This window comes from Methylobacterium thuringiense (genome assembly GCF_022179645.1).
Taxonomy (GTDB): Bacteria; Pseudomonadota; Alphaproteobacteria; order Rhizobiales; family Beijerinckiaceae; genus Methylobacterium; species Methylobacterium thuringiense.
This window is the reverse complement of sequence record NZ_BPRA01000010.1, coordinates 56612-110100: the sequence shown is the minus strand read 5'-3', so window position 1 is coordinate 110100 and position 53489 is coordinate 56612. Positions and strand designations below refer to the sequence as shown.

The window sequence follows — 53489 nt, the reverse complement described above, 5'->3', positions numbered from 1 at the left end:
CGTCTTTGCGCGGCGATAACGGGGGAAGACTTGTCGTCCCCCCGGGGAAACACTGGCCTCAGGCGAGGCCGAGCATCAGCCCGATGTTCTGCACGGCGGCGCCCGAGGCGCCTTTGCCGAGATTGTCGAGCCGGGCGACGAGCACGGCCTGGGGCTGCTCCCCCGAGCCGAACACGCGCAACTCGAGCCGGTCGCTGTCGTTGAGGGCCTCGGGCTCGATGCGCTCGCGGTGCGCGCCCTCGGCCGCCCCGGTCACCACGTCGACGAGGCCGGCGCCGTCGTAATGCGCGGTCAGCGCCGCCTCGAGATCGGTGGCGGAGGGGCGTCCGGGCAGGGTGTCGAGGTGGAGCGGGATGCTCACCAGCATGCCCTGCCGGAAAGCTCCGACCGAGGGGATGAAGATCGGCCGCCGCGTCAGGCCGCTATAGACCTGCGTCTCCGGCAGATGCTTGTGACCGAGCCCGAGCCCGTAGAGCAGGAACGGCTCCCCCTCCCCGCGCTCGTAGCTCTCGATCATCGTGCGCCCGCCGCCGCTATAGCCGCTGACCGCGTTGATGCTGACGGGATGGTCGGCCGGGATCAGCCCGGCCGCGATCAGCGGCCGCAGCAGGGCGATGGCCCCGGTCGGGTAGCAGCCGGGGTTGGCCACGCGGCGCGCGGCGCGGATCGCATCCCCCTGCGCCCGGTCCATCTCCGGAAAGCCGTAGGCCCAGCCGGGCGCGACCCGGTGCGCGGTGCTGGCGTCGAGGATTTTGGGGCCGCCGCCGGGCAGGGCGTCGGCCATGGCGACGGTGTCGCGCGCGGCGTCGTCCGGCAGGCACAGCACGACGCAGTCGACATCGGCCAGCAGGGCGCGCTTCACCGCCGGATCCTTGCGGCTCTCGTGCGGGATGCTGACGAGGTCGACCCGGCCCTCGCGCTCCAGGCGCTCGCGGATGCCGAGCCCGGTGGTGCCGGCCTCGCCGTCGATGAAGACCTTTGGCATCGTGGAAGCGCTCGTCTCGGACATCGTCACCCTCGGCGAGCACGTGGAATCCCGGCCGCTGCGAGTCAATGACGCAGCGGGCATGACGGGACCGTGACGCGTCGGCTGTGGACGTGGCGACTTGCCCCGGAACGCCCCCGCGGCCCTTCGGTTGACCCTCCGAAAAAAGCGTTCGGAGACACCCGATGGCAGCCACCGCGAAGAAGACCGACCCGAAGCTCTGGGACAAAGTGAAGGACGAGGTCACCGCCTCCGACAAGGGCGGCAAGCCCGGCCAGTGGTCGGCCCGCAAGGCCCAGATGGCGACGGCCGAATACAAGAAGAAGGGCGGCGGCTACGCCGGCGCCAAGGCGAAGGACAACCACCTCAAGCAATGGACCGAGGAGAAGTGGGACACGAAGTCGGGCCGCGAGAGCGGCGAGACCGGCGAGCGCTACCTGCCCGAGGCGGCGCGCGAAAAACTCTCCGATGACGAATATGCCCGCTCCACCGCCAAGAAGCGGGCGGACGGCGCCAAGGGTAAGCAGCACTCGGCCCAGCCAAAGGACGTCGCCCGCAAGGCGGCCTCGGCCCGCCGTTCGGCCCGTGGCGACGGCCCGACCAAGGCGGAGCTCCTGAAGCGCGCCAAGGCGAAGGACATCAAGGGCCGCTCCAGCATGAGCAAGGGCGAGCTGGAGCGGGCGCTCGGGGCGTGACGTCGGAGGTTTCGATCGGGCGTGGCGCGGCGTAACAGGGCGTCGGACGAAGGGCGGGGCGTGATCCCGCCTGCGACGATTGGGGCGAACCTTTGAACCGAGCGCGTACGACGCTGAAGGCTCTTCTCTCGGCCCTGGCGCTGACGGGCGCGGCTGGATCGGCGCAGGCCGCGGCCCTCACCGTCGTCGCGGTCGGGGCGAGCAACACCTCCGGCTGGGGCGTCGGCGAGGCCGCGGCCTATCCGGCCCGGCTCGAGGCCCTGCTGCGGGAGCGTGGGCTCGACGTGCAGGTGGTCAATGCCGGCCGGCCCTTCGACACGACGTCGGGGATGCTCGGCCGGCTAGACGCCGCCGTGCCGGAGGGAACGCAGCTCGTGGTGCTCCAACCCGGGGCCAACGACCTCAGGTTCTTCGGAACGCGGGAGCGACGGTCCGCCAACATCGAGGCGATGCTGGCGCGGCTCGCGGAGCGCGGCATCCGGGCGATCGTCTACGACCCGGCCTTTCCCCGCGAGAGCTACCAGTGGGACGGCATCCACATCACGCGGGAGGGCCATGCCCGCATCGCGGAGGATCTGGCGCCGCAGGTGTTGGAAGCCCTCAAGCCGCCGGCGAAGGCTGGCAGAAGGCTAGGTCCTTCCGCCCGCCCTTAGGCCGCCTCGGAGACATCCTCGTTGGCGCAGGCGTCGACGCGGACCGCGCCGTCGGCGGTCAGCGAGCAGATGAACTCCGTGCCGTCCTCCAGTGCGAAAGCATGGAAGAAGTGTTTTTCGAGTTCTTCGAGGCCTTCGCCGGGAAGATCCGCAATTTCGTCGCGCGCGCGCTCTTCCAGGGTCGGAAGATCACCATGGTCTGCGGCCACGCTCTGCGCAGAGCGGGTAAAGACGACGTCGAACGACATTGTTGCCTCCTTGCATCAACCAAGGCGTGAGCCCGCGAAGACATCCCCGAGTTGAGGCGATTTTGGGGCGGGTGTGTCGCGCGCACCTCGAGCGGCTGGTTCGAGCCGGCCCGGCGCCCCCCTGCCCCGCGCTGCTATGACCGCTCGCCGCGGCGGAGCCTTTTGCCGTCCGCGACGGTTCGTTTGCCGGACATGCTGCCGCCGGGGTCGCATTGCCATCGCGGATTCGAGACCATGATGAACACGATCCTCGTCGTCGCCCTCGTCTGCGCGAACACGGTGGCGGCGCCCGATTGCAACCGGGAGACGGCCCTCGACATCGTCACCGCCCAGGCCCATTCCCTTCAGGAATGCCTGATCCAGGGGCCGACCGTCGCGGCGGGTTCGGGCCGGGCCGCCGACGCGAACACCTACGTGAAGACCCGGTGCGAGCAGCGCCACTGATGCGGAGCCTCCCATGAGCGACAACGACGCCGTCAGCCCCGAGCGGGCGGTGATGATCCGCCTGCGCGCCCGCCTCGCCGTGGTCGAGCGCGCGGCCTGGTTCGGGTTCCAGCACGCCATGCGCACGCAGCCGGCCGAGACCGAGGCCTACATCGCCTCCGAGCGGGCACGCTGCGCGGAGGGCTTCGCCGGCCCGAACTGGTCGAAGGACCTCACGCCGGCCGAACGCGCCATGCTCGGCGCCGAGGTCGATTCCGGCCTGGCGCAGCTCGTCGCGGACGCGAAGGAGGACGGCACGGCCTGATGCCCGACATTGGGCGTGGCCTCCGGGCGGAGACCCGCTAATCTCCTGCGCGATCGGCAGCGTGGGAGATCGCCATGGCGAAGGCAACCGACGACGACACGCAGGCACCGCGCCTGCTCAGCCCCGACAAGCTCGTGGCGGCGGAAGGCGGGGCGAACGCGCCGGTGCTGTTCTTCGACGTGGCCCCCGTCTTCGGCATGCGCGGCGGGGTGTTTTCCCTGGTCCTCGAAACCTTCGTCCAGGACATTTCCGAGAGCGATGCCGGCGACAGCCGCCGCCTCGTCGTGGCCCATCTGCGCACCACCGCCGAGGGCATCCGCTCCCTCAAGGAGGCGATCGAGAAGATCGAACTGATGGCGGCGCCGTCCCAGGGCGGCACGAACTGACGCCGGCCGTGCTGCGGATCTCGAAGACCCTGCTCGTAGCCGCGATCGCGCTGACTTGCTCGCTCGTCGCCTATGGCAACCTCATCGATCCGGCGGGCAATCTCGACTTCGTGCGGCACGTGCTGTCGATGGACACGGTCGAGCCGGGCTCGGCGATCCGCGGCCGGGCGATCACCGATCCGGGCCTGCAGCAGGCCGCCTTCGTGCTGATCGTCGCGGGCGAGGCCTGCATCGCCGGGCTCTGCTGGATCGGCGCGGCGCGGATGCTTTTCGCTCTCCGTGGCCCCGCCCCGCATTTCGCCGCGGCGAAAGCCTGGGCCGTCGTCGGGCTCACCCTCGGGTTTCTGCTGTTTCAGACCGGCTTCATGGGCATCGGCGGCGAGTGGTTCGGCATGTGGATGTCGAAGACCTGGAACGGCCAGGAGGACGCGTTCCGGTTCGTGCTGATCCTGCTCGGTGTGCTGATCTACGTGGCACTGCCTGAGGGGGAGGCGTGAACGCGGCTTCTTGCTAATCGGCCAAAAGGGTAAGCCAGTGACATATCTGCGTCGTTGGCTTATGGAGCGGTATGCTCCCGGCTCTCCACACCGTCGCCGAGACATCGGACTTCATCAGGGATGCCGATGCCGAGCGAATGCCAGGCACGACACGCACCATGCTGAAGCTCAGGCTGGCGGCCGATCCGGAGGCAGGCGAACTCATCGTGGGCTCGGGCGGCATCCGCAAGCTTCGCGTCGCCGGCAAGGGGAAGGGGAAGAGCGGCGGCTACCGCGTCCTGACCGCCTATGTCGGCATCGAAGCGCCGGTCTATCTGCTCGCGGTCCTGAGCAAGGGTGATCGGCAGACGTTCACCGACACCTAAGTCGGGCAGTTGGCCAAGCTCACAGCGTCGATCAAGGCCCATTGGCGCACCAGACGAACCCGAGCGTCATCGTAGTCGGGGAGAACACGAATCGTGGCGAGAGACATTTTCGAGCGGACGCTGTCCGCACTGCAGGAGGCCGACGCTCATGCCGGAGGTGAAACGCCGCCCGGCATGATCGTCCACGTGCCGGACGCCGTGGACGTGGCGGCGATCCGCAAGCGGACCGGCAAGGCCCAGCCCGCCTTTGCGGCCAGCATCGGCGTGCCGGTGGCGACCCTGCGCCAGTGGGAGCACCAGCGCCGACAGCCGCAGGGACCGGCCCGCGTCCTCCTGGCTCTGCTGGACAAGAATCCCCGCCTCGTCGAGGACATCCTCGGTCAGCCGGGCTGATCACCGAAGTGATCCCGCCACGCCGGCAGAGCGAGACACGGCAGGCGCGTCGCCGAAAACACGCCGATCGCCACGGCGCGGGCCAGAGTGTCCGCCGCCGCTGCGCCGATGCGGGCGAGGTCGCCGACGGGATCGGCGAGGGGCAGACGGCCGGTGGACACCGCAAACACCACGTCGCCGTCGAGCGGCGTGTGGACCGGGTGGATGGCGCGCGCCAGGCCGTCCTGCGCCGTCACCGCGAGGCGCTTGGCCTGAGCCTTGGTCAGCGCCGCGTCGGTGGCGATCACGGCGAGGGTGGTGTTGGTGCCGGGCAGCGCCTCGCGCGGCCAGGAGAAGGCGTCGGCCGGCACCGGTGACGGGAAGCCGAGGCCGCCGAACTCGGCGCCGCGCTCGAACGGGGCCGCCCAGAACTGCCGCCCCTGCCCCACCGTGACCCGGCCGAAGGCGTTGACCGCGGCCAGGGCGCCGACGCGGAACGGCCGGTCCGGCACCTGCGCCGAGGCGCTGCCGATACCGCCCTTGAGGTTCGCCGTACGCGCGCCGAGCCCGGCCCCGACCGAGCCCATCGCAAAATCTTCCGCCGCGGCGAGGGCGGCCGCGTAGCCGAGGTCGCGATAGGGCGGGAACCGGCCCCAATCCTTGTCGCCGCCGTTCAGGAGATCGAACAGGATTGCGCCCGGCACGATCGGCACGCGCATGCCGCCGACGCAGAAGCCCCTGCCCGTCTCGGCGAGCCGCGCGACGATGCCGGCGGCGGCATCCAGCCCGAAGGCGGAACCGCCCGACAGGCTGAGGGCGTCGATCGCCGCGACCGTGGCCGAGGGGTCGAGCAGGTCGGTCTCCCGCGTGCCCGGGCCGCCGCCGCGCACGTCCACGGACGCCACCACGGGCCGGTCGAACAGGATCGCGGTGACGCCGCTGCCGAGGCGTTCGTCGCCGGCATGGCCGACGCGGATGCCCGCGATGTCGGTGAGGCTGTTGCGCATGGCGGCTCCCCGGCTTGGCTCGTCGCATTCTCGACCGACGACCGACAACGACGAATCTTTCAGCGACAGGTCGTTGGCAAGCGCGACTGCGCGCCGCCGCCCATGCAGCGGACGATCTTCGAGGCTTCAGCCTCGAAGATCACTCGATCGAGAAGCTCGCACGGCAGCGCGATTCCGGCGAGCGGTTCGCAGGGAGTCGCCCGCATAGAGCAGCAGCGCCAGCCAGATCAGTGCGAACAGCACGATCCGGTCCGGCGGCAGGGTCTCGCCGTAGAACACGATGCCGAGCAGCATCAGGCAGGAGGGGGCGAGGTATTGCATCAGCCCCAAGGTCGCGAGGCTGAGGCGCTGGGCGGCGGCAGCGAACCAGATCAGCGGCAGGGCGGTGGTGATGCCGGTGAGGAGCAGCAGGCCGAACTGGCGGCCGTCGGCGGGGACGGCATCGGGCGCGAGCAGGACGTAGGGCAACGCCGCCGGCAGCAGCAAAAACGTTTCGGCGAAGAAGCCGATCATCGCGTCGACGCCGACGATCTTCCGGAAGAGCCCGTAGAGCGCGAAGCTGACCGCGAGGCCGAGGGAGAGCAGCGGCAGCCGCCCGGCCATCAGCAGCGCGAGGACGACGCCGAGCAGCGCGATCGCGACGGAGACCATCTGCACCGGCCTCAGCCGCTCGCCGAGCACCAGGGCGCCGAGGCCGACGCTGACCAGCGGGTTGATGAAGTAGCCGAGGCTCGCGTCGAGCATGTGCCCGGAGCCGACGGCCACAAGATACAGCATCCAGTTGAAGGCGATGGCCAGCGCCGAGGCGACGAGCAGCGCGTGGCGCGGCCGCAGCGGAAACGGGTTCGCCAGCCGCCTGCGCAGCACGACCAGCAGGATCGTGACGAACACGGCCGACCAGACGATGCGGTGCGCCAGGATCGCCTCGGCCGAGACGCCGTCGAGCAGCCGGAAATGCACCGGCACCACGAGGCCCCAGCTCAGATAGGCGAGCAGCGCGTAGATCAGGCCCACGGGAGCGGCTTCCGGCGACAGTCCGGTTCGGACGGCCGGGTTCTACCCTGTCGCGCGCGTCGCGGCAGCCGGCCTGCGCAGGTCAGTCATACCGACGGCCGTTGACGTCGGCTCTCCCGCGCTCGGCCGTTGGCAAGCGCGAACGCGCGCCGCCGCGCGTGCGGCGGACGCGTCGATCGCGACCGGCGGTCGGGATCGGCGCACATCGGAATGCGCGAAAAAACCTCAGCGCTTGCGGGTGGGGGCCGGGGGCATCTCGCCGCGCATCAGGGCGTTGAGGCGTTCGGTGTCGAACCCGCCCATCGCGCGGGCGGGCTTCGCCGCGGGCGCCTCGGCGGTCTGGACGACGGTGCCGGTGGTCTCGGGCTCCGTCGCCGGGGCCTTGGCGACGGTCGTCGCGGGGGGCGCCCGGAACGTCGTGTGCGCCAGCCTGTCGGCGGCCACGAAGCCGGTCACGAGGGTGCTGAGGCCGACGGTGCCGGCGAGGACCAGGGAACGCAGGATACGCAACGCACCACACTCGACGATGACGGGGCCGGACGGGGAACGGAACCGCGGCTGCCGGAGCCCGCGGACGGCATGCGCCGCCCGGTCTCGTGCAACCTGTAACGAGGATAGGAGGGCCCCGTTAACGAAACGAAGGGCCGGGCCGCGGTCCGAACAGGTCGTCGGGCGATATGGTTAGCACTTCATGACGTCCCCTCCCCGGACGCCGTCCAGGCGTTCCGGGCGTCCGGGGAGGCGTCGCCGGATCCGACGCCGGCCGCCTCACTGCGAGCGCCGCCCGAACGACACCGCGTAGGCCTGCACGCGGGCGTCGATCAGCGGATCGTCCGAGACCTCGACGCCGTCCACGAGGGCGTTCGGCAGGAACAGGAGCGCCTTCTCGGCCTCCAGGCTGTCGGCGACGGGCTTGGTCAGGGTCAGCGTGCCGAGGACGACGCTCCTGCGCGCCTCCGGCCAGGGCTTGGTGGCGTCGTCGGTCGGGTCGCCGGATTCCGCCAGCTGCGCCTCGACGCGATAGGCCGCGGGCGCCGTGCCGAGGCGGGTGCGGATCTCGTCCATGAGGAAGGTCGGCGACTGCCTGGCGGCCGCGTCCGGCGCCATCAGGTCCTCGCCCTCCACCGGGACGAAGCGCCAGCGAAACGCCTGACGCCTGCCGGCGGCATCCACCAGCACGAAGGCGTTGATGCCGTTGAAGGTCTGGCGCGCGAGACTCGTCGGCGTCTTCGCGGTGGCGCCGGCCTTGCCGGCCGCCGGGTGGCTGGCGACGAAGCGCTCCAGCGGCGTCGGCTTGGCCGCATCCGGACCGCTCTTCGCGATGGCGGTCAGCAGGTCGCGAAACTCTTCCCCCGTGGCCACGGGGAAGAATTTCAGGGCGTTGACCACGACGTCCATGTCGCCGTCGGGCAGCTTGAAGCGCAGGGCGAGGCCGTGCGGGGTGGCGTCGGGCGAGCCGTCGGGAATCGTCGGCACGCCGGTGGCATCCGAGAAGCGGGCGGTCACCGGCACGGCCGGTCCCTTGAACAGGGAGGCCTTGCTCAAGGCGGCGGCCTCGGGGCTCGGGGTGAAGCTGCCCTCGACCACGATGCCCTTGGCATGGTTGGCGCGCAGGCCCGGATGCTTGCCGAACAGCGTGTTCATCACGTCGACGGTCTGTTCGGCGGTCGAGGCCTCTTCGGCGCGGACGGGTGCGGCGGCGATCAGGCCGAGGGTGAGCAGGGACAGCGCGAACAGGCTGCGACGGGGCAGGGAACAGGGCAAGGAAAGGGGCAAGGAACGCGGCATGCGGAGGTCTCCGAATCTGGCGTCGGCGTTGCCCGACGGCTTGCATACCAACGGTCGTTGGCAAGCGCGAATGCGCGTCGCCGCGCGTGCGGCGGGCTGTCCTGAAGGCGTCAGCCGTAAGGGCCACTGGTATGAAGGCCGTGGTTGCGGCCGCTGTACGAAGGGTGCAGAGGCCCCGCGACGACGCAGGCAGGAAACGGGCCGGGCGCAGGCTCGTTGAGGATGGACGTCGCCGGCAGCGGGCCGGGCACGCCATCCGAGGGAAACCCCATGACCGAACAGGCCACCGCGAGCGACAGCCCGTTCATCCAGGGCCGCAACGCGCGCGTCTACGGCAAGAGCGCCGCCGACTGTCCCTACCCCGAGGGATCGCAGGAGCGGCAGGCCTGGCTCCAGGCCTTCGCGGAGGCGGCGGTCGACGACCGGGGCACGGATCTGCCCGAGGGCCGGACCGCTTGACGGCGCGGGTGCGGGTGGGCTGAAAGGCCCCCGGCTCCGAAAAACCCCGCTCCGCAAGGCACATGTCGAAAACACCACCGCGCGATCTCGGCCGCTTCGGCGCCGACACCCGTCTCGTGCTCGCCGGCCGCGATCCCGGCGCGCAGCACGGCTTCGTCAACACGCCGATCTATCGCGGCTCGACGGTGCTCTATCCGACCTACGACGACATCAAGCACCGGCGCGGGCGCTACAATTACGGCACCTCCGGCACGCCGACGATGGACGCGCTGTCCGAGGCCTGGACCGAGATCGCGGGGGCGGCCGGCACCGTCCTGACGCCGTCGGGGCTCTCGGCGCTGACCATCGCCCTGATGGCCGTGGTCAGCGCGGGCGACCACCTCCTCGTCACCGATTCCGCCTACCGCCCGACCCGGATCTTTTGCGATGGGGTCCTGAGCCGCTACGGCGTCGAGGTCGAATACTACGACCCGCTGGTGGGCGCCGGCATCGCCGAACTGATGCGCGACAACACCAAGGCCGTGCTCGTCGAGGCGCCGGGCTCGCAGACCTTCGAGATGCAGGACGTGCCGGCGATCAGCGACGCCATGCATGCCCGCGGCGGCGCGGTGATCATGGACAACACCTGGGCGACGCCGCTGCTGTTTCCGCCGCACGAGCGCGGCGTCGACATCGCGGTGGAGGCCGGCACCAAGTACCTCTCCGGCGGCTCGGACCTGCTGATCGGCCTCGTCTCGGCGACCGAGCGCTGGTACCCGGCGATCAAGCGCACCTACGAGCACTTCGCCCCCTGTGCCGGCCCCGAAGACATCTTTTTGGGACTCAGAGGCCTGCGGACCATGGGCCTTCGCTTGCGCGAGCACGGCATCCGCGGCCTCGCCATGGCCGAATGGCTCAAGGCCCGGCCTGAGGTCGCTCGGGTGCTGCACCCTGCCCTGCCCGACGATCCCGGCCACGCCATCTGGAGGCGCGACTTCCTCGGGGCGTCGGGCCTGTTCGGCGTGATCCTGAACCCGGTCTCCGAGGACGGTCTCGCAGCGCTGCTCGACGGGCTCGAACTGTTCGGGATGGGCTTTTCCTGGGGCGGCTTCGAGAGCCTCGTCATCCCCTTCGACCCGACCCTCTACCGCACCGCCACCCGCTGGCAAGCGGAAGGCCCGGCCCTGCGCTTCCATATCGGGCTGGAGGACATGGAAGACCTGAAGGCGGATCTCGCGGCGGGGTTCGAACGGATGGCAGCGGCCTGAACGGTCACGGCGCCAGCCAGGTCTCCACCCAGCCCGCATCGCTGCGCAGCCAGAGGGCGCGGCGGTGGCCGCGGCGGTCGAGGTAGAGGAATTCCAGGCGCTCGGCCCGAATCACGACCACGCCGAAGTTGTCGCGGCCGGCGAGGATCGCCTCGTCCGCCCCCGGCAGCGTGTAGCCGCCGCCGTTGAGCAGCGCGGTGCCGGGCCCCGGAACGATGCCGTAGACCGCGCGGCTCATCGGCTGGGCCTCGGTCCAGATCGATTCCGCGAACCAGTCGTCGGTGTGGAGTTCGGCCGTGCCGTCGACGCGGATCTGGATCTTCGCGTCCCGATCGTAGGCCTGGAGCGCGGCGCTGCCCGTGGCGGCGATCTCGACGGCCTTCTCGGAGCGCCGGTCGCAGTGGATGCGCAGCGTGCCGGCAGCACGGTCGGCGTCGCGCAGAACCACCGTCCGCACCTGCGGCCGCCCGTGCAGGTCGACCGTCGCCAGCGCCGGCGTGTGGAAGCCGCTATTCCGGTCGGCCACGCCCTGTTCCAGACGCCGCCAGAGCTCGTCGTGGCAGGCGACGAGATCATCGTAGAATGGGGGCAGTTCCGCCATCTGGGCCCTTTGTCTTAGCCCCCTGCTGACGAACCAGAAATTAACTCCTGATGAACAGGGCAGCCCGCTGAGTTGCGTCGCCCTCCTCGAAACCCGGAAGCTGAGCCCAGGTCAACAATTTGAAGTTGAAATCTTTGCTATCAACGGGTCTTCGTCGACGCCGCCTCGGCCTCGCGCCCCAGCCGCCGGCGCCGCTCGCGGAAGATCAGTGCGAGGTTGCGCACGTAGATGCCCGTCGAGAGCCCCTGCCCGATGATGATCACCGGCTCCTTGCGCACGAAGCCGTAGACCAGGGTCATCAGGCCGCCGACGATGGAGAGGAACCAGAACGACAGCGGCATCACGCTGCGGCCCTCCCGCTCGCTGGCGATCCATTGGAGGATGAAGCGCGAGCCGAACACCAGCTGCGCCAGGATGCCGAAGACCAACCAGAAATCGAAGCGGGTGACGAAGACGTCGTAAAAATAGGCCGGCAGGTCCTCGGCGAGCTGGATCAGCATGGCGTCATCCGATTTCATCCGAGGTGTCGGTCTCGCTCGCCCGCGGCGCGGGCCGGCGGCGCCGGATCAGCCACCAGACCCCGGCGAGGTCGAGGAGCCCGACCCAGAGTCGGTCGAACATCCCGTAATTCGAGGTGCCCGTGAAGCGCGGCCGGTCGACCACGTCGCGATGGACCACCGAAAATCCCTCGCGCGTCACCAGCGCCGGCATGAAGCGGTGCAGCGCGTCGAAATAGGGCAGCGCCAGATAGACCTCGCGGCGGAACACCTTGAGGCCGCAGCCGGTGTCGCGGGTGGCGTCCTTCAGGACGCGGCCGCGCACGCCGTTGGCGATGCGGGACTGGAACCGCTTCCAGCCGCCCTTGCGGCTGGTGCGCTGGCCCTGCGCGAGGCCCACGCCCGGACCGCCCTGGTCGAGGGCGGCGTAGAGGGCGGGGATGAAGGCCGGATCGTTCTGGCCGTCGCCGTCGAGCGTCGCGATCACGGAGGCGCGGGCATGCAGCACGCCGCTGCGCACGGCGCCGCTCTGGCCGCCGCTGCTGTCGTGCCGGACGATCCTGAGCCAGGGCGTGCGGGCCTTCAGGGCCTTGAGCGTGGCCAGGGTCGCATCGGTGGAGCCGTCGTCGACGTAGATCACCTCGAAGGGCGCAAGCCCGGCGCAGGCCCGGCCGATCTCGGCGACCAGCGCCTCGATGTTGCCGGCCTCGTTCTTGACCGGCACGACCACGCTCAGGCGCGGGGTGGCTAGGGGATCCGCGTTCATGGCGCAGGCGCTCCGGCAAGCCCGGTGGCGTAGGCCGAGAGCTCGGTCCGCCGGCCGGTGTTGATGTTGAAGCCCGCGACCGTGCCGACACGCGCGGCCTCGAGCCCGGCGGCGGCGCTCGCGAAGTCCTGCGCGTGGCGGCCCTCGACGAAGACGAGGCGGCAGCCGCCGGCCCGCAGGAAGGCGACGGCCTCCGCGCCGGTATTCGGCGTGGCGAGGTCGGTGCCGATGAGGAAGACGAGGCTCGGTTCGCGGTAGCCGAGGCTCGCGGTCTGCACCGTCTTGCAGGGCAGGGCATCGCGGATCGCAGCGAGGCGCGGCGAGATCTTGAGGGCCGGCACCTCCGGCTGGGCCAAGCCGAACGCGCCCACCGAGAGCAGCGCCCCCGCCCCCACTCCGAGCGCCAGCGCGCCCTCCCCCAGGCCACGGGCAAACGCCGGCCAGGATAGGCCGGCCAATGCGCAGGCCGCGAGCAGCGGCGGCAGGGCGAGCCAGGGAATGGTTTGGTCGAGCTGCCAACCGATCGCGACGACCCCGATCGTAACGCCGAGGGGAACCGCCACGACGAGCCAGGCGGCCACGGTCTCCCAGCGGCGCCGCAGGACCGGTCCGCGTGCGAGAGCCAGCACGGTGAGAATCGCCACGGCCGGCATCAGCGGCAGCACATAGTGCGGGAGCTTCGTCGGCACCGCCTCGAACAGGGCCCAGGCCGGCACGATCCAGGCGAGGAGGAACGCGACGGAATCGTCGCGGCGGTGCCGCCAGGCGAAGGGCAGCGAAAGCGCCGCGAAGGCGGCGCCCGGCCAGAAGGTGGCGAAGAACACGACGAGGTACGAGCCCGGCGGCGCCCAGTGTTTTTCCGCGCCGGTGCCGACCTTGGCGAGCATATCGTGGCCGACCGCCTCTCCGAAGAAGGCGCCGCCGCTCTTCCAGGCGATGGCCAGGAACCATGGCGCGACGATCGCGAGCGTCAGCACCAGTCCGGGCACGGGCCGCAGCGCCAGCAGCCACCGCCAGGAACGCTCGCGGATCGCCAGCACCAGGGCCGCGAGGCCGGCGAAGAGCGGCACCATCGGTCCCTTGACCAGGATGCCGAGCGCCACGGCAAGCCAGAACACCAGGGCGGTGCCCCGCGAGGGCGGGGCGCGCTCGCGCTCGAGCCGCACCCGGCCGAGCCAGGCCCGGGCCAAAGCCCCCATCGCCGCCACCGCGCAGGCGGTGAGCAGCGCATCGGTCTTGGCGAGGCGCGCCTCGGCCGAGAGCATCAGGCAGGCGGTGAAGAGCGCCGCCGCCAGCACGGCACCGCGCCGGGGCAGGACGGCCAGCGCCGCCCAATAGGCCAGCAGGGACGCCGCGAGCGCGCCGATCAGCGAGGGCAGCCGGTAGAGCGCGATGGTGGTGCGGGCCTTCTCGACGCCGAGGGCCTCGCCCGCAGCCACCGTGGCGGCCTGGGCCCAGTAGATGCCGACCGGCTTCTTGTGGCGCGCCTCCCCCTGGAAGCGGATGTCGACGAGGTCGCCGGTCTCCAGCATCTGCTTGGAGGCCTGGGCGAAGCGCGGCTCGTCGCGGTCCATCGGCTGCAGCGAGACGAAGCCCGGCAGGAAGCAGACGAGGGCGAGCGCCAGCAGGAGCGCGCAGGCCCGCAGATGCCCCTCCGCCGCGAAGCCGAGCGCCCGGTCCGCCCGGTGCAGGGCCGCGGCGAGGAGGCCCGCCAAGCGGGTCGCGGAACTGCGCGGGGAAGACACCGGCGCGGCGCTACCGGCCGTCAGGCTTGCCATGGTGCCCCGGTGAGCGAAGGGGTCATGCGGGCGTTCCGATCCGGTGACGGGTTCGGCACCGCAAGGCCGCCTGCCGGATGCGGGCACCATCGCGCGGGCACCATGGAGACGTGCGTGCTTCCCGCAAAACACCCGTCGCGCCACCGTGGCCTCGCGGGAAAGGCGTCCGCGACCGGGAATTTCGTGAGAGACATGAACGGGCCGCCGTGTCGATGATCGCCCCGTGAAAGTCAATCGCGCGGGTTCCCATAACAACCCGCAACCGAGATATGCGGCAGTGCGGTAGCCGATCCCAATCCTGCGCCCTATATCCTTGCCATGAGCAACTCAGCGAATCCCTACACCCTCGAAATCGCAGCATGCGAGCGCCCGGCCGGACACTTCACCTGGGCGATCCGTCGTAACGGCAAGCTCTTCCAGCGGGCGGACCGCCTGCAGACCACGGAAGAAGCTGCAGAGCGCAGCGGCCTCGCTGCCATCGAGAAGCTTCTCAACGGTCACGACCGCTGAGATCGAACCCGGATCCCGCACGGATCCGAGCGTTCGTTTAGCCGGCTCACGCCGAAACCGACCCGATCCTACGATCACGAAAAGCCTGCGGCGCCCGGCGCGACGCGGGCTTTTTCGTGTCCGGCGAATCCGATTGATCGCCCCCCGCGTCCGGCTACTCTCGCGAGCGGGAGGGCACGTCGATGTCCAAGACGCCGAAACCGGCAAAAACCGCGAAAAGATCGATCTACGATCGGGATCTCGACCGGAATCCGGCCAATCACCAGCCGCTGACGCCGCTGACCTATCTCGACCGGGCCGCCCGTACCTTCCCCGAACACGTCGCCGTGATCCACGGGGATTTGCGCCGCCCCTACGGCGATCTCTATGCCCGCTGCCGCCGCCTCGCCTCCGCCCTCGCGAAGCGCATGATCGGCCGCGGCGACACCGTGGCGGTGCTGCTCGCCAACACCCCCGAGATGATCGAGTGCCACTACGGCGTGCCGATGACGGGGGCCGTGCTCAACACCCTCAACACCCGGCTCGACGCCGCGGCCATCGGCTTCTGCCTCGATCACGGCGAGGCGAAGGTCCTGATCGTCGACCGCGAATTCGCGAAGACCGCCCGGGCCGCGCTGAAGCTGGCGAAGGCGAAGCCCTACGTCATCGACGTCGACGACCCCGTCTTCACCGGCGCGGGCGAGCGCCTCGGCAAGACCGATTACGAGGCGTTCCTGGAGACCGGCGATCCCGCGCACGACTGGGCCATGCCCGCCGACGAGTGGGACGCGATCTCGCTGAACTACACCTCGGGCACCACCGGCGACCCGAAGGGCGTCGTCTACCACCACCGCGGCGCGGCTCTGCTGGCCCTCGGCAACGTCATCACCGCCGACCTCGCGCAGCACGCCGTCTATCTCTGGACGCTGCCGATGTTCCACTGCAACGGCTGGTGCTTTCCCTGGTCGCTCTCGATCGTTGCCGGCACGCATGTCTGCCTGCGTCAGGTCCGGGCGCCGGCGATGTATGCGGCGCTCAGCGAGCACGCGGTCACGCATCTGTCCGGCGCGCCGATCGTGATGTCGACGCTCTTGAACGCCCCCGACGAGCAGAAGACACCCCTGCCCCATCGGGTCCATTTCCTCACCGCCGCCGCGCCGCCGCCGGAAGCCGTGCTCGCGGCGATGGGCGAGGCCGGGTTCGCGGTGACCCATCTCTACGGGCTGACCGAGACCTACGGCCCGGCCGTGGTCAACGCCTGGCATGGGGCCTGGGACGACCTGCCCGCCGAGGAGCGCGCGGCGAAGAAGGCGCGCCAGGGCGTGCGCTACCCCGTGCTTGAAGGCCTCGACGTGCGCGACCCCGACACCCTCGCCTCGCTCCCGGCCGACGGAACCAGCATCGGCGAGGTGATGTTCCAGGGCAACGTGGTGATGCGCGGCTACCTCAAGAACCCCAAGGCGACCAAGGCCGCGTTCAAGGGCGGCTGGTTCCGCTCCGGCGATCTCGGCGTGAAGCACCCCGACGGCTACATCCAGCTCAAGGACCGCTCGAAGGACATCATCATCTCGGGGGGCGAGAACATCTCGTCCATCGAGGTCGAGGACACCCTGTTCAAGCATCCCGCCGTCTCGGCGGCGGCCGTCGTCGCCAAGCCCGACGAAAAATGGGGCGAGACCCCGATCGCCTTCGTCGAGCTCAAGGACGGCAGGGACGTGTCGGCCGAAGACCTCGTCGCCTGGTGCCGCGAGCGGCTGGCGCCCTACAAGCTGCCCAAGCAGGTGATCTTCGGGGAGCTGCCGAAGACCGCGACGGGGAAGGTGCAGAAGTTCGTGCTGCGGGAGCGGGCTCGGGAGGGGTGATGGATCCGCACATTATTTGTAAGATCAATCTCCCCATACTTCGATACTTCACGTCATTGCGAGCGCAGCGAAGCAATCCAGGGCCAACGCTCCGACCGTCGAGGACTTGGCCCTGGACTGCTTCGCTGCGCTCGCAATGACGGACGTGGAGCTTAACACAGCCGCAGACCGCCTCAGCACCCGTTGCAGATGCTGCCGCTCACGGCCTTCATCTTGCGGTCCCAGAGACGCTGGCGTGCCTCGGCGGTGCGTTGCGCCTTCTCGCCCTGGAGCTTGATGTCCTTGAGCTTCGCGGCTTCGGTCACGGCCGGCTGGGCGAGGGGCTTCGCGCCCGCCGGACCGGGCGCCGCCAGCCCGGCGAGGAGCAGGGTGACGGCGATGGCGGCCATGCCGGCCGGCCGCATCGGACCAGGGATCGACGCGCGCATCATGCAACCGTCTCGGCTCGAGGAAACGCGGCTCCGCGCAGGCGCGGCGGGTCCGCCATTAGGATGGGCTTGGGCCGGCGCTCAGAGCGGCAGCTGGTCCCGGACCACAATCTCGGCCGTCGGGCTGCCCTCCGGGTCGGCGAGCACGACGGCGACGGAGCGTCCGCCGTCGAGGGCCAGCGTCGCGGTGCCGGCCGCGAACGCCTCGGCGAGCAGGCCGGTATCGCCCTCGATCTGGCCGTTGGCAGAATACATCATCCGGTCGACGAAGCTGTCGATCTCGTAGGCGACGGAACCGAGGCTGCGGCCGTCCGCGCCGATCGAGAGGCTGCCGCTCCCGCGGATCGTGCCGAGATGCTTGAGCAGCTGGCGCTTGCCGAACGTGGTCATGGGGGACGGGCTCCGGCGGTGTCGGGCGCCAGCGTGACGCCGACGCCGGTCTCGCCCAAGACACCCTGCAAGACCGACCTGCAGTCCCGGACGTCTCTGAGACGGAAAGTATTTTGAAATACTGCGCCGTTTTACAGATAATGCCGAACAGGCGACATTCAAGACACCGGTCAGGCCGTCCGCGTTACCGCCGCTGTGCTCAGTGGCGCTTGGTCCGGTCGAGCCGGATGCCGGCGGCGACCATCCTGCCGAGCTCCATCAGCGCCACGTCGAGGGCCGCCCGCAGGCGGAAGGGGGCGATGCCGGCCAGCACCGCGCGCGCTGCGGTGAGATGGTCGGCGGCGGCCTCGAACGGGTTGTCCGCGCCGACGGTCGGGCGGGTGACATAGCTCTGTCCGTCCTCACGTCCCTCGGTGATGTCGATGAGGATGCCGCGGGTCCGCAGGGGACGCCCCGACTCGCCCAGATAGGTCCGGCCCCGGCTGAGCAGCCAGCGCACCGCGCCGTTGCCGAGCAGCACGCGGTACTCCGAGAGGAACAGCCCGCCCACCTGCGTCGCCCGCAGCGTCTCCTCGACCAGCGTGCCGAGATCGTCCGGATGCACGCGGGGCATCGCCATCGTGCCGTCGAGCGGGCGCCCGGCCAGGGCGGCATCGCCCGCCAGCAGCGCCGCCGCGCCCCGGTCGTAGATCGCGACGTGCCGCAGATGGTCCCAGTCCCAGGCGCCGACGACGCCCGATGCGTCGAGAGCCGCCATCAGCGGAGAGTGGAGTTCAGGCTCGACCTGGGCAGTCGCCATGCCGGTTACGCTCCTCGAATCCGTGCAGCACCACAGATCATCGCCGTCTCGCAGGATCCAGGGTCAGACGACCCTTAGCCATGCGAAACGTCCCGTCAACGGCGCGAGCGTCTTGGTACGAAATTGACGCAGTGCTGAGTTTCGCGCGGAGTATTAGGTCCGGTGTCGTACAATCGACGTCGTATCCGCGATGACAGAAGATCATAGCTGAAGAACCGGAATGGTCTCGTGTCGACGCCCAGTACCATGATGGACGAAGACGCCGAGATTTTGCTTCGGTCGTCGTCCTGACGGATCCTTCGACAGTCTTGGTCCGGCCAGCATCCCACCCGCCGGCATCGTCTCAGAAGCGTGCGGTGAGGAAGACCCTCAGGTTGCGTCCGGGCAGCACCACCTCGTCCTTCTTGAACGAGGCGGCGTTGCGGATCACGTCGTCGAGGAGGTTGGTGCCGCGCAGGCCGAGTGTGACCTCGCTGACGCCGTACGCGGACGGGTCGAGGGGCTTGGTGTGGGCGATCTCGGCCTTCAGGTCGTTGTAGCCGGGCGTCGCCGTCTCTAGGGCTCCGGTCTCGATCTGTTCGAAGGCGTGCAGCAGGCTGACTTGCGCGTACCAGCCGTCCGTCCGCAGGAAGACGCCGCCGCCGACCCGGTGCGGCGGGATGCGCGGCACGTAGCTGCCGTCGTCGAACTGCGCCCGGACGAAATCGTATTGCGCGCTGATCCCGGCGAAGCCGTCGCCGACCGGGATCAGGTCGAGCTGGCTCGCGATCTCCGCGCCGTAGAAGGTGGCGGCGGCCTGCGAATAGACCACCTGCCTCAGGCCGCCGCCATCGATGCCGCAGCTGCCGAAGCTGTCGGCGCAGGTCAGCCCGGTCAGGCGCTTGAAAATGAAGCCGGTATAGCGCGTGACGTAGCCGGTGGCGTCGAGGCGCAGCGGCCCTTCGGCCCGGCGGATGCCGACCTCGAGGGTCCGCGCCCGTTCGAGCTTCAGGCCGGGATCGCCGATCTCGAAGGTCGCGGGGGCGTCGTGCGCGCCGCGTGAAAACAGCTCGGCGGCGGCGGGAGCACGCTCGACATAGGAGCCGGTCAAGCTCGCCACGAACCCGTAGGGCAGGTCCTGCAGGGCGCCGACGCTGGCGCTCTTCGGGGCGAAGCGGCGGCGGCGGGCGAATTCCGCGGGCTCGTCGTCGGGGCCGGCAGGGGTGAAGTCGTCGGGGAACACCGCCTCGACGCCGGTGACGCGGTTGCCCTCGATACGGCCGGCCGCCTGCAGGCGCAGGCCGCGCTCCAACGCGAGCTCCTCGAACAGGTAGAGGGCGTTGGCGCGGGTGTCGGTGGGGCGCAGCAGGCCGCCTTCCGCTCCCGAGATGGTGATCTTGCGCCGGTCGGATTGCAGGCCGGCCGTGCCGGTGAGGACGCCGAAATCGGTGTCGACGGGCACGTGCTGCAGCTCGATCCGCCCTTCCGCCTCGCGGTTCTTGAAGACGGCCTGGATGCCGTCGACCCCGTCGTTGCCGATGCCGATCTCGTTGTGGCGGTAGTTCGATCCGCCGAGCCAGAACCGCACGGCCGAGAACGGGCCGTCGAGCGGCCGGTACTCCCCGCGCGTCTGGAGCTTGTCCTGGTTCGGATCGAGGCGCGTGCGCCGCGCGGCCGAGGCGAGGCCGGGGATCTGATAGAGCGTCTCGTAGTGGCTGAACGAGACGCCGACGAAGCCGCGATCGAACACGTACGACGTGCCGAAGGCGCCGCCCTGGCTCTCGTTGGCGGAGTTGCGCTGGATACCGAGCGGCGTGGCGTAGCTGTCGGCCGCGCTCCTGAATCCGTCGGCATGGACGGCGACGTTGTCGCTGCCGGCGTCGACCGTGGCGGCGACGGTGCGGCCGTTGTCGACACTGGAGAAGCCGGTGGTGGCGCGGCCGGTGATGCCGTTGGCCGGGATGAAGGTCGGGATGCGGTTGTTCTCGGCCGAGACCACGCCGCCGATCGCTTGGCTGCCGTAGCGCAGGCCGGCGGGGCCGCGGATCACCTCGATGCGGTCGTTGACCAGCGGGTTGATCGGCACCGCGTGGTCCTCCCCGAGGTCGGAGACGTCCTGCACGCCGGTGCCGTTCTCCTGGATCCGCACCCGGCCGTTGTCGAGGCCGCGGATGATCGGCCGCGAGGCGGAGCCGGGGGCGAAGCTCGACGCGGACAGGCCGGGCTTGTCGAACAGCGCGTCGCCGAGCGAGCTCGGCTGCGACCGCGCGAGCTCGCTGCCCGGCACCACCGTCACCGACGAGAAGGTGTCGGCGACGACGGGGAGGACGCCCGGGGGAAAACGCCCACCACCACCGTTGCCGCCGCCCGCGGCGCGGACCGGGGCCACCGCCGTGACCGACAGCTCCTCGAGTGCCACATCCTCGGCCTCAGCCGGCTGGGCTCCGAAGCCGATCAGGCCGAGCCCGATCCCGGCCAACCGCGCGCCGTCACGTAGCGTCCCCAACATGGTCGTGTCGTCCATTTATAGCATGTGCTATACTACTAAGTCTAAGCTGTTACTGCCTGTCAAGCCGGGTTCGTGGGCTGCCCGAGTCCCGGCCATGCAAAAGAAAACGGCGGGGCTTGCGCCCCGCCGCTCGGTCTCGGACCGGTCTCTGCGCCTGATCAGTAGGCCGGGCCGCCCGCGGTGTTGCCGTACTGGGGCACCGTCCGCTCGGGCTGGGCCGCGTTGCCGCCCTTGGCCGAGGAATCGACGCCGCCGCGGAGCTGGGCGACGGCTCCGGCAGAGCGCGGCTGCCAGCCGGGGCCGGTTTCGACGGCCGTGACCGGCACGTTGCCGGAGGCCGCATAACCCTGCGCGAGGGCGGAGGCGGGGACTGCCAGGGTCAGGGCGAGGGCAGTCGCGACGGATGCGAGACGAATGTTCATGATGATGTCCTTGTCGTCCGGGCGCGGTCTCCGTCGATTCCGGGGGCCGTGTCGTCTTGGTGTGACTTGAAGATGGGGCGTCTCTTGCTGGGCCGTCGTGCGAATCCACACGCGATGCCAGGACAAACCCGATTCTGTGCAGTCGTGCGAAAGCGCACATCCGGCCGGAACCGAACGGCCTAGCTTCCTTCGCGAGGGGACGTGCCGCCAGCCTTGCAGCGCGGTCCGTATTGGGATTTCGACCATGGTCGTCCGGTCCGTCACTGTCGCCGCCGCGCTCGCGTTTCTCGGCGCCGCCTCCCCCGCTCTCGCGCAGAGCGTCGATCCCGCCCTGGTGCTCGCGGCCAAGGGGCATCCGAAGCCCGGCCAGGGCTTTGCCGGCCGCACCGCCCGCCTCACCTCGATCATGGGCGCGGACATGAGCATGGTCGCACCGCTGCACGTGCCGAACCATCCGGTCCGGGCGCGGGCCGCCCGCCGCGAGGCCGACGCCTCGGCCGGCCTGCGGTAGAAAAGCCGCAAGCCGCGGGCCTCGGCATCCGCCCCCTGGCGAGACCCGGCGCTTCCCCGTAGCGTGCTCCCCGAGCCACGTAGCTGGGGGACCCTCTGGTGCGCCGTATCCCGGCCCTGATCCTGCTCGCCCTCGCCTTCCCGGCGCGGGCGGAGGAGAGCAAGCCCGTCTTCGAGGGCGCCGGCGGAGACCCGCGCATCTCGGTCTCGCAGCCGGAATCGACCAGCCAGGCCTCGGGCGGATACAGCCGCTCGATCGAGCCGTCGCTCGGGCCGTTCGGCGACCCACTCGGCCTGCGTCCGGTGCTGAAGCAGCGCGGCGTTGAGTACAGCCTGACCTACGTCGCCGACCTGCTCGGCAATCCGGTCGGGGGCGTCCGCCGGGGCGCGGCGGTCGAGGACCGCCTGAACCTGCGGCTCAACCTCGACCTCGAACGGCTCGCGGGCTGGGAGGGCGGGACCGTCCACGCCAACGCCTATTTCATCCACGGCACCGGCCTGTCGCGCTATTACGTCGGCAACCTGCTCGACGTGAGCGTGATCGAGGCCCTGCCCGCGTCCCGGCTCTACGTGCTCTGGTTCGACCAGCAGCTCTTCGACAACACGCTCGGCCTGCGCATCGGCCAGCAGGCGGCCGACACCGAGTTCTTCGTCAGCCAGACCGCGACTTTGTTCGTGAATTCCACCTTCGGCTGGCCGGCGATCACGGGCTTGAACCTGCCGAGCGGCGGCCCGGCCTATCCGCTCTCGACCCCGGCCGTGCGGGCGAAATACGTCCCCGGCGGTGGCTTTTCGCTACAGGTCGGGCTCTATGACGGCGATCCGGCCGGCGCCAACCGCCCCGGCGACGACCCGGAGGCGCAGCGCCTCAACCGCACCGGCACGAACTTTCGCACGCACGACCCGGCCCTGGTCGTCGCCGAGGCGACCTACGCCTACAACACCGAGAAGGACGCCCACGGCCTGCCCGGCGACGTCACGCTGGGCGGCTGGCAGCATTTCGGCCGCTTCGATTCGCTGCGCTTCGACAACACCGGCCTGCCACTCGCCGACCCGAATTCCTCCGGCATCGGCCGGCCCTTGCGCGGCAATGCCGGGATCTACGCGATCCTCGACCAAACGCTCTATCGCGAGCCTGGCAAGGACGACGAGGGCCTCGGCGTCTTCCTGCGCGCCGCCTGGTCGCCGACCAGCTCCAGCCTGGTCGACGCCTATGTCGATACCGGGCTCGCCTACAAAGGCCTGTTCGAGGGCCGCGACGACGACACGCTCGGCCTCAGCCTCGCCTATGCCCGCATCAGCGACGAGGCCCGCCGCGCCGACGCCGACACGATCGCCTATAGCGGCATCCCGATGCCGCGCCGGCGGGCCGAGACGGTGGTCGAGGCGACCTATCAGGCGGTGGTGGTGCCGGGCTTCACGGTGCAGCCCGACCTGCAGCTGATCCTCCGCCCCGGCGGCGGCATCGCCAACCCGCGTCTGCCGGAGGCCGGCCGGGTGAAGAACGCCGCCGTGCTCGGCCTGCGGGCGACGATCCAATATTGAGCGGCTCACCAGCGGGCTCGCCCGCGTATCGCCTCATGCCCCATGCGATGACGCGAGAGCAACACCGGGCGTTGCAATCGCGTGCACCGCAAAACGTGGCCTTGCGCGGCCGCCCTCGGCCCCTCACGATTCCAGCCGTGGCGTACGCGCCGGTCAGCGTGGGGTTTCGGTGCCTTTCGGCGAATCGAGTCTGACGGCCTGGATCCTGTTGTGGGTGGCGGCGCTCTCGAGCCTCGCCACCTTCGCGATCACCCTGCGGCGGGACGCGCAGGCCCGGCGCAAGGCGCTGGCGGAGGAGGAACAGCTCTGGTCGCTGACCTGGGCGGACTATCTCGACGACGGGCCGTTCCGCTGCCTGCGCCTGCGCCTGCACGACGTCGACAAGCACAAATGCCGCCTCAAGACCGTGACGCTGAAGAAGCCCGGCGCCGGCCGCCTCGCGCCGCAGACCTGGATCGACGAGAGCCCGTCCGAGCCCTGGCACAAGCGCGCCCGGGCGGACCGCACGGCGCTCGGCCGCCGCATCGCGGTCGCCAAGGACCTCGACGGCTCGAACGCCCGCTTCTCGGGCCAGCCCTACGACGACGTCTACCTCTACGTGCTGATGCCCCGGCGCCCCGCCTTCAGCTTCGCCGCCCAGACCCCGGTGCGCCTCGTCTGCCGCATCTCCGAGATCTCCCGGCGCTCGCGCCGCCGCAAGATCACCCTGATCAGCCCGCCGGCCGACTGGGCCGCCCCCGACGCGCCGAAGCCCGAGGACATGCAGCGGACGGCGTGACGGTTTCGCAAGGCTTTGCGGGCGGGCCGGCTCAGCCGGCGGCCTGGGCCCAGCTCGCCTGGTAGGCTGGCGCGAGGATCATGCCGTGGGGCACGGCCATCATGGGCGGCGGGTTGCGCACGCATTGCTCGAGGAAGGCCACGGTCTCCTCCAGCACGCTGCCCGAGAACGGTTTTGCGATCACCGCGGCCGCGCCTTCGAGGTCGCCGGAGAGCTGGCGCGTATTGGCGGTGATGAACACGGCGGTGATGCCGTCGAGGTCGCGCACGGCGCGCGCCACGTCGAGACCGGACGAGCCGTCGCCGAGGCGCAGATCGATGAACACCAGCTCGGGCAGCGTCTCGTAGACCAGGGCCACGCCGTCCGCGGCGTTCATGGCGGTGCCGACGACGACGTGGCCGGCATCCTCCAGCAGCGTCTCGAGCTGCATCAGGATCAGGGCCTCGTCCTCGACCAGCAGAACCCGCAGCTTGTCGCTCACTCAAGTCTCCGAACTGACTGCCGATTCGCGGGGCAGACTGACGTGGACGGTCGTGCCGGGATTGGCGGACTGCCAAGAGATACTGGCATTCAACTGGCGCGCAAGCGTTTCGGTGAGGCGCTTTCCGAACGAGCGCTTGCCGGATATTTCGACCGGTACCGGCATACCAACGCCGTCATCGGTAATTTTGATCGAAAAATACTTGTCGTCCGGCGCGACCAGGATCGAGAGCCGCCCGGGGCGGCCGTCCGGGAAGGCATGCTTGAGCGCGTTGGTGACGAGCTCGTTCATCATCAGGGCGATCGGCGGCGCCTTGGCCACCGGCACCTCCACCGGCTCGAAATCGAAATGCAGGCGGATGCCCTCGCGGCCCGAACCGCGCACGAGGTCGGTGGCGAGGTCGCGGGCGAATTCGGTGACGTCGAAGCGCTCGACGTTGTTGGACTGGTAGAGCCGCCGGTGGACCGTGCCGAGGGCCTCGACCCGGCTGAGCATCGATTCCATCGAGGCGCGCGCCGCCGGGTCGGTGATCGTGCGGGTCTGCAGCGCCAGCAGGGAGGAGATCATCTGGAGGTTGTTCTTGACCCGGTGGTCGACCTCGTGGACCAGCATGGTCTTGGCGGCCAGCGCCTCGCTCAGGTCGCGGGTGCGCCGGGCGACCTCGCGCTCGAAATGCTCCTTCTCCTGTTGCGTCCTGAGATGGGCGTCGACCCGGTCGGTGACGTCGAGCTGCGAGGCGAAGAAGTACAGCACCTCGCCGGCCTCGTTGGCCACCGGGCTGAGATACAGCGCGTTCCAGAACGACGTGCCGTCCTTGCGGTAGTTCAGGACATCGATGGCGATGTCGCGATTGCTCGTGACCGCATCGCGGATCTGCCGCACGGCCGCCCTGTCGGTGTCCGGTCCCTGCAGGAAGCGGCAGTTCTTGCCCATGATCTCGTCGCGGTCGTAGCCGGACATCGCGAGGAAGGCGTTGTTGGTGTAGACGATCGGGTTGTCGGCCTGGCGAGGATCGGTGATGATCATCGGCATGCGCGTGCCGCGCACGGCGGCGGCGAAGGGGTCTCCCTTGCCGGTGCCCGCATGCAGCTGGTCCGTCAGCCTCCAGGCGTCCTCCCGTTCCATCTCGTCCCGTCTCTTCTACCCGATTGCGTCCGGCGGCCGGCACGGCGCCTCGCTCCTGCGGGCGATGCGTGCAACCACACGTGACATGGCCATGCGGACCACGGGCGACAACCGTGGCCATGCCCGATGGATCCCTTACTACCAGTAGCCCTTACGGCTGACGCCTTCAGGGCTGCCCGCCGCACGCGCGGCGACGCGCATTCGCGCTTGCCGACGGCTTGGAGAGCCGAAGCCCACGGCCGCTGGTAGACCGCCCTTCCACGGCATGAAGTTTCGGAGCCCGTCACACGCACGAGATGCAACGGAACGAAATACCACCAGACCGGTGTTGTGCCGCGGAATGCCCGGCACGATATCCGATGAAGCCCTCGACGAGACGCACGACCGGGCCCTCTCGCCAAGACAGTGACGAGGGCCGTGTCGACGGCCGCGAGGCGACCCCGCGCCACGGTGAAAGGCCCGAAGGATTTTCGATGATCGACCTGTCGACCTCCGAGACCGACCGCACCGTCGACGCCCTGCTGCGCCAGATCACCTGGAGCCGCTTCGCGGGCGACGCCGGCATCGAGGGTCCCTATCGCGACGACCCCGCCTCGGCGGCCGTGGTGATCGAACTGCGCCAGGCCGGCGAACGGCTCGCAGCCGCCGGCGGCCTCGACGCCCTCGACGAGGCCATCCTGCGCATCACCGAGATGAACTCGTCCTATTCGGACCAGCGCTCCAACCTGCTCGAAGCGCTGTGGTCGTCGGTGGGGCGCGGCGGGGAACCCTGAGTTCTCGCTTAGGCCGGCCGCGGTCCCCGGCGCTTCAGGACAAGCCGGCGGCCCGGCGGAGTGCGGCGTTGAGGCGGTCCTGCCATCCCGGACCGTCCGCCTGGAAATGCTCCAGCACGTCGCGATCGATGCGCAGGGTCACCTGCTCGCGCCCGCCCGGGAGGGCCGGCGCCCTGGCCGCGACCGGGGCGGCCTCGACGGGTTTCGTCGTCGTCTTCTTGAAGGCGGCCTCGGCCGCGTCCCGGGCGCTCATCGTCGATCTGGCCATGGGTCTTCGCTCTGCCGGTCCGAGATTTCAGAAAGCCCGTTATACCGGAATGCAGCGCGCCCGACTCCTCGTAATTCGCGCGTGCGCCTGCGGCCCTCTGCGCAGGTCGCGCGGGAACCGGCTCACCCCTCGTCCTCGTCCCGATACGCGGCGCCCTCGCCCGTCGCACCGGGTTCCGCCAGGGCATAGACCGCATCGCCCATCCGCCTCAGCGGACCGCCGGGGCCGGAGCGCTTCCAGAGGCGGGTGTTGAGGGCGGCGACGGGATCGTGGCCCGGCAGGGAGAAGCCGCGGCCGGCGAGCAGCGCCAGGATCTCGGCGGCATGGAGCGGCCGGCCGGCCTCGTCCAGCGCCGCCAGGGCCGCCTCGATCAGCGCGCGGCCGTAACGGCGCGCGAGGACGCCGCCGGAGAGCACGCCCTCCATCGCGGCAGGATTTTGGGCAGGATCGGGGACAGGATCCGAGGGGTCGGCGGGGCCCGGCGCGGCGGGGCGGGCTTCGCCGGACGGCGAGGGCACGCCGGACGAAGGCGTCTCCGGGAAGGACGGCTGCACCAAAGCAGGCTCGGACCAAGGCGGCAGCCGCCGCTCGGCCGGGGACTCGCCGCCGGCCGCGGCCGGGCGGCGCGGCGCAGGGCGATCCGCGTCGTCGGCCGGATCCGGGGGCGAGCCCGGTCCCGGCGTCGAAGCGGCCGCGGCGGAGGCAGGAGCCGGAAACCGGGGCTCGTCGGCCGAAAACCTCGCGCCGGCCGTCAGCCGGCGGCCGAGTTCGAGATAGAGGGTGAGATCGTTGATGGCGCGATCGAGCGCCTCGCGCTGGCGGCGCAGGGCGGCGAGCTGCGTCTCGGCTTCGGCTTCCGATAACACCATGGCGTCGTCCTCAAGCCGGTTTTTTCGCCTGGCGGCTGTCTTGGAATGCCTTAGCGGAATATTCCTCGAAGAACCAGTTATTCCTTATTCGGAATCAGATATTCCATACCTGCATGAAGGGAATTCCAGAGCGCATTCCCGTCCGAACTGGAATATTCCATGCCGCGTCACGCATCCCGGTCAACGGCATGGCCAATCCGGGCAGCATGCTGGTACGACACGCGGTATGCGGTCCGGTGCATGCCGTAACGATCCACGGCAGCTTGATATTCCGAGATGGAATTAGGCGGCGTTACGTTTCTTCCGAGCCAATCCGATGGCCTTCGGCGGAACGATCAGGGCGCTCGGGTCGGCCGGGTTCAGCACCATGCCGCGCTCGTCGAGGGTGATCGGCAGGCGCGGAAATACCTCGAGCACCCCGGCGAGGTCGGCCTTGAAGGCCTGGCGGAAGCTGCGCTGCGAGGCGTTGTCGGCCCCGAACTGTTTGTGCAGGTTGTCCCAGGTGAGCCTCAGGGGCCGCTGGAGGGCCCGCAGGCGGTAGCCGGCCCAGAACAGCAGGTCGAGCTTCCGCGCCGATCCCGACAACGCCCTGGCCGCCCGGATGTCCACGGGGAGGGCGTGCTTGATCAGGCTCTCGTAGAAATCCTGGTGGAACTGGACTTCGCGCTGCCAGACCACCTCTCCGGAGCCCTGAGGGCGCCACAGGTCGAGCCGGCGGAAGGGCGGCACGGTGAGGGTCGAGGCGGTCTCCTTGCCGTCCCAGAGGCCGATCTGCATGGAGCAGGCGGCGAGCCGGTTGAGCTGCTCCTTGAAGGCGCCGATGGTGCCGCGCTCGCCACCGGTCACCGCAAATCCCATCTCCCGCATGAAGCCGGACAGGCTGTCGGCCACCGCGATCACCGGGCTCCGCTGCCTCACCGCCTCGGTGCAGAGGTGCAGCAGCACGAGCCGCGCCTTGGGGCCGTAGGGCAGGCCCTGCATCTCCATCTCGCCCGTGATCGGGTTCTTCAGGCGCCCGGCCGAGAGGCTCAGCGAGTTGCGGCCGTACTCCCGCAACACCTCGCGGACGGGTCCGGGATCGCGATACGGCAGGCCGCACAGCGCCAGCACCGAGTGGATGTGCTGCAGGTTTTCGGGCACGGCCGGTTCGTTCTCGATGACCTCGCGCACGGCGTCGCGCCGACGCTGGTCCCGGGCCATGCCCTCGCGCCGGGTCTTTTGGGAGTTTTCCGTCGCGGCCTGGGCGTCGCGATCGCGCTGCCGGAACAGCAGGTGCTCGACGATCTGGGCGAACAGAAATCCGCCCCGCGCCGCCTCCAGCTCGGCGCGCAGGTCCGGGTCGCGGATCCCGTCGATCTTCTGTTCGAGCCCCGCCATGCCTTGCGTCCGCCAACGTCCTCTTCGGCACCCTGCCCCGTCGTATCGCCGACGTCCAAGTGTCTCTCAGGAGCTCCCGCCGATAGGGGTTCGTGAGAGGCACTCGGCCCGGGTGGCGGCGGATGTGGCACGATTCGGACCCCGGGAGTCCTGTGGCGGATCGGTCTTATCCCGGCTTTCCCCGCTTCTCGGGCCTCGCCATCCCCAGGCTCGCTCCGGGGCCGGTCCGCAGAGTTCGATACGGGCCGGATCACTGCGGATCAGCCCACGCAGAGTTCAATACGGAGACCTGAAGCCGGGTTCTCCCCGGAATGCACAGCCCGACCGGTTTTCCCACGCCGAATCCCATGCGAACCCGCGCAGATTCCGATGCGATCGATCCGGGAATCCACGCAGAGTTCCATACGGAGCCACGCAGAATCCGATGCACAGCCACGCAGAATCAGATGCACGAAACCGTCTCAACACACTGTCGCCGCAGCGTTATTCGTCTCCCCCTATAACCTGCTGAACTGACTCTCTTAAAAGAGCGAAGCAGATATTCTTCCTACCCTAGGCGCGAGGCGTTCGCTGAGCCGAACCGCCTGGAAGGGGTTCAATTTATGGAATATAAGGAATTATCCACATGCCACACCCGGTTTATCCAACGTAGCTCGGCCATTCGGGCGTCGAGGCCGGGAAAAGCCTTCAGATGCGCATTCGGAACGAAAGCGGTACGAACGCCACCATGACGAATCACCCGATCGAGACGCTGCTGCAGCTCATGGCAACCCTGCGGGATCCGGAGACGGGCTGCCCCTGGGACGTCGTCCAGACGCCCGCGAGCATCGTGCCCTTCACCATCGAGGAGGCCTACGAGGTCGCCGACGCGGTGGAGCGCGGCGATCCCGAGGATCTCAGGGACGAGCTCGGCGACCTCCTGCTCCAGGTGGTCTTCCAGGCCCGGATGGCGGAGGAGGCGGGCCGCTTCGCCTTCGCCGACGTCGTCGCCGGCATCGTCGCCAAGCTCGTTCGGCGGCATCCGCACGTGTTCGAGGCCGACGGCAGCCTGCTTCCCGCCAGGCGAGGCCGCGGCGATCCGGCGGCGGTCGAGGCGGCCTGGGCGCGGATCAAGGCGCAGGAGCGGGCTGAGAAGCTGGCCCGGGGCAGGGTGCCGGCGGCGGCGGGGCCCCTCGACGGGGTACCTTCCGCCCTCCCCGCCCTTACCCGCGCCGAAAAAATCTCACGGAAGGCCGCCTTCCATGGGTTCGATTGGCCCAATGCGCGGGAGGTGATCGCCAAGGTCCGCGAGGAAGCCGACGAGGTCGAGGAGAGCCTGGCGGCCGACGATCCGGAGGCGGTGGCCGAAGAGATCGGCGACCTGCTGTTCTCCGTGGCGAACCTCGCCCGCCATGCCGGCGTCGACGCGGAGGAAGCCCTGCGGCGGGGCACCCGCAAGTTCGAGCGCCGGTTCACGGCCATGGCCGACCACCTGGCAAAGGACGGCCGGACCCTGGCATCGGTCGACCTGCCGGCGATGGAAGCCGCCTGGCAGGCGGTCAAACGCGCCGAGGGCTGAGAACCACCCTCCCCGTTCGCAGCGCTACCGCGCGACGGCCCGGCTCGCCTTCCGGCCGCGCTTCGGGCTCTGCGGCTTCAGCCGGTCGAGGATGCGTCCGATCGCCCGCTCGACCTCGGCCCGACCGGGCGGAGACCTGGCAAGATCCTCCTCCTCGGGGAGCGGATTCGAAGGGCTGGGTGCGCGACTCTTCGGCATGGCGCCGATTCTAGCAGAGCCCCGGCCGCACGCTCCCGACAGGACTACGCAGGACGCGCCCCGGATCCTGTTCTCCCGTGATCCCCGTATCGGAGGATCACGGGAGCAGGGGATCCTTGTGCGCGGATCCGGTACGGCGGCGCCCGAATGGCCAGTCGATCACGTGGACGGCATAGAGCGCCCACCACACCATCACCGGCTGCATCGCGAAACGGGGGCCGTGATACCACCAGCTGTCCGGGATCGGCGGGATCGCGATGTGGTCCAGGGCCTGCTTCACGTTGGCCGGAAACACGCAGACGGCGTAGAGCGCCAGCATGATGCCGGCGAGGCGCCTGAGGCGTGCGGTCGTCAGCGCCAGCGCGCCGGCGATCTCGCAGAGGCCGGTGACGATCACCACGAAGCGCGGCGCCGGCACCCAGTCCGGCATGATCGGCAGGAATGCGTCGGTCGCGGTGAGATGCACGATGCCGATGCCGGCATAGACGACGATCATCACCCAGCGCATCCAGGCGCGGTCGTCGTCCCCCTGCCCCTGCCCCCGCCCCGTCACGACACGGTCTCCGGGGCGACATTGCAGGATGCGGCGACGGCCTCGCGGACGGCCTGGATCAGATGCGCGACGGTCGCGTTCCCGGCACTGTCCAACGAGCGATCTCCGATCGCGGTCACCGGGCTCACGAGCCGCAGCGAGTTGGTGAGGATCGCGGCATCGGCTCCCGTGAGTTCGTCGAGCGGCAGGGGCCGCTCGTCCACCGCGAGCCCGAGCCTCGCGGCAACCGCGAAAATCTGCGCCCGGACGATCCCCGGCAGCACCCCCTCCTCCAGGGACGGCGTCACCAGCGTTCGGCCGAAAATCCCGAAGAGATTGCCGATGCCGGCGCAGGCGACGCGGTCGCGTGTGTTGAGAAAGAGGGCTTCGTCGAACCCGGCCGCCGCCGCATCGCGGGCGGCCAGTACGGCGTCGAGATAACCGAGGCTCTTGAGGCGCGAGGCGGGAGAGGTCTCGTTGCGGCGGATCGCGGTGAGGTGGAGCCGCATCGGGGCGAAGGCGAGGCCCGGCCGCATCGGCCCGGAACGCGCGAAGAGGAACGGCCGGGCCTCGGCGGGCGGGGCGATGCCCCTCGGTCCCGGACCGCGGGTCATGGTGGTGCGGATCACTGTCCGCGGGGCGGCGACGGCGACGGCGCGCATCGCCGCGACGATCCGCTCGGGCTCATCCGCGAATCCCAGCGCCTGCGCCGCCGCTACGAGCCGGGCGACATGGGCGTCCTCGAAGGCGATGCGTCCGTCGCAGGCGAGCGCCGTGTCGAACACGCCGTCGCCGAGCAGCAGGCCGCGATCGGACAGGTCGAACGGGATCGGGCCCTCGACGACCCGGCCGTCACACCAGAGCATCGAGGCTCACTTTTTCCGGCATCCGTCCCCGCCCCTCACGCCAGGCGCGGGCGAGCCGGAGGAAATTGGAAAAGATCGCGTGGCCGCCTTCGGTGAGCACCGATTCCGGATGGAACTGGATGCCCCAGGTCGGATGCCGGCGGTGCGACAGCGCCATGATCTCGCCCTCGGCCGAGACCGCGTTCACCGCGAGGTTTTCGTTCATGCCGGGTTCGGGCGACACGATCAGCGAGTGGTAGCGCGCCACCGCCATCGGGTCGGGCAGGCCCGAAAACAGGCCGGTGCCGTCGTGGCGCACGGGGGTGGCCTGGCCGTGGAGCGGGCGGATCGCGCGCTCCACGCGCCCACCGAAGGCCGCGCCGATGGCTTGGTGGCCGAGGCAGACGCCGAGGATCGGCACCACGCCCGACAGGTCACGGATCGCCGGCAGGCTGACCCCGGCCTCGGCCGGCGTGCAGGGCCCCGGCGAGATCACCACGGCGTCGGGCACCATGGCGCGGATCTCGGCGACCGAGAGCGCGTCGTTGCGGGCGACTGCAACCGTCTCGCCGAGCTCCTCGAAATAGCGCACGACGTTGAAGACGAAGGAATCGTAGTTGTCGACGACGAGGATCATCGGCCCCCCTCGCCGTCCGGCGCGAAGGCGGCGAAGACCCGGGCGGCCTTGGTCAGGGTCTCTTCGTATTCCGGACCGGGCTCGGACAGGAGCGTGATGCCGCCGCCGGCCTGGAGCACGGCCTCTCGTGTGTCCATGAACACGGTGCGGATGGCGATCGCGGTATCCATGGTGCCGTCGAAACCGATGGCGCCGATGGCACCGCAGTAGAGTTCCCGGGCATCCCCTTCGATCTCGGTGATGATGTCCATGGCCCTGAGCTTCGGCGCACCGGTGATCGAGCCGCCGGGAAACGTCTTTGCGATGAGGTCGAGGGCATCAGTACCCTCCCGCAGGGTGCCCGTGACCACCGAGACGAGATGGTGGACCGAGGCATAGGATTCCAGACCGCACAGGACCGGCACCCGCACGCTGCGCGGCTCGCAGACCCGCGAGAGATCGTTGCGCAGCAGGTCGACGATCATGATGTTCTCGGCGCGCTCCTTCGGGTTTGCCTGGAGGGCCTTTGCCAGCGCGGCGTCCTCGTCGGGATCCTCGACCCGGCGCACGGTCCCCTTGATCGGGCGCGTCTCGACCTCCCGGCCGCGCAACGTCAGGAAACGCTCGGGTGAACTCGATGCGACCGTCAGCTCGTCGAAGGCGAGATAGGCGCCGAAGGTCGCGGGATTGGTCGCGCGCAGCCGCTGGTAGAGCGCGAACGGATCGAAGCCCGGCGGCAGTTCGGCGGAGAAGCGCTGGGCGATGTTGGCCTGGTAGATGTCGCCGGCCCGGATGTAGTCGCGGACCTTTTCGACTGCGTCCTCATAGCTTTGCCGCGAGAAGTTCGAGTGCCAGGTAAGCGGTGCCGGAGTGGATTTGGTTTGCGGTTCGGGCTCGGCCGGTGTCCCGAGCAATGCGGCGAAGGCGTCGAGACGGGTCTGTGCCCGGGCCACGCGTGCGTCCGGATCCGTGGCGGGAAATCCGGTGGCGATCAGGACGCAGCGGTCGTGCTCGTGGTCGATCGCGAGAAGTGTGTCGTAGAGGTTGAAGGCGATGTCGTCGGTCAGCCCGGCCCGACGCGGCGGCTTCGCCACACGCTCCAGCTCCCGGCCGAGATCGTAGGCGAAGTAGCCGATCGCGGCGCCCGGAAAGGCGGGGAGGTCGGGCTGCGGCGGCAGCCGGTAGGGCGCGAGGCAGGCGCGCAGGGCCTCCAGCGGCTTGCCGTCGAGAGCCTGTCCGTCGAGGGTAGCGCGGCCCTCCCGTAGGCGAAAGCGGCCGAACGGATCGGCGCCGAGCACGGAGACGCGCCCGAGCATGTGATGCTGCATGGCGCTGTCGAGGAAGGCGAGCCCGGGCAGGCGCGACAGGCGCTGTGCCGCCACGATCGCGTCGATGGATGGGATCTCGCGGGTCCAGACCATGGGGGCGGTGATTTCGCGTCTCGCGCTCGGGTGTGTCGCAAGCACCAACTGCGCCGAGAGACCTCCCGTCAATTCCCGCTCGGTGCGACCCGTCTGCAGCCAGGGCATGAGCGCCCTGCCCTTTCGAGCTGCAGGCCTTCATCCGGAGCACGAGGACAATATGCCAAATCACTGAAATCGAATGGATTCGGCGTTTCATATACGATCTCGGACGATTGCTGGCGGCACGCTGGGCGCGGCGGCGCCGTCGGGCATGCTTCGGCCGGCCAGGCCGACGCGGGGCGCGAGGCTCGCAACGCGGGCAGTGGCGGGCTATACCCCGCGCATCCTCTTGCCTTCGCGATCCGAGCGGCCCAACCGGCCGCCTCGCGTCACGTCGCCGTCCGAGACGCCATGACCGCCACCGCCGTACCCGCAGATGCCGTGACGAAGGCCGCCCCGCGGATCTCCTTCGTGTCGCTCGGCTGCCCCAAGGCGCTGGTCGATTCCGAGCGGATCCTCACGCATCTGCGGGCCGAGGGTTACGAACTGGCCCGCCGCCACGACGGGGCCGACGTGGTCATCGTCAACACCTGCGGCTTCCTCGATTCGGCCAAGGCGGAATCGCTCTCGGCGATCGGGGAGGCGATGGCCGAGAACGGCCGGGTCATCGTCACCGGCTGCATGGGCGCACAGCCCGAAGAGATCCGCGAAAAGTATCCGAACCTGCTCGCCGTCACCGGCCCGCAGGCCTACGAATCCGTGGTCGCCGCCGTGCACGAGGCGGTGCCGCCGGCGCACGACCCGTTCCTCGACCTGATCCCGCCCCAGGGCGTGAAGCTGACGCCGCGGCACTACGCCTATCTGAAGATTTCCGAGGGCTGCAACAACCGCTGCACCTTCTGCATCATCCCGAGCCTGCGGGGCGATCTCGTCAGCCGGCCGGCGGCGGACGTGCTGCGCGAGGCTGAGAAGCTGGTGAAGGCCGGCGTCAAGGAACTGCTGGTGGTCTCGCAGGACACCAGCGCCTACGGCGTCGACACCCGCTACGCCGCGAGCCGCTGGCAGGACCGGGACGTGCGTGCCCGCTTCTACGACCTCTCCAAGGAACTCGGCGAGCTCGGGGCCTGGGTGCGGTTGCACTACGTCTACCCCTACCCGCATGTCGACGAGGTCATCCCGCTGATGGCCGAGGGCAAGGTGCTGCCGTATCTCGACATGCCGCTCCAGCACGCCTCCCCCAGCGTCCTCAAGCGGATGCGCCGGCCGGGCAACCAGGAGAAGCAGCTCGAGCGCATCCGGCGCTGGCGCGAGATCTGCCCGGACCTCGCCATCCGCTCGACCTTCATCGTCGGTTTTCCCGGTGAGACCGATGCGGAGTTCGAGGAACTCGTCGACTGGATCCGGGAGGCCCGGCTCGAGCGGGTCGGCTGCTTCGAATACGAGCCGGTGCGCGGTGCGACCGCCAACGATCTCGGCGTGCCGGTGCCTCCCGAGGTGAAAGCCGAGCGCAAGCGGCGCTTCATGGAAGCACAGGGTCTGGTCTCGCTGAAGCTGCAGCGGGCCAAGGTCGGCAAGCGGCTCCAGGTGATCATCGACGAGGCCGGGCCGGGGGGCGCCAAGGGCCGCTCCAAGGCCGACGCGCCGGAGATCGACGGCACGGTCCACGTTGCTTCCCGCCGTCCCCTGCGCCAAGGCGACATCGTCACTGTGAAGATCGAGCGGGCGGACGCCTACGACCTGCACGGGATCGCGGTGTAGCGGACACGTCCCGGGATCCTGTGACGACAGGATCCCGTTAGGTTTGTATTTCGCGACTATCGATCCGATCGACGCCGGCTTCGCACATCGCATACCAAGCCCGGCTGACCGACCCGTCGCGGTCGATGCCACGGACCGCATCCTCCACGACCGCCACCGCGAAGCCTTCGGCGCGTGCGTCCAGCGCCGTCCAGAGGATGCAGAAGTCGGTGGCCAGACCGGTGAGGACGAGGCGGGTCAGGCCGCGCTCGCACAGGTAGCCGGCGAGGCCCGTGCGGGTCTTCCGGTCGGCTTCCATGAAGGCCGAGTAACTGTCGACCCCGGACCGGGTGCCCTTGCGCAGGATCAGTTCGGCCCTGTCGAGGTCGAGTCCGGCGGCCAGTTCGGCGCCGTGCGTTCCCTGCACGCAGTGGTCCGGCCAGAGCACCTGCTCGCCGTAGGGCATCGGCACGGTCTCGAACGGCGCTCGCTCCGGATGCTGCGCGGCGAACGAGGCGTGGCCCGCGGGGTGCCAATCCTGCGTGACGACGACATGCGGCGCCCGCCGCACGAGCCGATTGATCGGCGCGATCACCGCGTCGCCGTCGGGCACGGCCAGCGCCCCGCCGGGCAGAAAGTCGTTCTGGACGTCCACGACGACCAGGACATCGCCTTCCGTGAACCTCATCGCCAAACCGAGGATCGCGAAGGACGAGTCCTTCGCCGTGTCCGGGCAGAGCCCGGAATCCTTGTGTCCCGTGATCCCAGGATCACGGGATCATGACCGTGGATCCGGTCGTGTTCCGCCCCGCGAGATCGCGATGCACCTGCGCCGCGTCGGCGAGCTTCGCCCGGGAATGGATCGGGATCGTCACCGCCCCGCTCTTCACGACCTCGAACAGTTCGGCGGCGTTGGCGTCGAGCAATTCGCGGGTGGCGATGTGCGTGAACAGCGTCGGGCGCGTCGCGTAGAGCGAGCCCTTCTGCGCCAGGATGCCGATGTCGAAGGCGTCGATCGCGCCGGAGGAGGATCCGAAGCTCGCGAAGGTGCCGAAGGGCCGGAGACAGTCGAGGGAGGCCGGGAAGGTCGCCTTGCCGACGCCGTCATAGACGACCGGCACGCCCTCGCCCTTGGTGATCTCACGCACGCGGGCGGCGAAATCCTCGTCGCGGTACAGGATCACATGATCACAGCCGTGCTGCTTGGCGAGTTCGGCTTTCTCGGGCGAACCGACCGTGCCGATCACTGTGGCGCCGAGATGCTTGGCCCATTGCGTCGCGATGAGGCCGACGCCGCCGGCGGCGGCATGGAACAGGATCGTGTCGCCCTTCTGCACGCGGTAGGTTCGGCGCAGCAGGTATTGGGCGGTGAGACCCTTCAGCATCATCGCGGCGGCGGTCTCGTCGCTGACGCCGTCCGGGACGTGGACGGCCCCGGAGGCATCGACCACGACGTCCTCGGCATAGGTGCCGCTGGCGCCCGCATAGGCGACGCGCTCCCCGATCCTGAAGCCGGTCACGCCCTCGCCGACGGCCGCAACCTCACCCGCGCCTTCCTTGCCGAGCGTATGCGGCAGCGACGGCGCCTTGTAGGTTCCCTGGCGGAAGTAGATGTCGATGAAGTTGACGCCGACGGCCGTCTGCCGAACGCGGATCTGGCCGGGGCCGGGCTCCGGGGTCGGCACGTCCTCGTAGACCATCACCTCCGGGCCGCCGTATTCGTGAATCCGGATCGCCTTCGGCATGCTCGCTCGTCCTCAACGTTGGGTCTCGACGGCGAAATAGGGCTGCGACCAACGAAGAGACAGCCTCAGGCCTCGGCCACCGTGATCGTCATTCCGGTGCCGAGCAGGCAGCGGCGGATGCGGCCCTCGATGTCGGGCGTCAGTCCACGCACGCTGACATGCATCGTGGCCGTGTCGTCGGGCCGGACGTCGAGGGTGTAGCGCAGACCTTCGTCGTGCATCTGGCGTAGCAGGTTGGTGCTCGCGACGGTCATCGCCGCGATGTGCTGCTCGATCAAATGGGACTTCATCGGCCCCTGCTACGCGTCCGCGCGCTCGTCCTCAACCTCGTTCGCGCAAGCCCCTTCGTCTTCGAAGACAGGACGGCGCGTGTTCTCGATCGGCGGAAAAAGAGCGGCGAGCCCCTGAGAGACGCCGTTCAACAGGGGATCGAACGACGAGCCGAAGCTGCGCTCCTCGTGTTCGCCCGCCGGCATGGAAAAGGTGTTCAACGGACACTCCCTGCGCCGCCCAAAGACCAAACGCTTGGGGGTAATGCAGACCGGAAGCTTTGGTTTCGTCCGAGCTCCGGCCGGATCCGGCTGAAGCTCCTCAGCGACGCATGGTCTTGACCCGACGGCGTCGCCGCCTCTGTAAGCTCTGGGCAGAGGCGCGGCGCAGGGGTCGCGCTGAAAATCCCTCTTGGGATTGCGATGTCCTTGGGGTTGCGATGTCGGGCATGGTTCGGTTCGAGGCGGCGGTCGTTGGCGCGGGGGCGGCGGGGCTCGCGGCGGCGCTCGCCCTGGCGCGCGAGGGCATCGCTACCGCGCTCGTCGGGCGGCATGCACCGGTGGCCGACGGGCGTACCGTGGCGCTGCTCGACGGCTCGGTACGCTTCCTCGATGCGCTCGGCGCCTGGGCGACGATCGCTCCGTATGCGGCGCCCCTGGCCGAGCTCCATCTCATCGACGACACCGGCAGCCTGTTTCGTCCGCCCCCTGCCCGGTTCGTCGCGTCGGAAATCGGGCTCGACGCCTTCGGCTGGAACGTCGAGAGCGCCCGACTGGTCGAGAGCCTGCGTCTGCTCGCCCGGACGACCCCGAACCTGACCCTGTTCGAGAGCGATGCGGCCGAGAGCCGGCGCGACGATGAGCGCGCCGTCATCACCCTCCAGGACGGCGGAACGGTCGAGACCCGCCTGATCGTCGCCGCCGACGGAGCCCGCTCGCCGCTCAGGGCGGGATCGGGCCTGACGGTTCGGGACTGGTCCTATCCGCAGGCGGCGATCACCACGATCCTCGCTCATGAGCGCCCGCATCGCGACGTCTCGACAGAGTTCCACACCCGGGCGGGGCCGTTCACGCTCGTGCCGCTGCCGGGCGGCCACCGATCGAGCCTCGTCTGGGTGACCGGCGAGGGGCCGGCTCGACGGCTCTCGGCTCTCGATGACGGCGCACTTGCGTCATCGGTCGAGCGTCAGGCGCAGGCGATGCTCGGCGCCATGCGGATCGACGGACCGCGCGGGCTGGTGCCGATGCGCGGGCTTTCCGTCTCGACGCCCGTCGCCCTGCGGCTGGCACTGATCGGAGAGGCGGCCCACGTATTTCCGCCGATCGGCGCGCAAGGCCTCAATCTCGGGCTTCGCGACGCCGCTTCGCTGCGCGATGTCGTGATGGCTGCCCGTGAGGCCGGACGCGATCCCGGTTCCCAGGCGTCGCTTGCGGGCTTCGGCCGCAACCGCGGTGCCGATGCGCGCCTGCGCGGGACGGCCGTCGATCTTCTCAACCGCTCGTTGCTCGCCGACCTCGTGCCCATCGATGCCCTCCGCGGTCTCGGCTTGGTCGCCATGAGCACGCTGGCGCCCTTGCGGAAGATCGTGATGCGGGAAGGGGTGCTGCCGCGCTTCGGTGCGCCGAGCCTGATGCGGGGACGTTGAACTGGCGTCGCAGACTCAGCGCGCTGCCGCCGAATCGCCCAAGCCGTCCGTCGGTTGTGTGGCGGTGCCCTTGACGCTTTCCAGCGGGCCGTCACCCTTGACCTGACTCGCGGTGAAGGCCGTTCCGGCGCGGCCGAGGCCCTCGCCGTGCTGGTAGAGCGCCTTCATGTAGTCGGGGTCGAACGGTGCGGACGAGGCCTTTGTGAAGCGGCCGTCGATCTCGGCGACGTGCAGGTCGAGTCCCGAGCGCTGCGCGAAGATCTGCGCCAACGCGATGGCACCGCGGGTCTGCGCCTTGATCGCCGCCGACATCGAGTGGCCGAGCACGCCCAGGATCGTGCGCGGCGCGATGCCGAATTCCGGCGTCAGCCGGTTGTTCACTACGAGATAGACCGAGTGGGTCGGCAGGTGGACGCCGGACGTGCGGCCGACGAGGGCCGGTGCCGGCGCGAGATAGAACGGCGCCATGGCCCCGCCGTCGTTGTGCATCTCCTGGAAGCGCTTGCCGTCCTCGCCGAGCGCATCGATCATCACCGGCGGAAAGACGCCGGGAATGGCGGTGGAGGCGAGCACGATCTCGCGAAACAGCTTCAGGGCCTTGTCGCCGTAGCGGCCGGCATCCTTGCCGGCGGCGAGGCCGGCGATCGCGCCCATGTCCCAGACCGTCGAGCGCTCGGCGTCGACCTGGGTCGTCGCGATGAGGAGGCGGCGGCCCTTGGCGTGCTCGGCGGCGACGGCCTTGAGCAGGTCCGGCGTGACCGACTTGTCGATGCGGTCCTTGAGCGGCCAGTTGTCGGTGAGCGCCGCGGTGGGATTGCCGCCGAGCTCGAACACGTCGGCCGCGGTGATCTCGGTGTAGTTCGCCCGGAGCGCCGGGTCGGCCGCCGGGCCGACGAAGGCGAAGGGCGCGATCAGCGCACCCGTCGAAACGCCGGTGACGACGCCGAAGGCCGGCCGGTCGCCGGCCTGCGACCATCCGGCGAGCAGGCCCGCCGCGAAGGCGCCGTTCTCGCCGCCGCCCGACAGCACGAGCCAGGGATCGCCCGCGGCCCCTGCCCCGTCGATCAGCGCCTGGAAGGCCCGGGGATCGTCGCCGTCGAGGCGCAAGCGGCCCGGCAGGCCTTCGGGCCAAGCGGTGGCCGATTCCGCGGCGGTGAAGTCGACGCGCTCCGGTTGCGTGGCCGGCTTTTCGGCCTGCTTCTTCTCGACGGGATGCTTCCCCGCCGCGTGCCCCGCAGGCCTCGCAAAGGCCACCGGCGGCGCGGCCGCGAGGGCCAGCACCACGGCGCCGACGAGCATGGACCGTCCGGTCGATGCGATCATGATGGCCAATTCCTTCCCGAGGCCGCCTCGACCGAAGAACACGGGAGGCTCCGGCCTGTTCCTGATGGGCCGCGTACGAATGACCCCCATGATGGGGTGCTCCGTGCGTCAGCGCACGTCGAGGTGACGTCGGCATGGCGGGCGCGTGCAACCGCCCCAATACAATCTTCGGAGGGAAGGAGCTTGGGATCGGAAACTTCGACGAACGCACGAAAAACATGGGAATCGGCTTTTTTGCCGACTTCGCACACCGTCGAGCAGGTCTGAGAGGCGCTCATGATTTCGATTAACCAGTTGAAATCCGCTCGGCCGACTGCCTCGGCAAGATAACGACCAAAGCGTGGTCTTGCCTAGTGTCCTCACATTCCAAAATCGTGGAATCCCGTCGACGGCCGTGCCGCACGATGCGGGTCGCTGGCCGTCCCTGGGCCGACGAGCATCGCCGCGGCGGGCTAGAGCCGTATCCGACCTGATTGCATCAGGCCGGCGGCTCTAGGCCATCGTTATGACGCGCTTTCTTACGACCGACCGGTATCCACTCGGTCGGAAAGCGCTCTAGCGTGACGGTAAGCCGGCTCAGGCGACAGCAGGCCTTGCTCGGAGATGGACCTCACGCTCCCGATCTCTGCCGTCGCACGATGTTTTCGGGAAACCGGATTCCACTTTCCCGCATCATGCTCTAACCGGACGGCCAGAATGTCTGCCGAGATGGCCGCACCCGGAGCCCGAGACCTCATGAAACTTCCGCGCCGCTTCTTCCAGCCGCTCGCCGCCGGTGCTCCGGAGCCGTTCCGTGAACTTCCGGTGAAGCTCGAGCGCATGATTCACTTCGTGCCGCCGCACAACGAGAAGGTTCGCGCGAAGGTCGGCGATCTGGCCGCGACGGTCGACGTGGTGCTCGGCAACCTCGAGGACGCCGTGCCGGCCGACCAGAAGGAAGCCGCGCGCAAGGGCTTCATCGCCATGGGCAAGGAGATCGACTTCGCCAGGACCGGCACCGGCCTCTGGACCCGCATCAACGCCCTGAATTCGCCCTGGATTCTCGACGACCTGTTCGAGATCGTCGCCGAGATCGGCTCGAAGCTCGACGTGGTCATGGTGCCGAAGGTCGAAGGGCCCTGGGACATCCACTACATCGACCAGCTGCTGTCGCAACTCGAGGCTCGCCACAAGGTCGAGAAGCCGATCCTGGTCCACGCGATCCTGGAAACGGCGGAAGGCGTCGCCAATGTCGACGCCATCGCCTCCGCCTCGCCCCGCATGCACGGCATGAGCCTCGGGCCGGCCGACCTCGCGGCCTCGCGCGGCATGAAGACCACCCGCGTCGGCGGCGGCCACCCCGAATACCGCGTCATCTCCGACGCCAAAGGCGAGGAGGCCCGCGCCTCGGCGCAGCAGGACCTCTGGCACTACACGATCGCCCGCATGGTCGATGCCTGCGCCGCCAACGGCATCAAGGCGTTCTACGGCCCGTTCGGCGACTTTTCCGATTCGGCCGCCTGCGAGGTCCAGTTCCGCAACGCCTTCCTGATGGGCTGCGCCGGCGCCTGGACGCTGCACCCGAGTCAGGTCGCCATCGCCAAGCGGGTGTTCGCGCCCGATCCCGACGAGGTGAACTTCGCCGCGCGCATCGTCGCGGCGATGCCCGACGGCACCGGTGCGGTGATGCTCGACGGCAAGATGCAGGACGACGCCACCTGGAAACAGGCCAAGGTCATCGTCGACCTCGCCCGGCTCGTCGCCGACAAGGACCCGGAACTGGCGAAAGTCTACAAGCTGCCGTGATCCTGCCGCAGGGCAGGATCGGGTGACATGGACGAGAGCCCGGCCTATTTACCGGCCATGCATGATGCTGCGATGCCCGACGACCTGATCAGAACGGCCAAGTTCAATCTCGGCTCGGTAGTCCGTCACCGGATCTATCCGTTCCGCGGCGTCGTATTCGACGTCGACCCGGAATTCGCCAACACCGACGAATGGTGGCAGGCGATCCCGGAGGAGGTCCGGCCGCGCAAGGACCAGCCGTTCTACCACCTGCTCGCCGAAAACGCGGACAGCGAGTACATCGCCTACGTCTCGGAGCAGAACCTCGTGCCCGACACCTCGGGCGAGGCGCTGCGCCATGCCGGCATCTCCGAGGTGTTCGACCGGGCGCCGGACGGCGCGTATCGGGTGCGGGCCGGCCAGGCGAACTGATTTTTTGCTGGTTTAGATTGGCGAACGTGAAAAAAGGCCGGGCATTGCTGCCCGGCCTTTGCGTCGTGTCGTAACCGGATCGGCGTCTCCACCCCGATCCGGGATAGAGACACCCTCATCCAAAAAACTATTTCGGCGCGGCGTTGGCGGCCGGTGCGGCGGCACCGTTCTCGAGGTTCTTGCGCATGGCATCGCTCTTCTTCTCGAGCTCGGCCTGGAGCTTCTTCTGCTGCTCTTCGAGCACCTTCGGATCGACGGCCGGGCCGTCGAAGGCCGTGCCGAAGCCGGCGAGCGGCACCGCGAAGATGACTTCCTTCTGGGTCTGGTTCTGCACGGCGACGTTCAGCAGCGTGCCCTTCTTGAGGGCGGCGATGAATTCCGGCGTGACGCCGCCGGCTTCCGCGAAGCAGCCGTTGGGGAAGCAGACCGCGAACTTGCCGGCGGTGAGTTCCTTGCCGTCGATGCTGAAGCGGATGCCGGGCGCCAGCATCAGGCCGAGCGGCAGCAGGAAGCGGACGACCTTGACCTCCTGCTTCTGGGCCGCGTTCTTCATGTCGTAGACGGCGGCCGCGAGCACCGGCTGGCCGTTGTCGGAGACGAAGTCGCGCGTCGTGTAGCAGACGTCGGTACCGGAATTGTTGTCCTTGCCGCAGACCTTGGTCCACTTGTCCTGGCTCGGCTCGGACTTGACGGTGATGATCTGCGGACCGGCCTGCTGGGCGGCACCCTGCTGCGGCTGACCGGCCGGAGCGGGAGCAGCCGGCGCAGGCGCCGCCGGAGCGGGCTTCTTGTTGGCTTGGGCGAAGGCCGGGCTGGCAAGGCCGGCGCCGAGGCCCGCCAGGGCGATGAGCGCGGCTGTGCGCAGCGGGCGCGCGGGACGGTTTGCAGAGAACATCGGCTTCATGACCCCTTCAACGGATTCGAATCGTCGCTTCGTGGTGCGGCTTTCGTGACGCACGCAGTGTCCGAAGAGCAGCGGGACCGATGCGACCCGACGGACCGGCGATGGGCCTATCCCATCCGGAAGCGTCGGATCTTCGAGGACGCCGGCCCTGTCTCCAGGTAACCCGTTGCCCGGTCGAACGATCGCGCGGCCTGCTTTCCCCCCGTAATGCGGCGAAGGCATGACGCCTGCGCCGTACACGGATGCCGGGTGAATCGGAAGGGCGCAGATCGGTCCGTCTGACGGAAACCATCATTCGGACTCGCGGCCGGGCCGCTCAGACGCCCTCGATGTGGATCGGTCCCGGACTGGGGACGTAAGCCGACAGGTCGAGACCGTGTCGGGTGCCGCCGTCCTCGTCCGTATCGAGCAGCGTGAACCCGAGCCGGCCGTAATGGCCGCGTACCATCCCGTTCTTCGCGCTCGGCCCGTAGAGGCCGATCAGGCGTTGCGCGCCCCTCTCCGACGCGGCCTGCACGAGCACCGACAGCATCGCCGCCTCGACTCCGCGCCCGAGCACGCGACAGCTCATCAACCACGACTCGATCACGCAATCGCCCGTTCCGGTCAGACGGCCGACGACGAGGCCGATCATCCCGTTATCCGCGAGCCTGTCGATGAGGCGGAACTGGCGGCAGAGGACGTCGCCGTCCGCCATCAGCGCCAGCGTGGCGTCCTCGGTCGTGCGGCGGGTGGTCAGGTTGAACTGGTTGGTCTTGTTCGTGAGCTGGACGATCCGGGCGAGGCCGATCCGATCGAACGGGGCGGCGACCAGCCGCATGTCGAGGCCGGCGAGATAGGCCGGCAGGTCGGCCGCTTCCGCGAGCGCCGAGCGATGGACGGCCTGCGCCGCGTAGTGCCGGCCGCGGGCCCGGTCTTCGTCGGTGACGGCGAGGGCTTCGAAATAACCGGCTTCCGCGAGGCAGGGCGCGTAGCCCGACGGATCGTCGGGCAGTTCGGGCACCGCCACCATCGGCAACTCGGCGCGGACGAGCTCGCGCTCGAACGGGTTGTCGTCGACGAAGACCAGGGATTCCAGGCCGATGTTCAGCGTCGCGGCGACGCGCCGGAGGTTCTGGGCCTTGTCGTCCCAGTTCGCCAGGAAGACGGCGATGTCGCCGCGGCGCAGCAGCATCTCCGGATGGTGTTCGAACGCCTCCAGGGCATTGGCCTCGTCGTTCTTGGAGACGACCGCGAGGATGACGCCCCGCGCCGCCAAGTCGCGGGCATAGGCCTGCAACGAGAGATACGCCTCGCCCTCTGCGCTGCCCTGCCCGAGCACGATCCCGGCGAGCCCGTCATCGCCGATCACCCCGCCCCAGACGGTGTTGTCGAGATCGAGCACCAGGCACTTTCGCGACAGGCCTTTTCGCGCGGCGAGCAGCCTGGCGAGCCGGTCCCCGTAGATCGGCGCGGCTGCGGCGCTGACCTCGTGTTTCGCCCTGAGCCACCAGACGGGATCGTGCAGCGCCGAGAGACCGTAGCGCAGCGCCATGTCGTCGAGGGCGAAGACGTCGACGCCCTCCTCCGGCGCAGCCTCGCGGATCTCGGCGTTGAGCAGCATGGTCGCCCAGGCGCGGGAGCCCGCGAGCGCATGTTCGTTCGCGCCCAGCAGCGGCAGGGCCGTCGGGAGCAGGGTCTGCTGCAGGATCGGGCAGCGGAAGCGTGCGCGGGCCTGCCGCCACAGGTCGCGCATCCCCGCCAGCGCCGCCGCGCGTGCGCCGTCGGCCGAGGCGCCGTCGGCCGTCGGGTTGATCCCGCGGGTGACGTGGGCCGTGTCGAACGCGAACAGGATCTCGTCCGGCCGGAAGGCGTGCAGCCCCGACGCGTCGTCGAGCACGTCCTGGAGATAGGAGCCGTAAGGCCCTTCGTAAGTCTCGAGCCGGAGTCCCCTGCGCAGGGCGCCGACGCGGATCGCGGGCAGCAGGTGCGAGACGGTCGAGGAGGCCAGAACAGCGAGCTTGACCGGCGGGGGTCCGAAGCTCTCGGCTGCATGCGCCAGGCGCTTCTGAAGGGCGCGGTCGAGCTGGTTCGTCCGGAGCGCGTCGAGCCGCGTGCCGGCGAGCCGGACGAACGCCTCCCAGGGCGCATCCGGCGCACCGAGCGACGCCAGCGCGCCTGCCCAGTCGCGCGGTTCGGGCAGCCAGGAGAGATGCATGGCCCCGCCCGTCAGCCCGGCCCGTCAGCTCTGCCTGCGGTCTTGCGCGCGATCGTCTCCGCGAAATCGCCCACGCGGGCCATGGCGTCGACCTCCCGGCTCGTGAAGCGGATGCCGAACTGCGATTCCGCCGCCATGATGAGTTCGATCATCCGGCCGGAATCCCATCCGGCGACGTCCTGCGCCGTCGTCTCGGGCGCGATCGTCAGCGCATCGTCCTGGAAGACGTCGCGGAAGACCGAGGTCAGTTGCTCGTAGATCGCGTCGTTGTGCATGGAGAGGAAACTCCGAGGCGTCCCGCCCGATCGGGTTGCGGCTGTTCGTGACGATGCGGCCTCTGCCTCGGATCGGCAGCATTTCTGTGGCATGCGCCGGCCGGCGAACTGGGCTATCAATCGCCTCGCGCCGGAGCCGTATCCGAACCGGTCGACGGTTTCGCGGATCGGACCAGGGGAGGCGCTCGGAGGGGCATGCGGTTTTTCGTAGACGCTGACGAGGGCCACGTCATCCATGGATGGGTCGTCCCGGACAACCCGCTGGCGATCAGCCGTATCCACGTCTCCGTCGACGGACGACGGGTGGCGGAGATCGCGGCGAGCGAGACCATCGCCGAACTTCGGGAAGCGGGCCTGCACTCGACCGGGCAATGCCGGTTTCAGGTCAACGAGCAGAACGTTCCGGGCCTCGCAGGGCTTCCGCGGGTCGAAGTCCGCGACGTCGACACCAACGTCCTCATCCATCGCCGCATCCCGGATCACGGCCTGTGCAGGCTGAAGGCGGTCCTGGTGAACACCGGCATCCATCCCGAGACCGTGCTCCAGGCGGCGCTCTACCCGCATTTCCAGCAGAGCTATTTCGGGATCGGGAAATTCTCCGAGCAGGTCCTGTCGGTCCTGTTCGAAACGCCAACCCTGACCTCCTGCTTCCTGTCCGGGGCGCTCGTCTATCCGCGCTACGAGTCGCATTTCGTGCTGCAGGACATCCTGACGATGATGCTCGTCCAGGAGCCGTTCGTCGAAATGGCGAGCCGTATGCTCTGGCTTCGCGAACGCACCGCGCTCGCCCAGGATCCCGACCAGAGCTGGCGCCTGGGCGATCTGGCGGAGGCGGCGCGGTTCACCGCGGATTATGACTATGCCGACCCGAAGAGCCTGAGGCGGTTCTTCCGGATGCTGCCGGAATCGGCCTATCGCCTGCTCTACAACCCGCTGACCCGGCTCCTCGGCACGCGGTTTCCCGAAGACCGCATCCTGCCCGCCAACTCCATCATCGCGGTGGAGGTGCTCTCGCGGGTGTCGATCGTCGGCCACCGCGACTACTTCGAAGCCTTCGCCGCGACGGTGTTCGACCGGTTGGGGATCGATGCCCCGGTGCCGTCGCCCACACCGATCGCCCCGGAGGCCTACGCCCTCGCCGATCGCCTGCGGGCCCTGCGCGACGTGCAGGACTTCCTGAACTTCGACATCGTGATGAGCGAGGCCATCCGGAAGTCCGTGGCCAAGAGTTGGGCGAAATGAACCGCCGGCGCGTTTTCGCGGGCGCACCCTCGCCGGCTCTTAACGCTCGATTAACCATGACGACCCCATCACCGCAGGCGGGATCGGGGATGCGTCCAGGTGTCTGCGCATTGGGTTGTCACGGAAGCTGAGTCGCTGCGGGCGCCGTCATTGGCGCAGATCGGGCTCGGCGCATTGTTGCGGCTCACCGCCCGGCGCCATCCCGACCGCGTCGCCCTGATCGATCCCGCCGACAAGCCGCTCTGGAGCGGCCGGCCGCCGATCACCTGGACCTATTCCGCCGCCGCCGAGATCGTCGAACGCCTTGCCCGCGGCCTGCGCGGCTGGCGTCTGCCGCCCGGGAGCCGCATCGGCCTGTGCCTGCCCGGCAGCGCCGAGAGCGCCCTGGCGCTGCTCGCGGTCGAGGCGGCCGGCCATGTCCCCTGTCTCCTGCCGGCCTCCTGGGACGAGGACAACCTCGTCGCGGCCGTCGAGAGCGCCGGACTCTCCGCCGTCCTCACCCAAGCCCGCCTCGGTGCGTCTGCCCCCGCCGAGCGGCTCTGCGCGGTCGCCGCCCGCTATTTCGGCTTGCGCTACGTCGCGGCCTTCGGGCCGGAGGTGCCCGACGGTGTGATCAACCTCGATCGGGTCGTCCTGGAAGAACGCGCCGCGGCGGAGGAATCCCGATCCGACGCGCCGGTTTTCTCCGGCGGCGTCATCAGCTTCGCCGCCGGCGACCCCGGCCGGCCGATCCACCGCACCGGCGGCTCCCTGGTCGCGGCGGCGGCGGCCCACCTCGTGGCGACCCGCGTCGGGCCGGACGAGCGCATCCTGAGTCTCGTCGGCCCGCACGATCTGCGCGGCCTCGTCACCGGGCTCGCGGCGGCACTGGTCTCGGGCGCGAGCCTGGAGATGCTGCCGCTCTTCGACGGGGCGGGCTTCGCGACGGCGTTGGCCCGCGCGGTGCCGACCCATCTCGTCGCCCCCGGCTTCATCGAGGCCAACCTCACCGGCCGCGCCCTGCCCCCGACGCTGCGCTCGATCGGCCTCGTCCACCGGGCGCCGGTCCGCTTCCCGAACCGCAGCCGTCGGCCCGGGCAGGCGCTGCAGGTCGATGCGGTGATCGACACGGTCGCCTTCGACGAAACCGCGATCGTCTCGGGCCGGCGCGGGACGAGCCGCGACCTCGCCCTCGTGCTGGCGGCGCCGGAACGCCTCGCGCTGCCGGAGAGCCTGATGGCGATCCGCCGGGATGATGAAGGGCGCCTCGCGTTCCGCGGGCAGGCCTGCGCCGCACTCCCATTGCAACGCGGTATGGCGCCGACCGAGTCCGACCATTCCTGGCGGACGAGTCCCTACGCACCGGTGGTCTCGGCCGGTCTCGCGACGGCGATCGTCGCGCATGCGAGATTGGACGCCGACGGTATCGCGGACCATTTCGCGAGCGCGTGACGCGGTTCGCCGGCCCCTTCCCTGTTCCGGCAGCGTCGCACGTCCGCCTGTGGGCGGAACCCGAATTCCTTCATGCAACCAGTCGGTTCCGGCCGATGGACGGGCTTGGCGGCCGGCCGTGCGGAGACATTCGTCGCTTCCGTTCAGCACCCGCTCATCGGCGTCGGCGCACCTTGCCGGCATCGATGTGGCCGGCGAACCAATTCGGCCCTTGCGAGTTGTTGCGGTGCCGCCCTTCCCAGGGTTGCCGATCTGGGGTAACACCGACGATCATGGGTGCGCTGCAACAAGTGCTCGTTGTCGACGATGGCTTCCGCGCCGTCGACCATTCCCTGGCTGCCGACCTTGCGGGGCTCGGTTATGCCAGCGTCACCGCTTCGATCGAGGCTTTCGACGACGTGCTCGCGGTCATCGCGCGCCCCGCCGCAGTGCTTCTCCAGATGTCCACGCGGCGCGACGCGGCCTATGATCGCCTCGCCGAACGCCTGCGCGAACAGATGAAGCGCGGCGGCATCCCTGTCATCGACATGGACGACGCGCTTGTCCGCGTCGGGGCCCCGGTCGATCTCAAGAGCCGAATCGGCCCCTACGTCCTCAACGAGCCGGACCTGTAGAGCCTCGTGGTAACGGGACGATGACGGGCGGGCCGCGAGGCCCGCCCTTTTCGTTTTCACGCCGCCTTCTTCCCCGTTCCCACCATCTTCGCGAGACTCCGAAGAATCCCGGTCGTCTCCTTGAGGCGGGCCGGGATCGAGGTCAGCTCGCGGATGAACACGATGCTCATGTCGGGTCGCACCTTGGCGAAGGAGGCCTGGGCGGTGACGTATGCGATGAGCCCCTGCGGGTTGGCGAACTTGCGCTCGCGGAAGTGGATCACGATGCCCTTCGGGCCGGCCTCGACCTTCTCGATGTTGGTGTCCATGCAGAGAATCTTGATCGTCACGATCTTGAGAAGCTGTTCCACCTCCGGCGGCAGCTTGCCGAAGCGGTCGATCAGCTCGGCGCCGAAGCTCTCCAGTTCCTGATCGTTCTCCAGCGTCGAGAGGCGGCGGTAGAGACCGAGCCGGACGGTGAGGTCCTCGACGTAGTCCTCGGGGATCGTGACGGGCGCGCCGAGCGCGATGGTCGGCGACCACGCCTCCTCCACCGGCTCCTCGATGCCGGCCTTCAGCGCGGTGACGGCGTCCTCCAGCATCTGCTGGTAGAGTTCGTAGCCGACCTCCTTGACGTGGCCGGACTGCTCGTCGCCCAAGAGGTTGCCGGCGCCGCGGATGTCGAGGTCGTGGCTCGCAAGCTGAAAGCCGGCGCCCAGGGTGTCGAGGGTCTGCAGCACCTTGAGGCGCTGCTCGGCCTGGGCGGTGAGCTGGCGGTTCGCCGGAGTGGTGAATAGGGCGTAGGCGCGGGCTTTCGACCGGCCGACGCGGCCGCGCAGCTGGTAGAGCTGGGCGAGGCCGAACATGTCGGCCCGGTGCACGATCAGCGTGTTGGCGGTGGGGATGTCGAGGCCCGATTCGACGATCGTAGTCGAGAGCAGCACGTCGTACTTGCCCTCGTAGAAGGCCGTCATGACGTCTTCCAGCTGCCCCGCCGCCATCTGGCCGTGGGCGACCGCGACGGTGGTCTCCGGCATCTCACGGTCGAGGAATCTTTTGACCTCGGCGAGGTCTTCAATCCTGGGCACCACGTAGAAGGACTGCCCGCCGCGGTAGCGCTCGCGCAGCAGCGCCTCGCGGATCAGCAGCGGATCGAACGGCGTCACGAAAGTGCGGACCGCGAGGCGATCCACCGGCGGCGTGGCGATGATCGAGAGTTCGCGCACACCGGTCATGGCGAGCTGGAGCGTGCGCGGGATCGGCGTCGCCGAGAGCGTCAGCACGTGCACGTCGGCCTGCAGCGTCTTCAGCCGCTCCTTGTGGACGACGCCGAAATGCTGCTCCTCGTCGACGATGATCAGGCCGAGGTCCTTGAAGGCGATGTTCTTGGCCAGCAGCGCATGGGTGCCGACGACGATGTCGACGGTGCCGTCGACGAGGCCGGCCCGGTTCTGCCGCATGTCGGCCGCCGAGACGAAGCGCGAGAGCTGCGCCACCTGAATCGGCAGCCCCTTGAAGCGCTCGGCGAAGGTGCGGAAGTGCTGGCGGGCCAGCAGTGTCGTCGGCACGATCACCGCGACCTGCTTGCCGGAGATCGACGCGGCGAAGGCGGCGCGCAACGCCACCTCGGTCTTGCCGAAGCCGACATCGCCGCAGACGAGGCGGTCCATCGGACGGCCGGTGTTGAGGTCGTCGAGCACCGCGTCGATGGCGGTGGCCTGGTCCTCGGTCTCCTCGAAGGCGAAGCGGGCCGCGAACTCGCCGTAGAGCCCTTCGGGCGGGCGAAGCCGCGGCGCCTGCTTCACGAAACGCTGGGCCGCGACCTTGATCAGCGCCCCCGCCATTTCGAGGATGCGCTTCTTCATCCGCGCCTTGCGGGCCTGCCAGCCGCTGCCGCCGAGCCGGTCGAGCGCGACCTCCGAATCCTCGGAGCCGTAGCGGGTCAGGAGCTCGATGTTCTCCACCGGCAGCAGCAGCAGGCCGGTGGCGTACTGGATCTCGAGGCAGTCGTGCGGCGTGCCGGCGGCATGCACGGTCTTCAGCGTCACGAAACGGCCGATGCCGTGGTCGGCATGCACGACAAGGTCGCCCGGCTGCAGCGCCTGAACCTCCAGGATCACGTCCTGCGGGCGCTTCGAGCGGCGCTTCTGGCGCACCAGCCGGTCGCCCAAAATGTCGCCCTCCGAGACCACGGCGAGCCGGTCGATGACGAAGCCGGATTCCAGGCCCCAGACCGCCACCGCCACGTCCGTGCCGCGCTTGAGCGCGTTGACGGCGGTGAGGGTGTTGATCTCCATCGGCTTCTTCAGGCCGTGGTCGCTGAGCACGCCGCAGAGCCGGTCGCGCGAGCCGTCGGACCAGGATCCGAGGATCACGTGATGACCGGATCCCTGCAGCTCCTTGATGTGGGCCACTGCCGCATCGAAGACGCTGGCCGCCTCGTCCGCCCGTTCGGGCGCGAAGTTTCGGCCGGCATGGGCGCCGCAATCGATGCCGTCCCGCCCCTCGCTCTCGGGCACCGCGAAGGGCGTCAGCCGGGCGACGGCGCTCGCCGCGATCCGCTGCTTCCACTCGTTCGTGGTCAGGTAGAGGGCGCGCGGCGGCAGCGGCTTGTAGGGTGCGACGCCGGATTGCGGCGTCTTCTGCGCCTCGTCGCGGGCGTGGAAGTAGTCCTGGATCAGGTCGAGCCGCTCGGTCGCCGCGTCCTCAGCCTGGGCATCGAACACCATCGGCACGCCGGCCACGTAGTCGAACAGCGTGTCGAGGTGGTCGTAGAAGAGCGGCATCCAGTGTTCGAGGCCGGCATAGCGCCGGCCTTCGCTCACGGTCTCGTAGAGCCGGTCGTCGCGGGTCGCCGCGCCGAACGACGCGATGTAGCCCTGTCGGAAGCGCCGGATCGTCTCGGTGACGAGCTGGACCTCGCTCATCGGCACGAGGTCGAGGGAGCGGAGCGAGCCCACGGTCCGCTGTGTCTCCGGATCGAAGGCGCGGATGGATTCGAGCGTATCCCCGAAGAAATCGAGCCGGATCGGGTTCGGCAGACCGGGCGGCGACAGGTCCAGGATGCCGCCGCGGACGGCGTATTCGCCGGTGTCCCGCACCGTCCCGGTGCGCAGGAAGCCGTTGGCCTCGACCCATTCGGTGACCTTGGCCATCGGCACGACGTTGCCGGCCGCCGCCGAGAAGGTCTCCACCGCGATCCGGGTCATCGGCGGCACGCGCTGCACCAGGGCGTTCACCGTGGTGCAGAGGATGCGCGGCTTCTCCTCCGACGAGCGCGACCGGGTCAGCCGCGACAGCGCGGTCATGCGCTGGGCCGCGATGCCGGAATTCGGCGAGACGCGGTCGTAGGGCTGGCAGTCCCAGCTCGGGAAATTCATCACCTCGATCTCGGGGGCGACGAATTTCAGGGCGTGCTGGAAGGCGTTGGAGCGGCTCGAATCGCGCGCCACGTGCACCAGCACCGCAGGTCTTTCGTATCCTTGCCCCTCGAAGCCCTGCGCCAGCGCGCGGGCGAGGTCGGCCACGACGATGGTGTCGAACCCGTCGGGCACGCTCGACAGCGTCGGGCTGTCGCCGCGCTTCAGCGCCTCCAGGGCCTTCGCCAGGGGCGCCGATTTCGGCAGGGCGAAGCGGGCGACCTGGGGTTTCGGGGCGGGAATGGGTGCGGATTTGGCCATGTCGGGCGGGATGTAGCTCGAATCGCGTCGCGGGGTGAGGGGGCGTCGGGGGCTTTCAGGGTCGCGGCCGCGCATGACTTGTCTGGGTGGGCATCGAGCCTCGACGGCGCACTGCCCAAGAGTCGGTCTCCGGGCAAGGGGGCCGAGCGAAGGGGCGCGGCAAAGGGGCCGGGCAAGAGGCACAGTCAGCCATCCGCATCCCCGCGAGCGTTACGCTCCGGCGGCATGGCCCAAACTGTCACGAGGGTGGACGCGGGACGCCGCGGAACCACTCTGTGGTTTGTAGAACTCGGTCCCACGGCGTCCCGCGGCCCGCTGGTGCGGGCCGGCGACGTCACGGTGTCTTCTCACAGGCCCATGACTCGACGCGAGGACGCTCTTGTCATCCT

58 protein-coding genes are annotated in these 53489 nt (G+C 69.4%); 24 read left to right on the top strand and 34 right to left on the bottom strand.

The annotated features are described in order from the left end of the window. Positions 1 to 58 precede the first annotated feature (58 nt). Positions 59 to 985, bottom strand: coding sequence for an N-acetyl-gamma-glutamyl-phosphate reductase (argC, locus tag MFF07_RS12175; RefSeq protein ID WP_373322328.1), 927 nt, complete (start codon positions 983 to 985; stop codon positions 59 to 61). Positions 986 to 1170: 185 nt separating this feature from the next. Between argC and MFF07_RS12170 the strand changes: the two genes are divergently transcribed. Continuing rightward, positions 1171 to 1680, top strand: coding sequence for a hypothetical protein (locus tag MFF07_RS12170; protein ID WP_147818423.1), 510 nt, complete (start codon positions 1171 to 1173; stop codon positions 1678 to 1680). Positions 1681 to 1772: 92 nt separating this feature from the next. Beyond that, positions 1773 to 2333 carry a GDSL-type esterase/lipase family protein gene (locus MFF07_RS12165; RefSeq protein ID WP_238232042.1) on the top strand — a complete coding sequence of 187 codons (561 nt, stop codon included), beginning with the start codon at positions 1773 to 1775 and terminating at the stop codon, positions 2331 to 2333. Here MFF07_RS12165 and MFF07_RS12160 read toward each other — a convergent pair. Further along, positions 2330 to 2581, bottom strand: a complete 252-nt coding sequence (locus tag MFF07_RS12160) for a hypothetical protein (RefSeq protein ID WP_147818422.1) — start codon at positions 2579 to 2581, stop codon at positions 2330 to 2332. The genes MFF07_RS12165 and MFF07_RS12160 overlap by 4 nt on opposite strands. A 237-nt stretch (positions 2582 to 2818) precedes the next feature. On the opposite strand from MFF07_RS12160, the gene MFF07_RS12155 reads away from it, so the two are divergent. The 6 genes from MFF07_RS12155 (at position 2819) to MFF07_RS12130 (ending at position 4970) form a co-directional block, all read left to right on the top strand. Next, a complete protein-coding gene (locus MFF07_RS12155) occupies positions 2819 to 3025 on the top strand; it encodes a hypothetical protein (protein ID WP_147818436.1) in 207 nt (68 codons plus the stop codon). A 13-nt stretch (positions 3026 to 3038) separates the two neighbouring features. Continuing rightward, a complete protein-coding gene (locus MFF07_RS12150; protein WP_147818421.1) occupies positions 3039 to 3329 on the top strand; it encodes a hypothetical protein in 291 nt (96 codons plus the stop codon). Positions 3330 to 3403: 74 nt separating this feature from the next. Beyond that, positions 3404 to 3715 carry a hypothetical protein gene (locus MFF07_RS12145; RefSeq protein WP_147818420.1) on the top strand — a complete coding sequence of 104 codons (312 nt, stop codon included), beginning with the start codon at positions 3404 to 3406 and terminating at the stop codon, positions 3713 to 3715. Between the two features lie 8 nt (positions 3716 to 3723). Continuing rightward, positions 3724 to 4212 (top strand): DUF2165 family protein, encoded by a 489-nt coding sequence (locus MFF07_RS12140; protein ID WP_238232040.1) that lies wholly within the window; start codon positions 3724 to 3726, stop codon positions 4210 to 4212. 71 nt (positions 4213 to 4283) lie between these two features. Further along, positions 4284 to 4577 carry a hypothetical protein gene (locus tag MFF07_RS12135; RefSeq protein ID WP_147818418.1) on the top strand — a complete coding sequence of 98 codons (294 nt, stop codon included), beginning with the start codon at positions 4284 to 4286 and terminating at the stop codon, positions 4575 to 4577. 93 nt (positions 4578 to 4670) lie between these two features. Further along, positions 4671 to 4970, top strand: coding sequence for a helix-turn-helix domain-containing protein (locus MFF07_RS12130; protein WP_147818417.1), 300 nt, complete (start codon positions 4671 to 4673; stop codon positions 4968 to 4970). Here the strand turns inward: MFF07_RS12130 and MFF07_RS12125 are convergent. The 4 genes from MFF07_RS12125 to MFF07_RS12110 form a co-directional block, all read right to left on the bottom strand. Continuing rightward, complete coding sequence (locus MFF07_RS12125; RefSeq protein WP_147818416.1) at positions 4958 to 5956, bottom strand: P1 family peptidase; 999 nt, start codon at positions 5954 to 5956, stop codon at positions 4958 to 4960. The two genes, MFF07_RS12130 and MFF07_RS12125, sit on opposite strands and share 13 nt — an antisense overlap. A gap of 126 nt (positions 5957 to 6082) precedes the next feature. Next, positions 6083 to 6970, bottom strand: a complete 888-nt coding sequence (gene rarD / locus MFF07_RS12120) for an EamA family transporter RarD (RefSeq protein WP_147818415.1) — start codon at positions 6968 to 6970, stop codon at positions 6083 to 6085. Between the two features lie 225 nt (positions 6971 to 7195). Then, positions 7196 to 7480: a hypothetical protein gene (locus MFF07_RS12115; protein ID WP_147818414.1), complete on the bottom strand. Its 285-nt coding sequence runs from the start codon at positions 7478 to 7480 to the stop codon at positions 7196 to 7198. Positions 7481 to 7738: 258 nt separating this feature from the next. Further along, on the bottom strand, positions 7739 to 8758 hold the full coding sequence (locus MFF07_RS12110) for a catalase family peroxidase (RefSeq protein ID WP_147818413.1): 1020 nt from the start codon (positions 8756 to 8758) through the stop codon (positions 7739 to 7741). A 270-nt stretch (positions 8759 to 9028) separates the two neighbouring features. Here MFF07_RS12110 and MFF07_RS12105 point away from each other — a divergent pair, with 270 nt between their 5' ends. Both MFF07_RS12105 and metC read left to right on the top strand, forming a co-directional pair. After that, positions 9029 to 9217 carry a ribosome modulation factor gene (locus MFF07_RS12105; protein ID WP_147818412.1) on the top strand — a complete coding sequence of 63 codons (189 nt, stop codon included), beginning with the start codon at positions 9029 to 9031 and terminating at the stop codon, positions 9215 to 9217. A 62-nt stretch (positions 9218 to 9279) separates the two neighbouring features. Then, positions 9280 to 10464: a cystathionine beta-lyase gene (gene metC / locus MFF07_RS12100; RefSeq protein WP_147818411.1), complete on the top strand. Its 1185-nt coding sequence runs from the start codon at positions 9280 to 9282 to the stop codon at positions 10462 to 10464. 4 nt (positions 10465 to 10468) lie between these two features. Here metC and MFF07_RS12095 read toward each other — a convergent pair whose 3' ends face one another. The 4 genes from MFF07_RS12095 to MFF07_RS12080 form a co-directional block, all read right to left on the bottom strand. Beyond that, on the bottom strand, positions 10469 to 11065 hold the full coding sequence (locus MFF07_RS12095; RefSeq protein ID WP_147818410.1) for a pyridoxamine 5'-phosphate oxidase family protein: 597 nt from the start codon (positions 11063 to 11065) through the stop codon (positions 10469 to 10471). Positions 11066 to 11205: 140 nt separating this feature from the next. After that, positions 11206 to 11565: a lipid-A-disaccharide synthase N-terminal domain-containing protein gene (locus MFF07_RS12090; protein WP_147818435.1), complete on the bottom strand. Its 360-nt coding sequence runs from the start codon at positions 11563 to 11565 to the stop codon at positions 11206 to 11208. Positions 11566 to 11569: 4 nt separating this feature from the next. Beyond that, a complete protein-coding gene (locus MFF07_RS12085; RefSeq protein WP_147818409.1) occupies positions 11570 to 12328 on the bottom strand; it encodes a glycosyltransferase family 2 protein in 759 nt (252 codons plus the stop codon). Then, complete coding sequence (locus MFF07_RS12080) at positions 12325 to 14106, bottom strand: ArnT family glycosyltransferase (protein ID WP_238232038.1); 1782 nt, start codon at positions 14104 to 14106, stop codon at positions 12325 to 12327. Before MFF07_RS12080 ends, MFF07_RS12085 begins: the two co-directional genes overlap by 4 nt. 318 nt (positions 14107 to 14424) lie before the next feature. Between MFF07_RS12080 and MFF07_RS12075 the strand changes: the two genes are divergently transcribed. Continuing rightward, complete coding sequence (locus tag MFF07_RS12075; protein ID WP_147819160.1) at positions 14425 to 14616, top strand: hypothetical protein; 192 nt, start codon at positions 14425 to 14427, stop codon at positions 14614 to 14616. Positions 14617 to 14798: 182 nt separating this feature from the next. Then, positions 14799 to 16457: an acyl-CoA synthetase gene (locus MFF07_RS12070; protein ID WP_147819159.1), complete on the top strand. Its 1659-nt coding sequence runs from the start codon at positions 14799 to 14801 to the stop codon at positions 16455 to 16457. Positions 16458 to 16630: 173 nt separating this feature from the next. Here the strand turns inward: MFF07_RS12070 and MFF07_RS12065 are convergent, their stop codons facing one another. From MFF07_RS12065 to MFF07_RS12045, 5 genes are all read right to left on the bottom strand, one after another. Next, a complete protein-coding gene (locus MFF07_RS12065; RefSeq protein WP_147819157.1) occupies positions 16631 to 16888 on the bottom strand; it encodes a hypothetical protein in 258 nt (85 codons plus the stop codon). Between the two features lie 78 nt (positions 16889 to 16966). After that, entirely contained in the window at positions 16967 to 17275 is a 309-nt protein-coding gene (locus MFF07_RS12060) for a hypothetical protein (RefSeq protein ID WP_147819155.1), read from the bottom strand. Between the two features lie 199 nt (positions 17276 to 17474). Next, positions 17475 to 18074 (bottom strand): PAS domain-containing protein, encoded by a 600-nt coding sequence (locus MFF07_RS12055; protein WP_147819154.1) that lies wholly within the window; start codon positions 18072 to 18074, stop codon positions 17475 to 17477. 343 nt (positions 18075 to 18417) lie between these two features. After that, complete coding sequence (locus MFF07_RS12050) at positions 18418 to 20577, bottom strand: TonB-dependent receptor (RefSeq protein WP_238232036.1); 2160 nt, start codon at positions 20575 to 20577, stop codon at positions 18418 to 18420. Between the two features lie 143 nt (positions 20578 to 20720). Then, positions 20721 to 20984: a hypothetical protein gene (locus MFF07_RS12045; RefSeq protein ID WP_147819152.1), complete on the bottom strand. Its 264-nt coding sequence runs from the start codon at positions 20982 to 20984 to the stop codon at positions 20721 to 20723. Between the two features lie 244 nt (positions 20985 to 21228). On the opposite strand from MFF07_RS12045, the gene MFF07_RS12040 reads away from it, so the two are divergent. The 3 genes from MFF07_RS12040 to MFF07_RS12030 all read left to right on the top strand — a co-directional run bounded on the left by MFF07_RS12040 (position 21229) and on the right by MFF07_RS12030 (position 23817). Further along, positions 21229 to 21495 carry a hypothetical protein gene (locus tag MFF07_RS12040; protein WP_147819150.1) on the top strand — a complete coding sequence of 89 codons (267 nt, stop codon included), beginning with the start codon at positions 21229 to 21231 and terminating at the stop codon, positions 21493 to 21495. Between the two features lie 98 nt (positions 21496 to 21593). After that, complete coding sequence (locus tag MFF07_RS12035) at positions 21594 to 23039, top strand: carbohydrate porin (protein WP_373322327.1); 1446 nt, start codon at positions 21594 to 21596, stop codon at positions 23037 to 23039. Between the two features lie 214 nt (positions 23040 to 23253). Then, the gene (locus tag MFF07_RS12030; RefSeq protein ID WP_238232035.1) at positions 23254 to 23817 is read left to right on the top strand and encodes a hypothetical protein; all 564 of its coding nucleotides are present in this window, start codon (positions 23254 to 23256) and stop codon (positions 23815 to 23817) included. A 31-nt stretch (positions 23818 to 23848) separates the two neighbouring features. On the opposite strand, the gene MFF07_RS12025 is transcribed toward MFF07_RS12030, so the two are convergent. Further along, positions 23849 to 24298 (bottom strand): response regulator, encoded by a 450-nt coding sequence (locus MFF07_RS12025; RefSeq protein WP_147819145.1) that lies wholly within the window; start codon positions 24296 to 24298, stop codon positions 23849 to 23851. Next, entirely contained in the window at positions 24299 to 25423 is a 1125-nt protein-coding gene (locus MFF07_RS12020; RefSeq protein ID WP_147819143.1) for a histidine kinase dimerization/phosphoacceptor domain -containing protein, read from the bottom strand. 473 nt (positions 25424 to 25896) lie between these two features. On the opposite strand from MFF07_RS12020, the gene MFF07_RS12015 reads away from it, so the two are divergent. Then, positions 25897 to 26196, top strand: coding sequence for a hypothetical protein (locus MFF07_RS12015; RefSeq protein ID WP_238232033.1), 300 nt, complete (start codon positions 25897 to 25899; stop codon positions 26194 to 26196). A gap of 34 nt (positions 26197 to 26230) precedes the next feature. Here MFF07_RS12015 and MFF07_RS12010 read toward each other — a convergent pair whose 3' ends face one another. The 3 genes from MFF07_RS12010 to MFF07_RS12000 all read right to left on the bottom strand — a co-directional run bounded on the left by MFF07_RS12010 (position 26231) and on the right by MFF07_RS12000 (position 28710). Then, positions 26231 to 26464, bottom strand: a complete 234-nt coding sequence (locus MFF07_RS12010) for a BrnA antitoxin family protein (protein ID WP_147819139.1) — start codon at positions 26462 to 26464, stop codon at positions 26231 to 26233. Positions 26465 to 26586: 122 nt separating this feature from the next. Further along, on the bottom strand, positions 26587 to 27333 hold the full coding sequence (locus MFF07_RS12005; RefSeq protein ID WP_238232030.1) for a hypothetical protein: 747 nt from the start codon (positions 27331 to 27333) through the stop codon (positions 26587 to 26589). Between the two features lie 282 nt (positions 27334 to 27615). Next, entirely contained in the window at positions 27616 to 28710 is a 1095-nt protein-coding gene (locus MFF07_RS12000) for a replication protein RepA (protein ID WP_147818202.1), read from the bottom strand. 727 nt (positions 28711 to 29437) lie between these two features. Here MFF07_RS12000 and mazG point away from each other — a divergent pair. Next, the gene (mazG, locus tag MFF07_RS11995) at positions 29438 to 30268 is read left to right on the top strand and encodes a nucleoside triphosphate pyrophosphohydrolase (RefSeq protein ID WP_147818203.1); all 831 of its coding nucleotides are present in this window, start codon (positions 29438 to 29440) and stop codon (positions 30266 to 30268) included. Positions 30269 to 30292: 24 nt separating this feature from the next. Here mazG and MFF07_RS11990 read toward each other — a convergent pair whose 3' ends face one another. From MFF07_RS11990 to pabB, 5 genes are all read right to left on the bottom strand, one after another. After that, positions 30293 to 30466: a hypothetical protein gene (locus tag MFF07_RS11990; RefSeq protein ID WP_187272603.1), complete on the bottom strand. Its 174-nt coding sequence runs from the start codon at positions 30464 to 30466 to the stop codon at positions 30293 to 30295. A 97-nt stretch (positions 30467 to 30563) separates the two neighbouring features. Then, entirely contained in the window at positions 30564 to 30974 is a 411-nt protein-coding gene (locus tag MFF07_RS11985) for a DoxX family protein (RefSeq protein ID WP_147818218.1), read from the bottom strand. 41 nt (positions 30975 to 31015) lie between these two features. Continuing rightward, positions 31016 to 31864 carry an aminotransferase class IV gene (locus MFF07_RS11980; protein ID WP_147818204.1) on the bottom strand — a complete coding sequence of 283 codons (849 nt, stop codon included), beginning with the start codon at positions 31862 to 31864 and terminating at the stop codon, positions 31016 to 31018. Continuing rightward, on the bottom strand, positions 31851 to 32480 hold the full coding sequence (locus tag MFF07_RS11975; protein ID WP_147818205.1) for an anthranilate synthase component II: 630 nt from the start codon (positions 32478 to 32480) through the stop codon (positions 31851 to 31853). Before MFF07_RS11975 ends, MFF07_RS11980 begins: the two co-directional genes overlap by 14 nt. Beyond that, complete coding sequence (gene pabB, locus MFF07_RS11970) at positions 32477 to 33880, bottom strand: aminodeoxychorismate synthase component I (RefSeq protein ID WP_187272604.1); 1404 nt, start codon at positions 33878 to 33880, stop codon at positions 32477 to 32479. Before pabB ends, MFF07_RS11975 begins: the two co-directional genes overlap by 4 nt. Before the next feature lie 393 nt (positions 33881 to 34273). Between pabB and rimO the strand changes: the two genes are divergently transcribed. Next, a complete protein-coding gene (gene rimO / locus MFF07_RS11965; RefSeq protein WP_147818206.1) occupies positions 34274 to 35620 on the top strand; it encodes a 30S ribosomal protein S12 methylthiotransferase RimO in 1347 nt (448 codons plus the stop codon). Positions 35621 to 35657: 37 nt separating this feature from the next. Here rimO and pncA read toward each other — a convergent pair whose 3' ends face one another. The 4 genes from pncA to MFF07_RS11945 form a co-directional block, all read right to left on the bottom strand. After that, positions 35658 to 36287 carry a bifunctional nicotinamidase/pyrazinamidase gene (gene pncA / locus MFF07_RS11960; RefSeq protein WP_147818207.1) on the bottom strand — a complete coding sequence of 210 codons (630 nt, stop codon included), beginning with the start codon at positions 36285 to 36287 and terminating at the stop codon, positions 35658 to 35660. Between the two features lie 82 nt (positions 36288 to 36369). Continuing rightward, entirely contained in the window at positions 36370 to 37344 is a 975-nt protein-coding gene (locus tag MFF07_RS11955; RefSeq protein WP_147818208.1) for a quinone oxidoreductase family protein, read from the bottom strand. Between the two features lie 65 nt (positions 37345 to 37409). After that, positions 37410 to 37634: a hypothetical protein gene (locus MFF07_RS11950; RefSeq protein WP_147818209.1), complete on the bottom strand. Its 225-nt coding sequence runs from the start codon at positions 37632 to 37634 to the stop codon at positions 37410 to 37412. A gap of 9 nt (positions 37635 to 37643) precedes the next feature. After that, entirely contained in the window at positions 37644 to 37835 is a 192-nt protein-coding gene (locus MFF07_RS11945; RefSeq protein WP_147818210.1) for a hypothetical protein, read from the bottom strand. Between the two features lie 227 nt (positions 37836 to 38062). On the opposite strand from MFF07_RS11945, the gene MFF07_RS11940 reads away from it, so the two are divergent. Continuing rightward, positions 38063 to 39259 (top strand): FAD-dependent monooxygenase, encoded by a 1197-nt coding sequence (locus MFF07_RS11940; protein WP_238232027.1) that lies wholly within the window; start codon positions 38063 to 38065, stop codon positions 39257 to 39259. A 15-nt stretch (positions 39260 to 39274) separates the two neighbouring features. Here MFF07_RS11940 and MFF07_RS11935 read toward each other — a convergent pair whose 3' ends face one another. Next, entirely contained in the window at positions 39275 to 40582 is a 1308-nt protein-coding gene (locus tag MFF07_RS11935) for a patatin-like phospholipase family protein (RefSeq protein WP_238232025.1), read from the bottom strand. 735 nt (positions 40583 to 41317) lie between these two features. Between MFF07_RS11935 and MFF07_RS11930 the strand changes: the two genes are divergently transcribed. Continuing rightward, the gene (locus tag MFF07_RS11930; protein ID WP_147818212.1) at positions 41318 to 42367 is read left to right on the top strand and encodes an HpcH/HpaI aldolase/citrate lyase family protein; all 1050 of its coding nucleotides are present in this window, start codon (positions 41318 to 41320) and stop codon (positions 42365 to 42367) included. Positions 42368 to 42439: 72 nt separating this feature from the next. Further along, the gene (gene hspQ / locus MFF07_RS11925; protein ID WP_147818221.1) at positions 42440 to 42778 is read left to right on the top strand and encodes a heat shock protein HspQ; all 339 of its coding nucleotides are present in this window, start codon (positions 42440 to 42442) and stop codon (positions 42776 to 42778) included. Between the two features lie 127 nt (positions 42779 to 42905). Here hspQ and MFF07_RS11920 read toward each other — a convergent pair whose 3' ends face one another. The 3 genes from MFF07_RS11920 to MFF07_RS11910 form a co-directional block, all read right to left on the bottom strand. After that, the gene (locus tag MFF07_RS11920) at positions 42906 to 43673 is read right to left on the bottom strand and encodes an invasion associated locus B family protein (protein ID WP_147818222.1); all 768 of its coding nucleotides are present in this window, start codon (positions 43671 to 43673) and stop codon (positions 42906 to 42908) included. A gap of 325 nt (positions 43674 to 43998) precedes the next feature. Continuing rightward, positions 43999 to 45879: an HAD-IIIC family phosphatase gene (locus MFF07_RS11915; RefSeq protein WP_147818213.1), complete on the bottom strand. Its 1881-nt coding sequence runs from the start codon at positions 45877 to 45879 to the stop codon at positions 43999 to 44001. A gap of 11 nt (positions 45880 to 45890) precedes the next feature. Continuing rightward, the gene (locus MFF07_RS11910; protein ID WP_147818214.1) at positions 45891 to 46154 is read right to left on the bottom strand and encodes an acyl carrier protein; all 264 of its coding nucleotides are present in this window, start codon (positions 46152 to 46154) and stop codon (positions 45891 to 45893) included. Between the two features lie 195 nt (positions 46155 to 46349). On the opposite strand from MFF07_RS11910, the gene MFF07_RS11905 reads away from it, so the two are divergent. The 3 genes from MFF07_RS11905 (at position 46350) to MFF07_RS11895 (ending at position 49441) form a co-directional block, all read left to right on the top strand. Further along, positions 46350 to 47396, top strand: coding sequence for a hypothetical protein (locus tag MFF07_RS11905; RefSeq protein WP_147818215.1), 1047 nt, complete (start codon positions 46350 to 46352; stop codon positions 47394 to 47396). A gap of 99 nt (positions 47397 to 47495) precedes the next feature. Then, complete coding sequence (locus MFF07_RS11900; RefSeq protein ID WP_147818216.1) at positions 47496 to 48827, top strand: AMP-binding protein; 1332 nt, start codon at positions 47496 to 47498, stop codon at positions 48825 to 48827. Between the two features lie 272 nt (positions 48828 to 49099). Continuing rightward, positions 49100 to 49441, top strand: a complete 342-nt coding sequence (locus MFF07_RS11895) for a hypothetical protein (protein WP_147818217.1) — start codon at positions 49100 to 49102, stop codon at positions 49439 to 49441. A gap of 56 nt (positions 49442 to 49497) precedes the next feature. Here MFF07_RS11895 and mfd read toward each other — a convergent pair whose 3' ends face one another. Then, complete coding sequence (gene mfd / locus MFF07_RS11890) at positions 49498 to 53100, bottom strand: transcription-repair coupling factor (protein WP_147818223.1); 3603 nt, start codon at positions 53098 to 53100, stop codon at positions 49498 to 49500. Positions 53101 to 53489 lie beyond the last annotated feature (389 nt).

Excerpts from the sequence above, each read along its gene's own strand:
- argC (WP_373322328.1), bottom strand. The coding sequence starts at position 985 with ATGCCAAAGGTCTTCATCGACGGCGAGGCCGGCACCACCGGGCTCGGC.
- MFF07_RS12170 (WP_147818423.1), top strand. The coding sequence starts at position 1,171 with ATGGCAGCCACCGCGAAGAAGACCGACCCGAAGCTCTGGGACAAAGTG.
- MFF07_RS12160 (WP_147818422.1), bottom strand. The coding sequence starts at position 2,581 with ATGTCGTTCGACGTCGTCTTTACCCGCTCTGCGCAGAGCGTGGCCGCA.
- MFF07_RS12155 (WP_147818436.1), top strand. The coding sequence starts at position 2,819 with ATGAACACGATCCTCGTCGTCGCCCTCGTCTGCGCGAACACGGTGGCG.
- MFF07_RS12150 (WP_147818421.1), top strand. The coding sequence starts at position 3,039 with ATGAGCGACAACGACGCCGTCAGCCCCGAGCGGGCGGTGATGATCCGC.
- MFF07_RS12145 (WP_147818420.1), top strand. The coding sequence starts at position 3,404 with ATGGCGAAGGCAACCGACGACGACACGCAGGCACCGCGCCTGCTCAGC.
- MFF07_RS12135 (WP_147818418.1), top strand. The coding sequence starts at position 4,284 with ATGCTCCCGGCTCTCCACACCGTCGCCGAGACATCGGACTTCATCAGG.
- MFF07_RS12125 (WP_147818416.1), bottom strand. The coding sequence starts at position 5,956 with ATGCGCAACAGCCTCACCGACATCGCGGGCATCCGCGTCGGCCATGCC.
- MFF07_RS12110 (WP_147818413.1), bottom strand. The coding sequence starts at position 8,758 with ATGCCGCGTTCCTTGCCCCTTTCCTTGCCCTGTTCCCTGCCCCGTCGC.
- MFF07_RS12105 (WP_147818412.1), top strand. The coding sequence starts at position 9,029 with ATGACCGAACAGGCCACCGCGAGCGACAGCCCGTTCATCCAGGGCCGC.
- metC (WP_147818411.1), top strand. The coding sequence starts at position 9,280 with ATGTCGAAAACACCACCGCGCGATCTCGGCCGCTTCGGCGCCGACACC.
- MFF07_RS12095 (WP_147818410.1), bottom strand. The coding sequence starts at position 11,065 with ATGGCGGAACTGCCCCCATTCTACGATGATCTCGTCGCCTGCCACGAC.
- MFF07_RS12090 (WP_147818435.1), bottom strand. The coding sequence starts at position 11,565 with ATGCTGATCCAGCTCGCCGAGGACCTGCCGGCCTATTTTTACGACGTC.
- MFF07_RS12085 (WP_147818409.1), bottom strand. The coding sequence starts at position 12,328 with ATGAACGCGGATCCCCTAGCCACCCCGCGCCTGAGCGTGGTCGTGCCG.
- MFF07_RS12080 (WP_238232038.1), bottom strand. The coding sequence starts at position 14,106 with ATGGCAAGCCTGACGGCCGGTAGCGCCGCGCCGGTGTCTTCCCCGCGC.
- MFF07_RS12075 (WP_147819160.1), top strand. The coding sequence starts at position 14,425 with ATGAGCAACTCAGCGAATCCCTACACCCTCGAAATCGCAGCATGCGAG.
- MFF07_RS12070 (WP_147819159.1), top strand. The coding sequence starts at position 14,799 with ATGTCCAAGACGCCGAAACCGGCAAAAACCGCGAAAAGATCGATCTAC.
- MFF07_RS12065 (WP_147819157.1), bottom strand. The coding sequence starts at position 16,888 with ATGATGCGCGCGTCGATCCCTGGTCCGATGCGGCCGGCCGGCATGGCC.
- MFF07_RS12060 (WP_147819155.1), bottom strand. The coding sequence starts at position 17,275 with ATGACCACGTTCGGCAAGCGCCAGCTGCTCAAGCATCTCGGCACGATC.
- MFF07_RS12055 (WP_147819154.1), bottom strand. The coding sequence starts at position 18,074 with ATGGCGACTGCCCAGGTCGAGCCTGAACTCCACTCTCCGCTGATGGCG.
- MFF07_RS12050 (WP_238232036.1), bottom strand. The coding sequence starts at position 20,577 with ATGGACGACACGACCATGTTGGGGACGCTACGTGACGGCGCGCGGTTG.
- MFF07_RS12045 (WP_147819152.1), bottom strand. The coding sequence starts at position 20,984 with ATGAACATTCGTCTCGCATCCGTCGCGACTGCCCTCGCCCTGACCCTG.
- MFF07_RS12040 (WP_147819150.1), top strand. The coding sequence starts at position 21,229 with ATGGTCGTCCGGTCCGTCACTGTCGCCGCCGCGCTCGCGTTTCTCGGC.
- MFF07_RS12020 (WP_147819143.1), bottom strand. The coding sequence starts at position 25,423 with ATGGAACGGGAGGACGCCTGGAGGCTGACGGACCAGCTGCATGCGGGC.
- MFF07_RS12015 (WP_238232033.1), top strand. The coding sequence starts at position 25,897 with ATGATCGACCTGTCGACCTCCGAGACCGACCGCACCGTCGACGCCCTG.
- MFF07_RS12010 (WP_147819139.1), bottom strand. The coding sequence starts at position 26,464 with ATGGCCAGATCGACGATGAGCGCCCGGGACGCGGCCGAGGCCGCCTTC.
- MFF07_RS12005 (WP_238232030.1), bottom strand. The coding sequence starts at position 27,333 with ATGGTGTTATCGGAAGCCGAAGCCGAGACGCAGCTCGCCGCCCTGCGC.
- MFF07_RS12000 (WP_147818202.1), bottom strand. The coding sequence starts at position 28,710 with ATGGCGGGGCTCGAACAGAAGATCGACGGGATCCGCGACCCGGACCTG.
- mazG (WP_147818203.1), top strand. The coding sequence starts at position 29,438 with ATGACGAATCACCCGATCGAGACGCTGCTGCAGCTCATGGCAACCCTG.
- MFF07_RS11990 (WP_187272603.1), bottom strand. The coding sequence starts at position 30,466 with ATGCCGAAGAGTCGCGCACCCAGCCCTTCGAATCCGCTCCCCGAGGAG.
- MFF07_RS11985 (WP_147818218.1), bottom strand. The coding sequence starts at position 30,974 with ATGCGCTGGGTGATGATCGTCGTCTATGCCGGCATCGGCATCGTGCAT.
- MFF07_RS11980 (WP_147818204.1), bottom strand. The coding sequence starts at position 31,864 with ATGCTCTGGTGTGACGGCCGGGTCGTCGAGGGCCCGATCCCGTTCGAC.
- MFF07_RS11975 (WP_147818205.1), bottom strand. The coding sequence starts at position 32,480 with ATGATCCTCGTCGTCGACAACTACGATTCCTTCGTCTTCAACGTCGTG.
- pabB (WP_187272604.1), bottom strand. The coding sequence starts at position 33,880 with ATGGTCTGGACCCGCGAGATCCCATCCATCGACGCGATCGTGGCGGCA.
- rimO (WP_147818206.1), top strand. The coding sequence starts at position 34,274 with ATGACCGCCACCGCCGTACCCGCAGATGCCGTGACGAAGGCCGCCCCG.
- pncA (WP_147818207.1), bottom strand. The coding sequence starts at position 36,287 with ATGAGGTTCACGGAAGGCGATGTCCTGGTCGTCGTGGACGTCCAGAAC.
- MFF07_RS11955 (WP_147818208.1), bottom strand. The coding sequence starts at position 37,344 with ATGCCGAAGGCGATCCGGATTCACGAATACGGCGGCCCGGAGGTGATG.
- MFF07_RS11950 (WP_147818209.1), bottom strand. The coding sequence starts at position 37,634 with ATGAAGTCCCATTTGATCGAGCAGCACATCGCGGCGATGACCGTCGCG.
- MFF07_RS11940 (WP_238232027.1), top strand. The coding sequence starts at position 38,063 with ATGGTTCGGTTCGAGGCGGCGGTCGTTGGCGCGGGGGCGGCGGGGCTC.
- MFF07_RS11935 (WP_238232025.1), bottom strand. The coding sequence starts at position 40,582 with ATGATCGCATCGACCGGACGGTCCATGCTCGTCGGCGCCGTGGTGCTG.
- MFF07_RS11930 (WP_147818212.1), top strand. The coding sequence starts at position 41,318 with ATGAAACTTCCGCGCCGCTTCTTCCAGCCGCTCGCCGCCGGTGCTCCG.
- hspQ (WP_147818221.1), top strand. The coding sequence starts at position 42,440 with ATGCCCGACGACCTGATCAGAACGGCCAAGTTCAATCTCGGCTCGGTA.
- MFF07_RS11920 (WP_147818222.1), bottom strand. The coding sequence starts at position 43,673 with ATGTTCTCTGCAAACCGTCCCGCGCGCCCGCTGCGCACAGCCGCGCTC.
- MFF07_RS11915 (WP_147818213.1), bottom strand. The coding sequence starts at position 45,879 with ATGCATCTCTCCTGGCTGCCCGAACCGCGCGACTGGGCAGGCGCGCTG.
- MFF07_RS11910 (WP_147818214.1), bottom strand. The coding sequence starts at position 46,154 with ATGCACAACGACGCGATCTACGAGCAACTGACCTCGGTCTTCCGCGAC.
- MFF07_RS11905 (WP_147818215.1), top strand. The coding sequence starts at position 46,350 with ATGCGGTTTTTCGTAGACGCTGACGAGGGCCACGTCATCCATGGATGG.
- MFF07_RS11895 (WP_147818217.1), top strand. The coding sequence starts at position 49,100 with ATGGGTGCGCTGCAACAAGTGCTCGTTGTCGACGATGGCTTCCGCGCC.
- mfd (WP_147818223.1), bottom strand. The coding sequence starts at position 53,100 with ATGGCCAAATCCGCACCCATTCCCGCCCCGAAACCCCAGGTCGCCCGC.